The 57671-nt window shown below is 63.8% G+C and carries 50 protein-coding genes and 2 pseudogenes (1 of these 52 only partly in view); 27 read left to right on the top strand and 25 right to left on the bottom strand.

Features of this window, described 5'->3' with window-relative positions:
• Window positions 1-51: the 3' end of a hypothetical protein gene (locus tag MG068_RS19380; protein WP_132810920.1), read on the top strand. 483 nt of this gene lie to the left of the window's left edge; 51 of the gene's 534 nt are visible here — the last part of the coding sequence; its start codon lies beyond the left edge, outside the window; it ends in the stop codon at window positions 49-51.
• An 81-nt stretch (window positions 52-132) separates the two neighbouring features.
• Here MG068_RS19380 and hmgA read toward each other — a convergent pair whose 3' ends face one another.
• Both hmgA and hppD read right to left on the bottom strand, forming a co-directional pair.
• On the bottom strand, window positions 133-1440 hold the full coding sequence (gene hmgA / locus MG068_RS19385) for a homogentisate 1,2-dioxygenase (protein ID WP_132810921.1): 1308 nt from the start codon (window positions 1438-1440) through the stop codon (window positions 133-135).
• 85 nt (window positions 1441-1525) lie between these two features.
• Window positions 1526-2638: a 4-hydroxyphenylpyruvate dioxygenase gene (gene hppD, locus MG068_RS19390; protein WP_206138668.1), complete on the bottom strand. Its 1113-nt coding sequence runs from the start codon at window positions 2636-2638 to the stop codon at window positions 1526-1528.
• 66 nt (window positions 2639-2704) lie between these two features.
• Here hppD and MG068_RS19395 point away from each other — a divergent pair, with 66 nt between their 5' ends.
• Both MG068_RS19395 and MG068_RS19400 read left to right on the top strand, forming a co-directional pair.
• Window positions 2705-3262: a MarR family winged helix-turn-helix transcriptional regulator gene (locus MG068_RS19395; RefSeq protein WP_005411341.1), complete on the top strand. Its 558-nt coding sequence runs from the start codon at window positions 2705-2707 to the stop codon at window positions 3260-3262.
• Window positions 3263-3641: 379 nt separating this feature from the next.
• Window positions 3642-4697: a PDDEXK nuclease domain-containing protein gene (locus MG068_RS19400; RefSeq protein WP_132810922.1), complete on the top strand. Its 1056-nt coding sequence runs from the start codon at window positions 3642-3644 to the stop codon at window positions 4695-4697.
• Between the two features lie 31 nt (window positions 4698-4728).
• Here the strand turns inward: MG068_RS19400 and MG068_RS19405 are convergent, their stop codons facing one another.
• From MG068_RS19405 to MG068_RS19420, 4 genes are all read right to left on the bottom strand, one after another.
• A complete protein-coding gene (locus MG068_RS19405) occupies window positions 4729-5868 on the bottom strand; it encodes a hypothetical protein (protein ID WP_132810923.1) in 1140 nt (379 codons plus the stop codon).
• A gap of 262 nt (window positions 5869-6130) precedes the next feature.
• Window positions 6131-6736, bottom strand: a complete 606-nt coding sequence (locus MG068_RS19410; RefSeq protein WP_132810924.1) for a thioredoxin family protein — start codon at window positions 6734-6736, stop codon at window positions 6131-6133.
• Between the two features lie 19 nt (window positions 6737-6755).
• A complete protein-coding gene (locus MG068_RS19415) occupies window positions 6756-8255 on the bottom strand; it encodes a peptide MFS transporter (RefSeq protein ID WP_005411345.1) in 1500 nt (499 codons plus the stop codon).
• Window positions 8256-8436: 181 nt separating this feature from the next.
• On the bottom strand, window positions 8437-9312 hold the full coding sequence (locus MG068_RS19420; RefSeq protein ID WP_071227676.1) for a tryptophan 2,3-dioxygenase: 876 nt from the start codon (window positions 9310-9312) through the stop codon (window positions 8437-8439).
• 335 nt (window positions 9313-9647) lie between these two features.
• On the opposite strand from MG068_RS19420, the gene pdhA reads away from it, so the two are divergent.
• From pdhA to MG068_RS19445, 5 genes are all read left to right on the top strand, one after another.
• On the top strand, window positions 9648-10730 hold the full coding sequence (gene pdhA, locus MG068_RS19425; RefSeq protein ID WP_049401686.1) for a pyruvate dehydrogenase (acetyl-transferring) E1 component subunit alpha: 1083 nt from the start codon (window positions 9648-9650) through the stop codon (window positions 10728-10730).
• On the top strand, window positions 10723-11790 hold the full coding sequence (locus tag MG068_RS19430; protein ID WP_049468055.1) for an alpha-ketoacid dehydrogenase subunit beta: 1068 nt from the start codon (window positions 10723-10725) through the stop codon (window positions 11788-11790). Before pdhA ends, MG068_RS19430 begins: the two co-directional genes overlap by 8 nt.
• A gap of 1 nt (window position 11791) precedes the next feature.
• A complete protein-coding gene (locus MG068_RS19435) occupies window positions 11792-12145 on the top strand; it encodes an SH3 domain-containing protein (protein WP_005411349.1) in 354 nt (117 codons plus the stop codon).
• Complete coding sequence (locus MG068_RS19440) at window positions 12142-13530, top strand: dihydrolipoamide acetyltransferase family protein (RefSeq protein WP_132810925.1); 1389 nt, start codon at window positions 12142-12144, stop codon at window positions 13528-13530. The genes MG068_RS19435 and MG068_RS19440 overlap by 4 nt, the downstream gene beginning before the upstream one ends.
• A 272-nt stretch (window positions 13531-13802) precedes the next feature.
• Complete coding sequence (locus MG068_RS19445) at window positions 13803-14786, top strand: hypothetical protein (protein WP_240792097.1); 984 nt, start codon at window positions 13803-13805, stop codon at window positions 14784-14786.
• A 36-nt stretch (window positions 14787-14822) separates the two neighbouring features.
• Here the strand turns inward: MG068_RS19445 and MG068_RS19450 are convergent, their stop codons facing one another.
• The 3 genes from MG068_RS19450 to MG068_RS19460 all read right to left on the bottom strand — a co-directional run bounded on the left by MG068_RS19450 (window position 14823) and on the right by MG068_RS19460 (window position 16876).
• Complete coding sequence (locus MG068_RS19450; RefSeq protein WP_088027661.1) at window positions 14823-15209, bottom strand: VOC family protein; 387 nt, start codon at window positions 15207-15209, stop codon at window positions 14823-14825.
• Window positions 15210-15533: 324 nt separating this feature from the next.
• Window positions 15534-16241: a helix-turn-helix transcriptional regulator gene (locus MG068_RS19455; protein WP_132810926.1), complete on the bottom strand. Its 708-nt coding sequence runs from the start codon at window positions 16239-16241 to the stop codon at window positions 15534-15536.
• Window positions 16241-16876 (bottom strand): Rossmann-fold NAD(P)-binding domain-containing protein, encoded by a 636-nt coding sequence (locus tag MG068_RS19460; protein WP_180845052.1) that lies wholly within the window; start codon window positions 16874-16876, stop codon window positions 16241-16243. The genes MG068_RS19455 and MG068_RS19460 overlap by 1 nt, the downstream gene beginning before the upstream one ends.
• A gap of 105 nt (window positions 16877-16981) precedes the next feature.
• Between MG068_RS19460 and MG068_RS19465 the strand changes: the two genes are divergently transcribed.
• Complete coding sequence (locus tag MG068_RS19465) at window positions 16982-18520, top strand: GGDEF domain-containing protein (protein WP_014038768.1); 1539 nt, start codon at window positions 16982-16984, stop codon at window positions 18518-18520.
• A gap of 438 nt (window positions 18521-18958) precedes the next feature.
• Here MG068_RS19465 and MG068_RS19470 read toward each other — a convergent pair whose 3' ends face one another.
• Entirely contained in the window at window positions 18959-19885 is a 927-nt protein-coding gene (locus tag MG068_RS19470; protein ID WP_107431906.1) for a DUF808 domain-containing protein, read from the bottom strand.
• A 163-nt stretch (window positions 19886-20048) separates the two neighbouring features.
• On the opposite strand from MG068_RS19470, the gene MG068_RS19475 reads away from it, so the two are divergent.
• Window positions 20049-21740: an ABC1 kinase family protein gene (locus MG068_RS19475; protein WP_132810928.1), complete on the top strand. Its 1692-nt coding sequence runs from the start codon at window positions 20049-20051 to the stop codon at window positions 21738-21740.
• A gap of 244 nt (window positions 21741-21984) precedes the next feature.
• The gene (locus tag MG068_RS19480; RefSeq protein ID WP_132810929.1) at window positions 21985-24090 is read left to right on the top strand and encodes a phosphoglycerol transferase I; all 2106 of its coding nucleotides are present in this window, start codon (window positions 21985-21987) and stop codon (window positions 24088-24090) included.
• Between the two features lie 698 nt (window positions 24091-24788).
• Here MG068_RS19480 and MG068_RS19490 read toward each other — a convergent pair.
• Together MG068_RS19490 and MG068_RS19495 are read right to left on the bottom strand one after the other, a co-directional pair.
• A complete protein-coding gene (locus MG068_RS19490) occupies window positions 24789-27218 on the bottom strand; it encodes a DUF3772 domain-containing protein (protein ID WP_132810930.1) in 2430 nt (809 codons plus the stop codon).
• Window positions 27219-27305: 87 nt separating this feature from the next.
• Window positions 27306-27554 (bottom strand): hypothetical protein, encoded by a 249-nt coding sequence (locus MG068_RS19495; RefSeq protein WP_049422925.1) that lies wholly within the window; start codon window positions 27552-27554, stop codon window positions 27306-27308.
• A gap of 182 nt (window positions 27555-27736) precedes the next feature.
• Between MG068_RS19495 and MG068_RS19500 the strand changes: the two genes are divergently transcribed.
• From MG068_RS19500 to MG068_RS19510, 3 genes are all read left to right on the top strand, one after another.
• Window positions 27737-28231: a lipocalin family protein gene (locus MG068_RS19500; RefSeq protein WP_049400797.1), complete on the top strand. Its 495-nt coding sequence runs from the start codon at window positions 27737-27739 to the stop codon at window positions 28229-28231.
• A 13-nt stretch (window positions 28232-28244) separates the two neighbouring features.
• Window positions 28245-29453 carry an NAD(P)/FAD-dependent oxidoreductase gene (locus MG068_RS19505; protein ID WP_132810931.1) on the top strand — a complete coding sequence of 403 codons (1209 nt, stop codon included), beginning with the start codon at window positions 28245-28247 and terminating at the stop codon, window positions 29451-29453.
• Between the two features lie 126 nt (window positions 29454-29579).
• Complete coding sequence (locus MG068_RS19510; RefSeq protein WP_005411364.1) at window positions 29580-30062, top strand: hypothetical protein; 483 nt, start codon at window positions 29580-29582, stop codon at window positions 30060-30062.
• 128 nt (window positions 30063-30190) lie between these two features.
• Here the strand turns inward: MG068_RS19510 and MG068_RS19515 are convergent, their stop codons facing one another.
• Window positions 30191-30625: a PepSY domain-containing protein gene (locus MG068_RS19515; protein WP_032127132.1), complete on the bottom strand. Its 435-nt coding sequence runs from the start codon at window positions 30623-30625 to the stop codon at window positions 30191-30193.
• A gap of 151 nt (window positions 30626-30776) precedes the next feature.
• Between MG068_RS19515 and MG068_RS19520 the strand changes: the two genes are divergently transcribed.
• The 3 genes from MG068_RS19520 to MG068_RS19530 are packed head-to-tail and all read left to right on the top strand — an operon-like array spanning window position 30777 to window position 33042.
• Complete coding sequence (locus tag MG068_RS19520) at window positions 30777-31067, top strand: PepSY domain-containing protein (RefSeq protein WP_132810932.1); 291 nt, start codon at window positions 30777-30779, stop codon at window positions 31065-31067.
• Entirely contained in the window at window positions 31067-31726 is a 660-nt protein-coding gene (locus MG068_RS19525; RefSeq protein ID WP_132810933.1) for a response regulator transcription factor, read from the top strand. The genes MG068_RS19520 and MG068_RS19525 overlap by 1 nt, the downstream gene beginning before the upstream one ends.
• Complete coding sequence (locus MG068_RS19530; RefSeq protein WP_132810934.1) at window positions 31723-33042, top strand: sensor histidine kinase; 1320 nt, start codon at window positions 31723-31725, stop codon at window positions 33040-33042. The genes MG068_RS19525 and MG068_RS19530 overlap by 4 nt, the downstream gene beginning before the upstream one ends.
• 639 nt (window positions 33043-33681) lie before the next feature.
• Here MG068_RS19530 and MG068_RS19540 read toward each other — a convergent pair.
• Together MG068_RS19540 and speA are read right to left on the bottom strand one after the other, a co-directional pair.
• Window positions 33682-34002 (bottom strand): DUF6122 family protein, encoded by a 321-nt coding sequence (locus MG068_RS19540; RefSeq protein ID WP_006474656.1) that lies wholly within the window; start codon window positions 34000-34002, stop codon window positions 33682-33684.
• A 43-nt stretch (window positions 34003-34045) separates the two neighbouring features.
• Window positions 34046-35935, bottom strand: a complete 1890-nt coding sequence (gene speA / locus MG068_RS19545) for an arginine decarboxylase (RefSeq protein ID WP_132810936.1) — start codon at window positions 35933-35935, stop codon at window positions 34046-34048.
• 191 nt (window positions 35936-36126) lie between these two features.
• On the opposite strand from speA, the gene speE reads away from it, so the two are divergent.
• Window positions 36127-36978 carry a polyamine aminopropyltransferase gene (gene speE, locus MG068_RS19550; RefSeq protein ID WP_032127130.1) on the top strand — a complete coding sequence of 284 codons (852 nt, stop codon included), beginning with the start codon at window positions 36127-36129 and terminating at the stop codon, window positions 36976-36978.
• A 113-nt stretch (window positions 36979-37091) separates the two neighbouring features.
• Here speE and MG068_RS19555 read toward each other — a convergent pair whose 3' ends face one another.
• Complete coding sequence (locus tag MG068_RS19555) at window positions 37092-37997, bottom strand: aspartyl/asparaginyl beta-hydroxylase domain-containing protein (RefSeq protein WP_024957655.1); 906 nt, start codon at window positions 37995-37997, stop codon at window positions 37092-37094.
• Window positions 37998-38433: 436 nt separating this feature from the next.
• Between MG068_RS19555 and MG068_RS19560 the strand changes: the two genes are divergently transcribed.
• Entirely contained in the window at window positions 38434-39093 is a 660-nt protein-coding gene (locus MG068_RS19560; protein WP_032127129.1) for an RIO1 family regulatory kinase/ATPase domain-containing protein, read from the top strand.
• A 157-nt stretch (window positions 39094-39250) separates the two neighbouring features.
• On the opposite strand, the gene MG068_RS19565 is transcribed toward MG068_RS19560, so the two are convergent.
• Window positions 39251-39589 carry a P-II family nitrogen regulator gene (locus MG068_RS19565; RefSeq protein WP_005411374.1) on the bottom strand — a complete coding sequence of 113 codons (339 nt, stop codon included), beginning with the start codon at window positions 39587-39589 and terminating at the stop codon, window positions 39251-39253.
• Between the two features lie 156 nt (window positions 39590-39745).
• Between MG068_RS19565 and ubiK the strand changes: the two genes are divergently transcribed.
• Both ubiK and arr read left to right on the top strand, forming a co-directional pair.
• A complete protein-coding gene (gene ubiK, locus MG068_RS19570) occupies window positions 39746-39997 on the top strand; it encodes a ubiquinone biosynthesis accessory factor UbiK (RefSeq protein WP_049421110.1) in 252 nt (83 codons plus the stop codon).
• A 126-nt stretch (window positions 39998-40123) separates the two neighbouring features.
• Complete coding sequence (gene arr, locus MG068_RS19575; RefSeq protein ID WP_132810937.1) at window positions 40124-40558, top strand: NAD(+)--rifampin ADP-ribosyltransferase; 435 nt, start codon at window positions 40124-40126, stop codon at window positions 40556-40558.
• On the opposite strand, the gene MG068_RS19580 is transcribed toward arr, so the two are convergent.
• Window positions 40551-40853: a DUF4279 domain-containing protein gene (locus MG068_RS19580; protein ID WP_240792098.1), complete on the bottom strand. Its 303-nt coding sequence runs from the start codon at window positions 40851-40853 to the stop codon at window positions 40551-40553. The two genes, arr and MG068_RS19580, sit on opposite strands and share 8 nt — an antisense overlap.
• 486 nt (window positions 40854-41339) lie before the next feature.
• Between MG068_RS19580 and MG068_RS19585 the strand changes: the two genes are divergently transcribed.
• Complete coding sequence (locus MG068_RS19585) at window positions 41340-42959, top strand: AAA family ATPase (RefSeq protein WP_132810938.1); 1620 nt, start codon at window positions 41340-41342, stop codon at window positions 42957-42959.
• Window positions 42960-43092: 133 nt separating this feature from the next.
• Here MG068_RS19585 and MG068_RS19590 read toward each other — a convergent pair whose 3' ends face one another.
• Window positions 43093-43695 carry a DUF998 domain-containing protein gene (locus MG068_RS19590; protein WP_132811163.1) on the bottom strand — a complete coding sequence of 201 codons (603 nt, stop codon included), beginning with the start codon at window positions 43693-43695 and terminating at the stop codon, window positions 43093-43095.
• A 646-nt stretch (window positions 43696-44341) separates the two neighbouring features.
• Between MG068_RS19590 and MG068_RS19595 the strand changes: the two genes are divergently transcribed.
• From MG068_RS19595 to MG068_RS19615, 5 genes and pseudogenes are all read left to right on the top strand, one after another.
• Entirely contained in the window at window positions 44342-44698 is a 357-nt protein-coding gene (locus tag MG068_RS19595; RefSeq protein WP_132810939.1) for a hypothetical protein, read from the top strand.
• Between the two features lie 45 nt (window positions 44699-44743).
• Window positions 44744-45211: pseudogene (locus tag MG068_RS19600) on the top strand (cold-shock protein); the annotation flags it as partial.
• Window positions 45212-45439: 228 nt separating this feature from the next.
• On the top strand, window positions 45440-46102 hold the full coding sequence (locus MG068_RS19605; protein ID WP_206138670.1) for an imm11 family protein: 663 nt from the start codon (window positions 45440-45442) through the stop codon (window positions 46100-46102).
• 41 nt (window positions 46103-46143) lie between these two features.
• Window positions 46144-48819, top strand: coding sequence for an XVIPCD domain-containing protein (locus MG068_RS19610; RefSeq protein ID WP_132810941.1), 2676 nt, complete (start codon window positions 46144-46146; stop codon window positions 48817-48819).
• Between the two features lie 206 nt (window positions 48820-49025).
• Window positions 49026-49238: pseudogene (locus MG068_RS19615) on the top strand (magnesium chelatase domain-containing protein); the annotation flags it as partial.
• A gap of 57 nt (window positions 49239-49295) precedes the next feature.
• Here MG068_RS19615 and MG068_RS19620 read toward each other — a convergent pair.
• From MG068_RS19620 to MG068_RS21175, 6 genes are all read right to left on the bottom strand, one after another.
• The gene (locus tag MG068_RS19620; protein ID WP_071227694.1) at window positions 49296-50510 is read right to left on the bottom strand and encodes an ABC transporter permease; all 1215 of its coding nucleotides are present in this window, start codon (window positions 50508-50510) and stop codon (window positions 49296-49298) included.
• A gap of 11 nt (window positions 50511-50521) precedes the next feature.
• Window positions 50522-51841: an ABC transporter permease gene (locus MG068_RS19625; RefSeq protein ID WP_132810942.1), complete on the bottom strand. Its 1320-nt coding sequence runs from the start codon at window positions 51839-51841 to the stop codon at window positions 50522-50524.
• A 55-nt stretch (window positions 51842-51896) separates the two neighbouring features.
• Window positions 51897-53501, bottom strand: a complete 1605-nt coding sequence (locus MG068_RS19630) for an ABC transporter transmembrane domain-containing protein (protein WP_132810943.1) — start codon at window positions 53499-53501, stop codon at window positions 51897-51899.
• A complete protein-coding gene (gene lanKC, locus MG068_RS19635; protein WP_081352253.1) occupies window positions 53498-56239 on the bottom strand; it encodes a class III lanthionine synthetase LanKC in 2742 nt (913 codons plus the stop codon). Before lanKC ends, MG068_RS19630 begins: the two co-directional genes overlap by 4 nt.
• A gap of 106 nt (window positions 56240-56345) precedes the next feature.
• Window positions 56346-56468 carry a class III lanthipeptide gene (locus MG068_RS21355; protein WP_197573012.1) on the bottom strand — a complete coding sequence of 41 codons (123 nt, stop codon included), beginning with the start codon at window positions 56466-56468 and terminating at the stop codon, window positions 56346-56348.
• Between the two features lie 428 nt (window positions 56469-56896).
• Window positions 56897-57019, bottom strand: coding sequence for a class III lanthipeptide (locus tag MG068_RS21175; protein ID WP_197573011.1), 123 nt, complete (start codon window positions 57017-57019; stop codon window positions 56897-56899).
• Window positions 57020-57671: the final 652 nt, after the last annotated feature.

Below are 57671 nucleotides of genomic sequence, written 5' to 3' on the forward strand. Positions count from 1 at the left end.
TTGGAAGCGCTGCCGCTGGAGCATTGCGACGCGTTCGCGGAGGTGGCGTAAGCGCAGGTTCCGGCGGAGAACATCCACGCATGGCGTGGATGCGATCAGGATCCGTGCCGACCAAGGTCGGCACCCACCAAGCTAGCGGGACGACCGGAAGTTGTTGCGCAGGCCGTTCCAGCACTGCTGGTAATCGCCCTGGCGATGGCCGGCGGCCAGCGCCTGTGCGGTCGGGCGGATCACCGCGCGGGTCTCGAACATGAAAGCCATCGTGTCCTTGATCACATCGGCCTTGGACAGGTCCGCATTGGAGGCCTTGTCGAAGGTCGGCGCATCCGGACCGTGACCGCTCATGCAGTTGTGCAGCGACGCGCCGCCCGGCACGAAGCCTTCGGCCTTGGCGTCGTAGGCGCCATGCACCAGGCCCATGAATTCGCTGGCGATGTTGCGGTGGAACCACGGCGGACGGAACGTGTTCTGCGCCACCAGCCAGCGTGGCGGGAAGATCGCGAAGTCCATGTTGCTGGTGCCGGGCGTGTCGCTGGGCGAATGCAGCACCAGGAAGATTGACGGATCCGGGTGGTCGTAGCTGATCGAACCGATGGTGTTGAAGCGGCGCAGGTCGTAGCGGTACGGCGCGTAATTGCCATGCCAAGCCACCACGTCCAGCGGCGAATGGTCGATCGGCGCGCGCCACAGGCGGCCCTCGAACTTGGCGATCAGCTCGAAATCACCATCGATATCCTCGAACGCCGCGTGCGGAGTTTCGAAGTCGCGCGGGTTGGCCAGGCCATTGGACCCGATCGGACCGAGGTCCGGCAGTTTCAGCAGCGCACCGTAGTTTTCGCAGATATAGCCGCGGCTCGGGCCATCGGGCAGTTCGACGCGGAAGCGCACGCCGCGCGGGATCACCGCGATCTGCTGGGGCTCGATCTCGATCACGCCCAGCTCGGTCAGCAGGCGCAGGCCGCCCAGCTGCGGCACGATCAGCAGCTCGCCATCGGCATCGTAGAAGTAGCGGCCGACCATGTCGCGGTTGGCGGCATAGAGGTGGATGCCCACGCCGGCATGCGCGTCGGGCGAACCGTTGCCACCCATCGTGTACAGGCCTTCGACAAAGTCGGTCGGCAATTCCGGCAGCGGCAGCGGGCTCCAGCGCAGCTGGTTCGGCGAGGCCGGCTGTGCGCCGAAATCACACTGCAACCGCGACTGCGCGAACGGGGTGAACTCGCCATGGGTCACCGCCGGGCGGATCCGGTACAGCCAGCTGCGGCGGTTGCTGCCACGCGGCGCGGTGAAGGCGGTGCCGGTCAACTGTTCGGCGTACAGGCCGTGGGCCACCTTCTGTGGCGAGTTCTGCCCGACCGGCAGCGCGCCGGCGACGGCCTCGGTGGCGAACTCGTTGCCGAAACCGGACTGGTAGCCGCGGGCGGAGATGGCGGTGGACATGGAAACTCCAGAGATTGCCGGCCAGCGGCCGGCACTACCATTTGGACAGGCAATGTCGGCGGGAGGCCGACATTGCCTGCAGACCTTACAGCACGCCGCGGCGGATCTGGTCGCGCTCGATGCTCTCGAACAGCGCGGTGAAGTTGCCTTCGCCGAAGCCTTCGTTGCCCTTGCGCTGGATGATCTCGAAGAAGATCGGGCCGATGCAGTTCTGGGTGAAGATCTGCAGCAGCTTGCGCTGGTGGGTTTCCGGATCGGCATCGATCAGGATCTTGTTCTTGGCCAGGCGCGCCACGTCTTCACCGTGGTTCGGCACGCGCTGGTCGATCACGTCGAAGTAGGTCTCCGGCGTGTCGAGGAAGTCCACGCCCTGCGCGCGCATCGCTTCGACGGTCTCGTAGATGTTCTCGGTGAAGCAGGCGATGTGCTGGATGCCCTCGCCCTTGTACGCGTCCAGGTACTCGTTGATCTGGCTCTTCGGGTCGGACGACTCGTTCAGCGGGATGCGCACGATGCCGTCCGGCGCGGTCATCGCCTTGGACACCAGGCCGGTCTTCAGGCCCTTGATGTCGAAGTAGCGGATCTCGCGGAAGTTGAACAGGCGTTCGTAGTAGTCCGACCACTGCTGCATGTTGCCGAAGTACAGGTTGTGGGTCAGGTGGTCGATGAAGGTCAGGCCAAAGCCCACCGGGTGCAGGTCGGCACCGGCGATCGGCTCGTAGTCGCCGTCATAGATGCTGCCGGCGCTGCCGTAGCGGTCGACCAGGTACAGCATGCAGTCGCCGATGCCCTTGATGACCGGCGCGCTGACCGCCTTGCTGTCCGGCTTGAAGGCGATGGCTTCGGCGCCGTTGCCCAGCGCGGTCTGGTAGACCTCCTGGCCCGGCTTCTTGAAGCGGATGGCGAAGCCGCAGGCGCACGGGCCGTGCTTTTCGGCGAAGTCCGAGGCGAACGAATCCGGGTCTTCATTGACCAGGAAGTTGACGTCGCCCTGGCGATAGACGGTAATCGGACGCTGTTTGTGCTTGAGCACCGCGCTGAAGCCCATCTTCCGGAAGTACTCGTGCAGCTCCTGGCCACGGCCGGCCGGGGCGGCGAATTCGACGAACTCGAAGCCGTCGATGCCCATCGGGTTCTCGAAGGTGGTGACCTGCATGCCGGGGTTGGGGTGCGAGGCGGTCGGGACTGCGGTATTCATGGCGTGGCTCCGAATCGGTACCGCATCGGTACAAACCAGGTGCGGGCAGGTAGGGACCCGGCGAGAATGCAGGGTCTGGACCTACCCCTTATAGTTACACTTGAAACCACCAGCAAGGTGCACCGCAACATGAGCCCCGCCGATCCCGTTTCGACCCGCCTGCGTTCCTCGCACGTCCTGCTCGACCTGGAACAGTTCCTGCCGTACCGGCTGAGCGTGCTGTCCAACCGGGTCAGCGGCAACATCGCCAAGTTATACGGCGATCGTTACGGTCTGGCGATCCCCGAGTGGCGGGTGATCACCATCCTGGCGCTGTACCCGGGCTCCTCGGCCAGCGAGGTCTCCGACCGCACGGCGATGGACAAGGTGGCGGTCAGCCGTGCCGTGGCCCGCCTGCTGGAGCGCGGCTTCATCAAGCGCGAGACCCACGGCGACGACCGCCGCCGCTCGGTGCTGGCGCTGTCGGCGGCCGGCTTCGAGGTCTACGAGACCATCGCGCCGATGGTGATCGAAATCACCCGCAAGCTGATGTCGGTGCTGAGCGAAGAGGAAGAGCAGGTGCTGGAGAAGCTGATCCTGCGCCTGGCCGGCGAAGGCCTGGAGCGGATGGGCGAAGGCGTCTGAAAGAAAAAGGGGACGGAGGGGATTAAGTCGTTTTGGGCCCCAAGTCGCGGGTGCCGACCCCGGCCGGTAGCGGAACAGTGGCTGGGCGATTGTCGTCCGCCCCCTTTGATCTGACGGGACCCGCTTCTTGGCGGACTGCGGACCGACCGCGAACGATGCCATCGGACGCATTCACCTTCCGCAGATCCCGTCCTGAAGTGTCGCCCTCGCCCAGCAGCATTTCCGCATTGGCCCGATACGGTCCGTTTCCGCCAGGCTGGTGTATCGAAACGGGCTGATCCAGTGAATTCTCCTATTGGACTGCTCACGTGTGCGGCCTGACGGTAAACGTTCAACGGGCATCAGCCCGGCCACGGATCCACATCGGACGGGCCCCCTCATGGATGACTCGCATTCAACGCTGCCGCATGGCCAGGAATTGCTGGCCGATCTCAGAGAGCTGATCTGCGCGGCGCGCAACAGGATGCACAGAACCATCAACAGCGAGCTCACGCTGTTGTACTGGCGGATCGGGCGGCGCATCCACGCTGATCAGTTGAGGGGCCGACGGGCCCTCTACGGAGAGCTTGTCTTCACCCGGATAGCCAAGGCGCTGACGACCGAATTCGGTACCTCCTTCGGTGAAAAGAGCCTGCGCCGGATGGTGCAGTTCTCCACCGCATTTGCGGACGAGCAGATTGTCGTATCGCTGATACGACAATTGAGCTGGACCCACTTCATCGCACTGATCCCCCTGGCGGATCCGCTCAAGCGTGACTTCTATGCGCAGATGGCCGCCACCGAGGGCTGGAGTGTGCGCATGCTGCGCCAGCGCATCGATTCGATGTTGTACGAGCGCACGGCGCTTTCCAGTCAACCCGAGCAGACCATCGCCGATGAGTTGGCGGCACTGCGTGGCAACCAGCAGCTGTCTCCAGGGCTGGTACTGCGTGATCCCTACGTACTGGACTTTCTTGGCCTGAAGGACAGCTGGGACGAGCAGGACCTTGAAAGCGCGATCCTTCGCGAGATGCAGAGCTTCCTGCTCGAACTTGGCACGGGCTTCAGTTTCGTCGCCCGCCAGAAGCGCATCCAGATCGACGGCGATGACTTCCACCTGGACCTGCTGTTCTACAACCGGCGTCTGCGCAGGCTGATCGCCATCGAGCTGAAGATCGGCGAGTTCAAGCCCGCCTATAAAGGGCAGATGGAACTCTACCTGCGCTGGCTGGACCGCTACGAACGTGAGGACGGCGAGCAGGCGCCGTTGGGCATCATCCTCTGCACGGGGAAAAAGGCGGGTCAGATCGAATTGCTGGAGCTGGATCGCTCAGGCATCCATGTTGCGGAATACCTGACCACGCTGCCCTCTCGTGAGGTCCTCAAGCAAAGACTGCAGACCGCCATGGAGCGGGCCCGGCAAAAGCTGCAGACCGCGGCACCCGGCCCCCTGTAGATCCACGCCGCGCGTGGATGGCGCTCATGCTTCAGCTCAGATGCTTGCGCCGCGCATGGATCCACGGCACCGCCAGCGCCGCGATGGCCCCCGCGGCGAAGCCGAGCGAGGCGGCAACCGTGGCCGCTTCGACCGCGCCCGGCAGCGCCAGCGCGGCAGCCACCAACAGCAGCGACGGCAGGCCGACGAAGGTGCCCAGGAAGAAATGCCAACGCGGTGACCAGGTATTGAGCTGCAGCAGGCTGACCGGTTGCCAGGCTTCCGAGGCAGCGTCCTCGGCGATCTTCGCCACCGCCTTGGCCTGGTCCACCTCCGGCACCGCACGCCCCTGCCGTGCAGTCGCCAGCAGTTCGGCCACCGCCTCCACCGGCGGGAAACTGGACGGCCACGCAACCGGCGCCGGCACGCCGTAGGCGGTCAGCAGCGGCACGCTCAGCCACGGCGCCACCAGTGGGCGCATGCGGCGACGGCCATGCACGCACCAGATCTGCGGCTGGCCGTGCGCGGTGACGCTGTACAGCGCCAGTTCGTTGGCCGGTGGATAGCCGAGCATGGTCACCCGCGCGGCCAGGCTGTCCTGGCCCATCGCGCGCAGGAAGCCAGGACGGCTGCGCCCTTCCTGCATCCACGCCAGACCGAGTGCACCCACCAGATAGGCCTCCGCCACGTCCTTGCTGCCGGCGCTGGCGCGCTCGTCGCTGGCCAGGTACCAGGCCAGCGACTTTGGTTCAGAGACGTCCTCCAGGCCCCAGCGGCTGTCGTCCCCCAGCACATGGCGCACCGGCAGGCGTGCGGGCGCGGTTTCGCCGCGTTCGCCCGGCTGCAGGAACGGCAGTACGCCCTGGATGAACGTGGACAGTTCGATGGCCCGCACGCCATGGCCCTGCCATTCCGGCGGCAGCAGCCCGGCCAGCTGGCCGTCGGCGGCCAATGCATCGAGCCGTGACTTCTGCTCGACCAGTTTCTGCACCGCCCCCTTCAGCACCACGTTGTCGGGCAGCGCGATCTGCGGCAGGCGGTGACGCGGCGGTGCCAGTTCAGCGGTGTCCTCGCCGGTACCGGCGTCATCCAGCAACGCCTCCTGCGGCGGTAGGGTCACGCCCTCGCCTGCCCCAGCCTCGGCCAGGTCGCTGGCAGGTTCGGGCAGTCGTTCGGCGTGGTCGCTGTGCATGGGCGTTCCGGAAGGTTGCATCGACGGGATGTCGACTGAGGTCCTTGCCGGTAACGGCGAGCGCGTTGCGATATTGAGATGCCGATTCCGGGAATGTGACCGCAACCACAGTAGATCCACGCCATGCGTGGATGCACTTCTGTGCCGACCAACGGTCGGCACCCACCGGAGATGGCCGTCAGCGGTCGGCATCCACCGGGGTTGGCGGTCAGCGGTCGGCACCCACCCCCCCCCCCCTGCCGGCCAGCGGCCGGCACTACCCCTATTCCGGTTTGTCAGGTGCCCATTGTTTCAGGAACGCGCTCACCCGTGCCGGCTGGAAGGCTTCGCCCCTGCGCAGTTCGACGGTGGGCTGCGACACCAGCAGTCCGCCATCGGCATCGAGTACCAGCAGGTACGGGTAGTCGCGTTCCATCATCGGGAACTGGGCGAAGAAAGCGGTGTTGGGCTGTTCGTCGCTGGCGTTGACCTTCACCCACACGTAGTGGGCATCGCGGAAGCGGCGCAGGTCGCCGTTGCCTTCCACCACCTCGTCCAGCGCCCGGCAGCGCTCACAGGCGGCGTTGCCGACCTCCAGCAGGATGCGCTTCTTGCCCCGCTGGGCTTCCACCTTGGCGGTGGCCAGATCATCGGCGGGGTTGCGGGCCGGGTCGAACTGAGCGCCGAGGCCGGCGATGGCGGCGATGTCTGCCGCCACCGGGGTGTTGCCCGAGGCCACCGGTTCGCTGGGGTCAGCGACCGGTGGCTCGGTGGGTCGGGTATCCAGGGGCTGCGTGGGCTCGGCGGTGGCAGGCGGTTGCGGTTGGGAACAGGCGCCGATCAGCGCCGCACAGACCACCACTACCGCAGTACCGAGCTTGCTACGCATGCCTTCTACCCTCTCATCATCATTTGACGCCGTGCATCAGCTTGTTGATCAGCGGGGCGATCAGGAACAGCACCACGCCGGAGCCGATCAGGGCCCAGAACCCGAAGGTATACCCCTTCAGGGCCGACTCGACCGTCATGCCGCCTTCACCACTGACCACGCCAGCGAAGATGCCCGACAGGTTGTTGCCGATGCCGGTGGACAGGAACCAGCCGCCCATGCCGAAGCCGACCAGGCGCACCGGGGCCAGCTTGGTCACCATCGACAGGCCGATCGGCGACAGGCACAGCTCACCCACCGACTGGATGACGTAGACCATGAACAGGGTCCAGAACGGGATCTTGCCGTCCACGACCATCTGCGACAGGGCGAACATCAGCAGCGCGAAGGCGGCGCCGTTGAACAGCAGGCCCAGGCCGAACTTGCGCGGGATGGACGGATTGGCGCGGCCCATGGCCACCCAGATCCAGGCAATCACCGGGGCCAGGGTGATGATCGCCACCGAGTTGACCGACTGGAACCACGCGGTCGGGAAGGTCCAGTCACCGAACTGGCGGTTGACGATGTTCTCGGCCAGGAAGGTGAACGAGCTGCCGGCCTGTTCGAAGAACATCCAGAACATCACGTTGAAGGCGAAGATGATCAGCATGGCGATCACGCGGTCGCGCTGCACCTTGCCTTCGCGGATGCCCTCGACCAGCAGCAGGACGGCCAGCGCGGTGAACATCGCACCCAGGATCCAGGCCAGCGCGGTGGCGCCGGTGGCCAGCAGGAAGTACGCGACCGGGATGGCGACCACGGCACCGGCCAGCACCATGATGATGCGGCCGAAGCCTTCAGCGCCGGCCGGCGGTGCACCGATGCCCTTCAGGCCGGCACGACCGATGTAGAACCACACCAGCGAGATCAGCATGCCCACGCCCGAGGCGATGAACACGACCTTGTAGGAGGGCATCGCGTCGGTACCGAAGACCTTGCGGGCCAGGTACTCGGTCAGCACCGGGGCGATCATCGCGCCGATGTTGATGCCCATGTAGAAGATGGTGAAGCCCGAGTCGCGGCGCTCATCCTTCAGGCCGTACAGCTTGCCGACCATGGTCGAGATGTTGGGCTTGAACAGGCCGTTGCCGACGATGATCGTGGCCAGGCCGAGCTTGAAGATGTGCTCCTGCGGCAGCGAGATCATGAACAGGCCGGCGGCCATGATGATCGCGCCGGTCAGGATCGATCGCTGGTAACCCAGTACCCGGTCGGCCACGTAGCCACCGAAGATCGCTGCGGCATACACCAGAGCCAAGTAGGCGCCGTAGATGCGGCTGGCGTCGCCTTCACCGGCAGCGCTGCCGTTGTAGAACTGGGCGACGATGTACAGCACCAAGGCCCAGCGGATGCCATAGAACGCAAAGCGCTCCCAGAACTCGGTCATGAACAGCATCCACAACGGGCGCGGGTGGCCCAGCGTGGTCTTGAAGTCCGGCAGCGCCGGCTCTGGGGTGTTCGCAGTGGCGTTTACGCTCATGCGGATTTCCTGGTTCGGTGGATGACGAGCACGTCCGATGTGCAGTTGGAGCAACGCGCGAGGATCACCGACTTCTGGCGTTCACGTCAAATACACGCCGTTTGAGGCAGGTGCCAGCCTGCTCCCTGAACTTGCATCTGAAACGATCCAGCCGCCGGCCGGGATCCAAGCTGAATACGGATCAACCCTGTTCTGCCGGGGGCCCGGCCTGCAGGCTGGTCCGCACTTGGAACAGTTCGGGGAAGAAGGTCAGTTCCAGCGCCTTGGCCAGGAAGCCCACGCCGGACGAGCCGCCCGTGCCGCGCTTGAAGCCGATCACCCGCATCACGGTGCGCATGTGTCGGAATCGCCACAGCTGGAACGCGGTCTCCAGGTCCACCAGGTCCTCGCACAGCGAATACTCGCGCCAGTAGCGATCGGTGTCCTGGTAGATGCGTTCGAAGACCGGCTGCAGTGCGTCATCGGCCACATGCGGCTGGGTCCAGTCGTGGGCCTCGTACACCGCCGGGACGGCGTGGCCGAAGCGGGCCAGGTATTTCAGGAATTCCTCGTACAGGCTGGGCGCCTCCAGCACGGTGCGCAGCTGCGCCTGGCCGGCCGGGTCGTGCTCGAACACCTGCAGCATCTGCGCGTTCTTGTTGCCCAGCAGGAACTCGATGTAGCGGTACTGCAGCGACTGGAAGCCCGACGACGGGCCCAGCACGTCGCGGAAGCCCATGTACTCGGACGGGGTCAGCGTTTCCAGCACCGACCACTGCTCGGTCAGCTGGCGCAGCACCTGCTTGCTGCGCGCCAGCACCTTGCGGCACTGCCAGACTTCATCGCGCTGCAGGAAGCCGATTGCGGCACGCAGCTCATGGCCCAGCAGCTTCAGCCACAGCTCCGAGGTCTGGTGCTGGATGATGAAGAGCATCTCGTCGTGGTGCGGCGGGTTGGACAGCGGCTGCTGCGCGCTGAGCAGCTGGTCCAGCCGCAGGTAGCCGCCATAGGTCAGGCGTCCCTGCAGGTCGGTGTGGATGCCGGCTTCGAGATCGCGTTGGTTGTTGTCGACGGACATGGGCGGGACCAGATCGGGGGCGGCAAGGGTAGCGCGTTGCCGCCGCGCTGGCAGCCGCCGGGTCCATACCGGGGCGTGCGGTTGGTCGTGGAGCATCGGCTGATGCCGGGGCTGCGCGTGGAACCGTCCGCGCCGTTGTACTGGCGGTCAGCCAGAGGCGTATTCTGATGCTTTGCAGCAACGACTGAATACGTTGTTGTTATTGGCCCCCCACCCGCCGGCAGGGGTAAAACGGGGAATCGCCGTGTTGCGGCGCAGGAAGGCTATTCCGTACGCGTTCCTTAACATGGCGATTCATATCATTTGTAACTTCTCTGTCGAAGGTGCAGTACGCAATGACGGTTGCCGCTGAATTCAAGATCGAATACCTGCAGTACCTGGATACGGACGGCACGCTCGTCCGCGATGACCTGCCCGCGTCGCTGCGCGACCCCAAGGTCCTGGTACCGCTGTTCAAGCAGATGCTGTTCGTACGCACGTTCGACAGCAAATCCATCGCGCTGCAGCGCACCGGCAAGCTCGGCACCTATGCCGCCTGCCTGGGCCATGAAGCCGCGCACGTGGGCATCGGTGCCGCCATGCAGAAGGACGACGTGTTCGCACCGTCCTACCGCGAGTATGGCGCGATGTTCATGCGCGGCGTGCGCCCGCACGACGTGCTGATGTACTGGGGCGGCGACGAACGCGGCAACGACTACGGCGGCAACGCGGCCAAGGACTTCCCGTTCTGCGTGCCGATTTCCACCCAGTGCCTGCATGCCGCAGGCGCCGCGCTGAAGTTCAAGCTCAACAAGGAACCGCAGATCGCGGTGGCCGTGTGTGGCGACGGCGGCAGCTCCAAGACCGACTTCTACGCGGCACTGAATTCGGCCGGCGCCTACAAGCTGCCGCTGATCCTGTGCATCGTCAACAACGGCTGGGCCATCTCGGTCCCGCGTTCGGCCCAGACCGGCGCCGAGACGCTGGCGCAGAAGGGCCTGGCCGGCGGCCTGCACTGCCTGCAGGTGGACGGCAACGATCTGATCGCAGTGCTGGCGGCCATGGAGCAGGCGCGCGAACGTGCGCTGGCCGGCGACGGTGGCACCGTGCTGGAACTGATGACCTACCGCCTGTCCGACCACACCACCGCCGATGACGCGCGCCGCTACCGCGACGACGCCGAAGTGAAGGATGCCTGGCAGCGCGAGCCGATGCTGCGCCTGCGCAAGTACCTGATCAACGCCGGTGTGTGGAGCGAAGAAGAGGAAACCGCCTGGGTCGCCGAGTGCGGCACGCGCGTGGACGAGGAAGTGAACCTGTACCTCAACACGCCGGTGCAGCCGGTCGAGGCGATGTTCGATTTCCTCTACGCCGATCCGCCGCCGGACCTGCTGGCCCAGCGTGCCCAGGCGATCGCCCTGGAGAAGCGCCATGGATGAGATCAAGAACAACGCGCCCGGCGCGCACACCAACGCCGCCGACAGCGCTGCTGTCGCGCGCGGAGATGACAGCATGACCACCACCCCGATCACCCTCATCGAAGCCATCACCCAGGCGCTGGCCTGGGAGCTGGAACATGACCCGTCGGTGCTGGTGCTGGGCGAAGACGTGGGCGTCAACGGCGGCGTGTTCCGCGCCACCGCCGGTCTGCAGCAGCGCTTCGGCTCGGACCGCATCCTCGACACCCCGCTGGACGAGACCACCATCGCCGGCCTGACCATCGGCCTGGCCGCACAGGGCATGAAGCCGGTGGCCGAAGCCCAGTTCGACGGCTTCATGTACCCGATGGTCGACCATATCGTCTGCCACGCCGCACGCCTGCGTTACCGCACGCGTGGCCGCCTGCACTGCCCGATGGTGCTGCGCGTGCCGTGGGGTGGTGGCATCCGCGCACCGGAACACCACAGCGAAGCCAACGAGGCGATCTTCACCAACGTGCCGGGCCTGCGCGTGGTGCTGCCGTCGTCGCCGCAGCGCGCCTACGGCCTGCTGCTGGCCGCGATCCGCGAGCCGGATCCGGTGATCTACATGGAGCCCAAGCGCATCTACCGCCAGTACAAGGAAGTGGTCGTCAACGACGGCGAAGCCTTGCCGCTGGACGTCTGCTTCGTGCTGCGCGACGGCACCGACGTGACCCTGGTGACCTGGGGCGCGCAGGTGAAGGAAGCGCTGGAAGCGGCCGACAAGCTGGCCGGTGAAGGCATCAGTGCCGAAGTCATCGACGTGGCCACGCTGCGTCCGCTGGACTTCGCCACCATCGCCGAATCGGTGGCCAAGACCGGCCGCTGCGTGATCGTGCAGGAGGCCCCGAAGACCGCGGGCTTCGGCGCCGAAATCGCTGCGCGCCTGGCCGAGGAATCGATCTACGACCTGCTGGCCCCGGTCGAGCGCGTTACTGGCTACGACACCCACATTCCGCTGTTCCGCCTGGAAATGAAGTACCTGCCGAGCGTTGAGCGGATCGTGGCTGCGGCCAAGCGCGCGGTGGCGGCCGGCTGACATGCGGGCCCGCCTTCTGGGGGCTTACCGCAGCCAGTATCCCAACCCGCTCCGGTTCCACACCGGCCAGATCGTCGAAGTAGGTGTCCGTGACGAGGAATGGCCGGCGTTTGCCTGGGTACGCACCAACGATGGGCGCGCTGGATGGGCGCCCATCGCCTGGTTGCAGCTGCTGGACGAGGGTCGCGCCGAAGCGCTGTGCGACTACGACGCCCGCGAGCTGGATGTGGAAAGCGGCGAGATGGTGAAGCTTCATCACGAACACGGCGGGTGGTGGTGGTCCGAGCGCGCCAATGGCGCGACGGGTTGGCTGCCGGCCCGCGAACTGGAACTGCTGGAAGAGAACTGCAAATGAGCCAGACCAAGAACTTCAACCTGCCCGATCTGGGCGAAGGCCTGCCGGACGCGACCATCGTCGAGTGGTTCGTCAAGGAAGGCGATGTGATCAAGCTGGACGAGCCGCTGGTCTCGATGGAGACCGCCAAGGCCGTCGTCGAGGTGCCGTCGCCGTTCTCCGGCAAGGTGCTGAAGCTGTCCGGCGCCGCCGGCGATATCATCCCGACCGGTTCGGTGCTGGCCAGCTTCGAGCTGGACCCGAACCTGCCGCAGCGCGCCGATGGCCAGGACACCGGCCACAGCCACGGCCATGCCGCACCTGCCGCGGCACCGACCCCGCCGCCGCTGCCGGCCGCTGCCGCACCGGTGGCCGCCGAAGCCGCCAAGCCCGCCGCCGCCGAGCGTGATGACGCCGGTACCGTGGTCGGCGCCATGCAGAGTTCCAACGCCGTGCACGCCGAGCAGGCGCTCGCCGTCGGTGGCGTCAAGGCCGTGCCGGCCGTGCGTGCGATGGCGCGCAAGCTGGGCGTCGATCTGAGCCGCGTGGCCGCTACCGGCACCGATGGCGCGGTGACCATGGCCGACGTCAAGCAGGCCGCCGCCAACGGCACCGCCAAGATCGGCGCCGCTCCGGCCCCGGCCGCTGCTGCCGCCTATGCCGCGCCGGCCCCGGCGCAGGTGTCTGCCCCGGTGCAGAGCGAAGCCCGCACCCCGCTGTCCGCCGCCGGCAAGCCGATGCGCACCCAGCCGCCGGGCGTGGTCGCCAAGGGTCAGCCGGAACCGCTGAAGGGCGTTCGCCGCAACATGGCGCGCGTGATGGCCGATGCGCACAGCAAGGTCGTGCCGACCACGCTGAACGACGACGCCGACATCCACGCCTGGCTGCCGGGCAACGACGTCACCGCGCGCCTGGTGCGTTCGATCGTGGTCGCCGCACAGAAGGTGCCGGCGATGAACGCCTGGTTCGACGGTGAAGCGCTGACCCGCACCCTGCACGCGCAGGTGGACATCGGCATCGCCGTGGACACTGACGACGGCCTGTTCGTGCCGGCGCTGCGCAACGCCGACATGCTCGACGCACGCGGCATCCGTGAAGGCGTCAACCGCCTGCGCGAGCAGGTCGAATCGCGTTCGATCGCCGCCTCGGAACTGAGCGGCTACACCATCTCGCTGTCCAACTTCGGCATGTTCGCCGGCCGCTACGCGACCCCGGTCGTGGTGCCGCCGTGCGTGGCCATCGTCGGTGCCGGCCGTGCCCGCCACCAGATGACCCCGGTGATGGGCGGCGTGGAAGCGCACAAGGTGATCCCGCTGTCGGTCACCTTCGACCACCGCGCGGCTACCGGTGGCGAAGCCGCCCGCTTCCTGCGCGCGATGATGGACGATTTGGCGCTGGCCAGCTGATCGGCCACCTTATCGGTGGGTGCCGACCTTGGTTGGCACATGAAACTGATTGGTGGGTGCCAACCTTGGTTAGCACATGAAGTGGAGAAACGCCGGGCACTGCCCGGCGTTTTTTTGTGCCTGCTCCGTCGTGCCCCATCTACACATGGACGTGGATCTACTGGGCTCTCCGACGGTCGGGCGAGAGCGCAAGGGAGCATTTTGAGAATAGTTGCATGGATTCCCAAGAGTAGCTCGATAGCATTGAGCCTCTCTGCAGACGTCGAATTTCCATGTTCGAGACACCACCCACACTCGAAGAATTCCTGAAGGCGGGCGATGATTTTTTCCGCGCCTCTCCATTCTTCTTACGGTTGACGAGGGATGAGGATCCGTCGGACGCGAACTGGGTCCTCAGCATCATCTTCCTGCGCTGGCTCGCTCGAAATCGCGCGTTCCTCGACGCATCGGTCGGCTCTACGGTGGCCGCCGCACCCTCGCCGGCAGATACCTTGGCATGCATCGAAGCTGCCTTCCAGGACGAAATCCCCGGCGCTGCATTCGACCCGGAATTGCTGGAGTTCACCGTTCGCTACTTCTGCATGGCCGCACCCTACTTGTCGGACGTCTTCTCATTGTTCCCTCAAGACGCCATGCCCTCGCCGGACGTCATGTGGGACAAGCAGGATCAGGTGTACGCAATTATCGACTCCCGTCTGCAGTCATGGCGCAACGGCGAGTCCATCGTCCGGGCGATCATCCCCAATGCCGATCAACAAGGACACGCCGAGCCGGCTACGCCGCTGGACGCTGACGTCTGGATTACGATGCTCGCAACGCTATCGGATGCTGCGGTCACCCACGAAGGTGACCGTGCATACGCCAACCACTTCTACAGGCCACTGACAAAACCACCGTCAGTAGAAGTCGTCCTTGCGGTCATGAGGGAATTCCTCCGGAACCCGCCACATGACGCGTCGATCATGTGTGCAGCAGAGAACTTCCTGTCGGATATTCCGCTCTCCCGCTACATCAAAGCGTATTCCATCCTCGCACCCGACCTATTGGACGTCTCTTCAGATGCTGCGCTCAATCTCTTCAACTATCCGGGCAGTGAATTAACGCCACGCCAGGTCCGACAGTTCATCAAAGAGCTCAGGCGATGCAATCCAGGCCGCGACGTGGTCGCAGAGCTGGCCCAGCTGGCCGTTGAATGGGATTCGGAAGACGACGAGATATTCTCAATCGTCGTCGACGCAGCACAGAAGCAAGGGTAGGTCCAGGAGCCAGCAAGTGCCGGCCCCCTCCCTTGATCAGTTCCGCGCGACCATGCCCTCGGCACGGCTGTACACACGCAGACGGTGGCCATCCGGGTCTGCCCCGACAAAAGTGTGGCCGAATTCCAAGGTCACCGGCGCCTGCAGGATCTGCACGCCGAGTGCGTGCCACGCATCGTGCATCTGCTGCACGGCCTCCGGGTTGGCGACCACCATCGCCAGTTCGGCGGCACCGGCCTGTGCGGATACCGGTGGCTGCACGTCATCGCGTTGCCACAGGCCCAGTGCGGCGCCATCGCCGAGCAGGAACAGGGCGAAACCGGGCGACTGCTCGACCGGTGGCTTGCCGAGAATGCCGCTGTAGAACGTGGCGCTGGTGGCGACGTCGCGCACGTACTGCAGCAGGGTGCTGGGCGTGAACATGGGGAAGCTCCGTTGTTGGGAGCAATCATGGTGGTACGGCCCTGCTGACAGATTCTGTCAGTAGCGTCGAGCGTGCTCGACCGCTGTTGCCCTTGCCCTGGTAGAGGTCGAGCTTGCTCGACTGCTGTTGCCGTTGCTCTGGTAGATGTCGAGCTTGCTCGACTGCTGTTGCCGTTGCTCTGGTAGATGTCGAGCTTGCTCGACTGCTGTTCGCGAAGATCAAAGGCGGTCGAGCAAGCTCGACCTCTACCAGGAGCGAAGAGCGAAGGCCCCCTCCCCCAGAAGCAGGAAGCGAAGCCCGAAAGCAGTCGAGCAAGCTCGACCCTACGAACGGTCCAGCCAGTCCGGTGCGATGCCCTGTGCCTTCTGCCAGCGCCGCAGCAGGGTGGCGCGCGGCACGAGGTAGCGATCCTCCAGCACGCGCATCTGGCGGATGCGGTCCAGCCGGAAATGGCGGAAGTCCTCGCGGCTCTCGCACCACGCCGCCAGCATCGGCACTTCGTCGAAGTAGCCCAGCGCGAACGGCCAGACAATGCGCTCGCTGCGCTGGCCCTGCGCATCCTGGTAGCCGAACTTCAGGCGCCGCTGTGAACCCACAGCCTCACGCACGGCCTGCAGGCGTGCCGCCGGCATCTTGGCCGCAGCGCGCGAAGGGCCCACGCGCAGGCCACTGTCACGCAGCGCTTCGCGGCGCGCGGCAGGCAGCACATGCGCGATACGCGCCAGAGCGTCACGTGCGGCCTCGGCCAACGCTGGCTCGGTGCGCGCCGCAACCCAGCGCAGGCCCAGCACCAATGCATCGATCTCCGCGGGTGGCAGGGTCATCGGCGGCAGGGTATCGCTCGGTGCCAGCTGGTAGCCGACGCCAGCCTCACCCCGCAGGTCAGCCCCCTGTTCGCGTAGCGTCTCGATATCGCGGTACAGCGTGCGCAAGCTGATGCCGAGCGCTTCGGCCAGCACCTGCCCGGACACCGGGCGTCGATGGCGGCGCAGCAGCTGTTGAAGCTGGGTCAGGCGCAGCGCACGCGACATCAGCCGACCAGCGCGCTCGATGCCACCACATGCTCACCCGGTTGCGGGGCCAGCGCAGCCTCGACCAGTGCCTTGGCGATTTCGCTGGCCGGGTTGATCCGCCACGCCCGTGGCAACACCGGCCCCAGCGCGCCGAGCACCGTCAGGGCCAGGCGCTCGCCACGTCGCACCTCGGTGCGCTCGCCGCCGATCAGCCCGGGGCGGACCAAGGTCAACGAGTTGAAGCCCAGCGCGCGCAGGTCACGCTCCAGCTCACCCTTCACCCGGCTGTAGAAGATCGACGACTGTGGGTTGGCACCGGCTGCGGAATTCAGCACATAGGTCTGCGCACCTTGCGCCTGCGCCAGCCGGGCGAACGCCAGCGGGTAGTCATGATCGATGCGATGGAAGGCCTCACGGCTGCCGGCCTGGGCGATGGTGCTGCCGAGCGCACAGATGACCGCGTCCACGCGTGCCCACTCGGGCGCGCCAGGCAACGCATCGAAGGCCAGCACTGGATTCTCCAGCTTGGCGTAGGCCACAGCCAACGGGCGGCGGGTCGGCGCGATCACGGCGCTGCAGCGCGGGTCGTCCAGCAGCCTGGACAGGGTCAGCCCACCGACCAGCCCGGTCGCCCCCAGCAACATCACGCGCATCACCACCTCCACTGCGGCATCCTGTCGCCCATCCTAGCCGTTCAAGCCGTCGGCGGCCGCGCCGATATGCTGGAACCAGTCCCTGCCAGCCCCAGGATTTGCTCCATGACGGACCAGCCCGACCACCGCCCTGCCCCCGGTACCGCCCTTGGGCCACCGGCACGCGTGCGCGCGGTGGTGGACGATGGGCTGGGCGACCGCGTGGTGCTGCAGGGTGGCGGTGGCGTGGCCCTGCAGCAGCTGTTCGCCGGGGCCGACGCACCGGAGCCGCTGCTGGCCGCGTTCGCCAATGGCATGGCCACCCTGCCCGGCGAACTGGGCGACATGGGCGACCGCCTGCAGTCGGCGCAGGCCAGCGCCGATTGGCCGCGCTATGGGCGCGCGATGCGGCAGCTGATCGACAAGTACATCCGCACCATCGAACAGCATTCGCCGGATGGGCAGCCGGAAAGCCTGCGCCTGTCCGAGCAGCTGCGCCTGCTGCTGGGCGGCGCGGTGGTGGCCCTGCTGCAGCACGATCCGGACCTGCGCGAGCAGGCACAGGCATTGGCCACGCGCCTGCGCCAGTGGCAACCGGGCACGGCACTGGAACCGATCGAACAGGGCGTGCGCGAACTCGGCCACCAGGTCGGCGTGCGTGCCGAGAGCTGGCAGGAGCAGCAGGCGCTGCTGCTTGAGCTGTTCGCGCTGCTGCTGGAGAACGTGAGCGAGCTGCTGGATGACCGCAGCTGGCTGCAGGGCCAGATCGCCGCAGTACGCCAGCTGCTGGACGGGCCGTTGGAAGCTGAGGCGGTCGAGCGCACCCGCGCCGAACTGCGCGAAGTGATCTACAAGCAGGGCCTGCTGCGCCAGGGCATCGACGATTCGAAGGCGGCGATGCGCGGGTTGATGGGCGAGTTCATCGAGCGCATGGATGGCATGGCCACCAGCACCGGCGAATACCACGACCGCATCGGCAGCTACGCACTGCAGCTGCGCGAGGCGCGTAGCATCGCCGACCTCAACCAGTTGCTGCAGGACGTGATGCGCGACACCGGCAAGGTGCAGCAGCAGGCCGCGCAGGCCCGCGATCACCTGGCCAACGCGCGGCAGGAAGTGGAACGTGCAGAGCAACGCATTGCCGAGCTGGAGCAGGAACTGCGCGCCGCCGGTGACCTGGCGCGCATCGATCCACTGACCCAGGCGCTGAACCGCCGTGGCCTGGACGAACTGCTGCAGCGCGAGCTGGCGCGTGCTGCGCGCAACAACTCGCCGCTGGGCGTGGCGGTGATCGACCTGGATGATTTCCACCAGACCAACGATGCACATGGCCATGCCGGTGGCGATGCACTGCTGCAGCACCTGGTGGCCGTCTGCAAGCTGCTGCTGCGCGCCACCGATGGCATCGCGCGGCTGGGTGGCGACGAGTTCGTGCTGGTGCTGCCGGAGACCCAGGGCGCCGACAGCATGGCCACCGTGCAGCGCCTGCAGCGTTCACTGGCACACCGCGTGCTGACCGTGCAGGACCGGCGCGTGCCGGTGCATTTCAGTGCCGGGCTGGCGCAATGGCAGCCCGGCGACGATACCGAGACCCTGCTGCGGCGCGCCGATGACGCGCTGTATGCGGCCAAGCGGCAGGGCAAGAACCGGGTGCAGGCGGGTTGATCGTCCGGCCCACCGCAAACCGCTTCAGTAGGTGCCAACCTTGGTTGGCACGAGCAGAAACAAAGCGCCGACCAAGGTCGGCCTCTACCAACGCAAGGGACAGCGCTTTGGTAGGTGCCAACCTTGGTTGGCTCACGCCGGAACAAAGCGCCGACCAAAGTCGGCCTCTACCAACGCAAGGGACAGCGCTTTGGTAGGTGCCAACCTTGGTGGGCACACGCCGGAACAAAGCGCCGACCAAGGTCGGCCTCTACCAACGCCAAGGACATCGCTTCGGTAGGTGCCAACCTTGGTTGGCTCACGCCGGAACAAAGCGCAGACCAAAGTCGGCCTCTACCAACGCCAAGGACAGCGCTTCGGTAGGTGCCAACCTTGGTTGGCTCACGCCGGAACAATGCGCCGACCAAGGTCGGCCTCCACCGGGCAATGGGCCGCCGCTTACTTACCGCGCAGCTTCTGGAACCCGGTCACCGCCGCCAGCACGATGGCGCCGGCGATGATGCCCACCACCATGTTGGCCGCAGCGCTGATCAGCCAGCCCCACTGCCCTTCGCCGCCCAGCGCCTGCACCGCGTGGTGCAGCGCCGGCACGTTGTGCACCAGGATGCCGCCACCGACCAGGAACATGGCGATGGTGCCGGCCACCGACAGGAACTTCATCAGCCACGGCGCCGAGGCCACCAGGCCGCGACCGAAGGCGGCCACAGCCCCACCCTTGCGCGACAGGTACAGGCCGACGTCATCAAGCTTCACGATGCCCGCGACCAGCCCATAGACGAAGACCGTCATCGCCAGTGCAACCACGGCCAGGGTGACCACCTGGTTGGTGAACGGTGCGGTGGCGACCACGCCCAGGGTCAACACGATGATCTCGGCCGAGAGGATGAAGTCGGTGCGGATCGCGCCTTTTACCTTGTCCTTCTCCCACGCCACCATGTCCACCTGGGTATCGGCCAGCGCCTTGCGCCGCTCGGCCTGATGCTCGGCATCGTCGTCAGCCGAATGCAGGAAGCGATGCGCCAGCTTCTCCACGCCCTCGAAGCAGAGGAAGGCACCGCCGATCATCATCAATGGCACGATCAGCGGCACGTTCCAGCCACGGCTGTTCAGCCAGGCTTCCAGCGCACTGATCGCCAGCGCCGCCGGTACCAGGATCACCTTGTTGACCAGCGAGCCCTTGGCCACCGCCCACACCACCGGCAGTTCGCGGTTGGCGTTGACTCCGGTGACCTGCTGCGCGTTCAGCGCCAGGTCGTCGCCGAGCACACCGGCGGTCTTCTTCGCCGCAACCTTGGTCAGGACCGAGACGTCGTCCAGCAGGGAGGCGATATCGTCGAGCAGGGCGAACAGGCTGGCACCGGCCATGGGGCGTCCAAGTGAGGGAATGAGCGGATTCTGACCGATCCGGCGTGGGCTGCGGAAGAGATCGGGTTCACCGCATGCCTACCGCCCCCCGGCGACACTGCGGAATCCGGACATTGCCGGCCAGCGGCCGGCACTACCTGTATTCGTCGCATGGGAGTTCCGCTTGAGCAATCCGCCCACCCCCAATGGCAATCCCCCGCTGGTCAAGGGCATGAACCGGCGCAGCCAGATCCTGCGCCTGCTGATGCGCTACCGCCATTCGGGCGTGTTCTCGGGCATGAACCTGGATGCCGCCAGCAACCAGGCCGACGTCCCCGCCGATGGCAACCCGGAACAGTTCGTCAGCGACCTGGAGGCCTTGGGGCCGACCTTCGTCAAGCTGGGCCAGATGCTGTCCACCCGCCCGGACATGGTGCCGGTGGAGTTCGCCACGGCGCTGGAGCGCATGCAGGAAAAGGTGGCCGAGATTCCGGTCGAGCGCATCCATGCCATCGTCGAACAGGAGCTGGGCGCGCCGGTGAACAAGCTGTTCGCCGCGTTCGATCCCGAGCCATTGGGCTGTGCCTCGATCGCGCAGGTGCATCGCGCGGTGCTGCACGATGGCCGCCAGGTGGCGGTGAAGGTGCAGAAACCCGAGGTCGCCGCGCAGCTGCGCTCGGACCTGGAGGCACTGCGCAGCTTCGCGCTGGCCGCCGACCACCTGACCCAGGTGGGCCGTCGCGTGCGCCTGCGCGACTGGCTCAACGAGTTCGCCAAGACCCTGATGCAGGAGCTGGACTACCACGCCGAGGCCGAGAACCTGGCCCGTTTCGGCCGGCACCTGAAGCCATTCCGGCGCCTGTGGATTCCACAGCCGCTGTGGGATTACAGCAGCCAGCGCGTGCTGACCATGGAACTGGCCACCGGCGTGCGCGTGGATGCGATTCCCGATGTGCGCCGCACCGAGCAATCGATGGATCCTCTGGCGGCGGCGCTGATCCGCGGCTACCTGGACCAGATCTTCGTGCATGGCGAGATCCATGCCGACCCGCACCCGGGCAACCTGCGGGTGATGCCAGATGGACGGCTGGCGATCTTCGACCTGGGCATGGTCGCGCACATGCCGCCGCGCCTGCGCGAGCGCCTGCTGAAGATCCTGTTCGCCGCGGTCGATGGCCGCGGCGAAGAAGTGGCCGACGACCTGATCAGCATCAGCACGCGGCTGGAGGCGTTCGACGAAGAACGCTACCTGCGCGAGACCGGCCAGCTGATCGCGCGCTACGCCGCCAGTGGCAGCTTCTCGGAAGGCCGCGTGGTGCTGGACATGGTGCGCATCGCCACCGCCTGCGGCCTGCGCACGCCGCCGGAACTGAGCCTGCTGGGCAAGGCCCTGCTCAATCTGGAAACCGTGTGCCGGCTGCTGGCACCCGAGCTGGAAACCCGCCGCATCGTTGAGCGCCAGCTGCAGCACGTGATGCGTGCGCGTCTGAAGAAATCGCTGTCTGCCGCCAACCTCGCCAGCGAGGCGATGGAGCTGCAGCAGCTGCTGCGCGATGGGCCGCGCAAGCTGTCGGACATCATGGCGCTGCTGGCCGAGAACCGCCTGCAGATGAAGGTGACCGGCCTGGAAGAATCGCGGTTGATGGAGAACCTGCAGAAGATCGCCAACCGCGTGGCTGCCGGCATCATCAGTGCCGCATTGATCATGGCTGCGGCAATGATGATGAAGATCGACACCGGCTGGCACCTGTTCGGCTACCCGCTCATTGCGCTGATTCTGCTGTTCATCGGCGTGGTGCTCGGCCTTGGCATCGTGACCAGTGCATTGCTGTTCGACCGTCGTGCGCGGGCACGCGAAGAACGCGGGCATCGCTAGCGCATCAGCGAAAACCGCCGTATTCATGCGGTTTTTAATGTAATCCAACGAAGCCCTTCACGCTCGTTTTACCTTCTGAGCGCGATTGCGCGCGTGTTCTTTCAACAAACATTTCAGTCAGGTTCGTGCATGCACTATCGGGTCATCGGCCTGTCATGTGCATGTGCTTGTGGCAGCGTCGGTCGGATGGACACGCGTCGGTACGACGTCCATCACCACCACCCCGTCACTGCCGAAGCTGCCTATGCTCTGGATACTGCTGCTGTCGTTGTTGCTGCTGTGCTGGTTGTTCCTCGCGTCCGACAAGTGGGTGTGGTGGAAGGCTGGTGCATTCTCGCTGCTGCTTCTCATGCTCAGCGCGTGGTGGCTGATCGACAAGCTGTCCGGTGATGGGCTCAATGCCGCCACCCTGTACCACCTCGGCGCCGACATGGAAGGCGCCGGTGTCTCCGACTTCAAGGGCTATATCGCCGGCTTCATCGTGCTGGCGCTGGTCTCGCTGCTGCCGCTGTTCGCCACGCGGGTGAAGCGCTGGCGCCGGCCCGGCCACGGTGGCGCGTTGTTCGCCGGTTTCGCGGCCGTGTGGGTGGCCACGATCCTGATCAGTCCGCTGGCCCGCGACGGCCAGCGCCTGTACCAGCAGCTGCGCCCGGTCGACTTCGCCCGCATCGCACCCGAATACCAGGTGCCGACGCAGCCGCTGCAGCGCCCGCGCAACATCGTCTGGATCTACGGCGAGAGCCTGGAACGCACTTACCTGGACGAGGCCGTGTTTCCCGGCCTGATGCCCAACCTCAACCGCCTGGCGTCCGAGTCACTGGACGTGCGCAACCTGGCCTCGGCCGAGGGCAGCGGCTGGACCATCGCCGGCCTGGTGTCGTCGATGTGCGGCGTGCCGCTGACCACCTCGCAGGGCGATGAGAACAGCATGGACCGCATGGGCAGCTTCCTGCCCAAGGCCGTGTGCCTGGGCGATTACCTGAAGCAGCAGGGCTACACCAACCATTACCTGGGTGGCGCCAACGGCCAGTTCGCCGGCAAGGGCCAGTTCCTGGCCAGCCACGGCTTCGACGAAGTGCACGACCTGGCGTGGTTCAAGCAGCAGAAGAAGATCGGTCGCATCCACTACTCGGCCTGGGGCGTGCACGACGACGTGCTGCTGGACACCGCCTACCAGCGCTTTGAACAGCTCTCGCGCGCCGGCTCACCGTTCATGCTGACCACGCTGACCATGGATACCCACCATCCGGCGGGCCACCTGCCGGTGTCGTGCAAGGGCGAGCGCTACCAGAGCCAGTACGGCAACATCAACATGCTCAACGCGCTCAAGTGCAGCGACCGGCTGATTTCGCAGCTGGTGCAACGCATCCAGGCCAGCCCGTACGGCAAGGACACGCTGATCGTGATCGCCTCCGACCACCTGGCGATGCCCAACGATCTGACCCACATTCTGACCCAGCAGAAGCGCGAGAACCTGCTGCTGTTCCTGGGGGAAGGCATTGCCCCGCAGCAGCTCAGCGCCGACGCCGGCACCACGCTGGATTCCGGTGCGACCCTGCTCAGCCTGCTGGACCCGAACCTGAAGACGATGGGCTTCGGCCGTTCGCTGATCGATACCCAGCGCGCACCCAGCGCCAGCGTGGCCACCCAGCGCGATGGCGGCCGCGATTACCCGCAGTACCTGGCGTTCGCCCGTTCGCTGTGGCTGGGCGAACCGACCCGCGAACTGAAGATCGACGGCGATGACCAGGTGGTGGTCGGCCTGCAGCACGTGCAGCCGCCGGTGCTGCTGGAGTACGACAAGGACTGGAGTCTGAAGTCCGTGTACCTGGAAAACACCTCGCGCCAGTTCGATGATGCCAGTCCGGACAACACCCTGGCCTACGTCGACCGTTGCACCGCGTTCGAGGATGGCTCGGCCGACGGTGACTGGTGCGCCCTGCTGGTCAACCGCGACAACGGCATCAAGCTGTACCGCGACAACGACCTGCGTGGCGGCATCGCCGTGGATGCACCGCTGGATGCGTTCCAGGGCCCGCGCCCGAGCGTGCGCCAGGCGCACATGATTACGCAGAAGGGCCGCCGTACCCGTGCCGGCCAGTACATGCTGCAGCTGGTGGCAAGCACGCGCCCGGATCGCGGCTTCTGGATCGAGGCGGTGTCCTCACAACGCAAGGTGGTGCTGGCGCAACAGTGGGTGCAGCCCGATGCCAACGGCAAGATCAACGTGTCGTTCGGGCTGGACCACGAAGTGGATGATCTGGAGATCCGCGCGTGGTTGAACCATGCCGAGAAGCTGGCGGTGGATACGTTCGCACTGGTGCCCTCGCGCAGCCGACCACGAGGATAGGGTTCTTTGCAGGGCTGCGCCCTGCACCCGTGGTAGTGCCGGCCGCTGGCCGGCAACCTCAGAAGCAACAGCAACAGCGGGCATTCCGTGGTTTGGCGGGGCGGTGGCGGAGTGCGGGGACGCCGCAAGTACGTCCCTGTAGGCTTGGCAGCCGCTTGCTCGTGTGCGCAGTCCTGCGCACACGGCAAGACCGGGGTTGGGCGTCCTGCCCAACCCGCCCGAGGCATGCCTCGGGCCCATGCGGCTGACACCCCGCACTCCGCCACCGCCCCACCTTTGACAGATTCCTGTGGCTGTCGGTAGGTGTCGACCTTGGTCGACACTTCTGTCAGATATCGAAATCAATCTTGGGTCAGATCCGTTTTCCGGAGGAAAACGGATCTGACCCAAGAGCATTTCCAACAGATCGCGGAAATCTGTCGAAGGCGGGGTGGGTCCGGTTGCGGGGGCGTGAGCCGCATGGATGCGGCGACCGAGCTTACATGGGTGAGGGCGCTTTGCTTGCGAAGCACTGCTTCGCAAGCGCCCGAACGCACAGCCGCCAGCGGCTGGGCCGGGCCCCGGAAGGGGGACTTGCAGCGCCCCCCGCAACCGGACCCACCCCGCCATCCCACGGAATGCATGCTTTTGCTTTTGCTGATGCTCTTGCGGTTGACGTTGCTTCGGCGGGTGCAGGGCGCAGCCCTGCAGAACACCCCCTACTCCTGCGGATCGCGGGTGATGTGGATATCGGTCGGGGTCGACAGCGGAATATTCCGCTCCGCCAGTATCTGCAGCAGGCTGAAGTACAGATCGCTGCGGGTCGCATACACCTGCCGCGGGCTGGCCACGTACGCGAAGCTGTTGATGGTGATCTGGCCACCGGCAATGCTGTCGATGTAGACCGTCGGGGCCGGCTGCTTCAGCACGTTGGTGTGCGCGGTGTACGCATCCAGCAGCGCCTGACGCAGGCTGCCGACATCGGTGCTGGGCGGCACCGCGAACTGGATCTGGATGCGGCCCTGGTTGTTGCCCATCGTCATGTTGCGCACGGTCTTGGTGACCAGCTCGGAGTTGGGCACGATCAGGGTGGACTTGTCGCCCACCTGGATCTCGGTCGAGCGCAGGCTGATGCGGCGGATGTCGCCCTCTTGGTCGCCCAGCTTCACCCAGTCGCCGATCTTCACCGGACGCTCGGCCAGCAGGATCAGGCCGGAGACGAAGTTCTGTGTGATCACCTGCAAGCCGAAACCAATACCCACTGACAACGCACTGACGAGCAGCGCCAGCTTGGTCAGCTCCAGCCCCATCGCCGTCAACGCCCAGATCACGGCGAGGATGATGCCGACGTAGCGGGCGACGGTACTGACCGAGTTGCGCGCCCCCAGGTCCAGTTCGGTCTTGGGCAGGTAGGTATCGGTCAGCCAGCGCTGCACCAGCTGGGTGATCGCCAGGCCGGCCAGCAGCACCACAACCGCCAGCACAATCTGCATCGGCTTCAGGGTGGTTCCACCCAACGGAATGCCCGTGGTGAGCAGCGAAGAGAAGCGTTCCACCACCGCGCCGATGTTGCCAAACGGTGCCACCAGCGCCAGCAATGTGATCAGCACGACGATGGTGCGCAGGGCTGCAGAGAGCAGCACGCCGGCCTGCTCCAGCCGCGACACGCTCAGGCCGGTACTGAGCAGGATGGTCTGGCCCACTTTGCTGTCGGCGTTGAGCATCCACGTGCTCAGGTCATCGACGAATTTGAACAGCAGGGTCGCCGCCAGCACCACGATGCTGCCGCCGATCAGCTGCTGGTTCACGAACTTGGCGAAGTTCAGGTAGCCCAGCAGGGTGGCGATGATGGCCGCTACTACCGCGACGTTGCCCGCCACGCGTGCCAATACCAGCCAGCTGCTGCGGCGCACCGGTGTGGCCGCGCCCACGCCATCCGCCTGCGCCTCCAGCTTGGCCTCGGCCTCGGCGGTCTGCCGGCGATGCAGGCGCGCCAGCGTCACCAGCATGGCCATGATCAGGCCGAGATAGGTCAGCGCAATCAGGCCATCCAACGCCACCGTGGTGACGTCGCTGGTACGCGTGGCCTGATCGAGGGCCACCAGCACCGTGCTCAGCCAGGCAAGCGCCGCCGCGCCCCACGCGTACTTGCGCAGCTTGAGCGCGGCAGTGTCATCCAGATTCAGCAACCGCCACGACGGCCGCTTGGGAACCAGCATGCAGGCGCTGAGTGCCGCAATGAACGCAGCGCGGAACGTTGCGGTCTCCAGCCCGTCGGCCACCACCTGCAGGCGCGGCGCGATGGCATCGATCGCATCAAGCGCTGCCATCAGCACAACCACGGCATAGCCGGGCAGCAGCGTGCCCACCAGCAGCAGCCACATGGCCAGGCCGGAACGGCGCAGGCGACCGTCCGGCGCGCGCTCGGACTCCGCAAAGCGCCGCCCCAGCCTGCGCAGCCACAGCCGCAGCGGGAACATCATCACCAGCGCGGCCACCAGGCCCAGCAACGGCGTGCCCCAGCCATTGACCCGCATGCCGGCGACGAAGGTTTCGCGCGCCTGCTCTGCCAACGGCGCGACGCGTGCGATATCGATCGGCAGGCGTTCGGCAACCTTGCTCCACAGTGCCGGCGACAACGGCGAGGCGACCTTCTTCCCCATGTCTTCGGCGCGTTGCGCAGTGCGCTGCTGGTCGATGTCGGCTGCCAGCTGCTGGGCACGCACGGCACTGGTCTTGGCCTGTGCTACGGACGCGGCCAGGCCGTCGCGTTGTTTGTTGATGCTGCGCCGTTGCGCCGCCAGTTCGGGCGGCTCGGTGGTGCCCTCGGCAGGCGTGCCCAGCTGCGCCAGTTGTTCGTCGAGGCGGACGAGCTGTGGCTGCAGCTCCTTTTCCAGCGCCTCGGCGTCACGCCGTACCTGCGAGGCATTCTCGGACAGCATCGCCAGCGTCTCGATGGCAGCCGCATCACCACGCTTGCGGTCGACCTCCTTCAGCTTCGCATCGATATCTGCCAGCTGCTGCTTCGGCGTGGGCGCATCATCCTGCGCCAGCACCGGCGCGGACAGCAGGAAGGCGCTGCACAGCAGCAGGGCCAGCCAAGGGCCCCGTGCACGGATCGATCGCAGGAAAGAAGACAAGCCAGCCACACCGGTTCGCGCGGACCACCGCGCCTGCGCGCGACTATACGGCAGAGGCGGTCAAGGGCGGATGGGCGGCCCTGGCAACGTCGAGCATCAGTACTTCAGCCGCAGCTCTTCCACGGCCGGCTGCTGCAGCGCGTACCAGTCCTGGAACTCTTCCTCGGTGATCTCATCGGGCGCATACACCGCCACCGGGTGCCAGTCGTGGTCGGTCGGCAGCGGCTGGCGCGGGCCGGCACGCAGGCTGTAGGCCACGCCTTCGTAGTCGACCAGGTCATCGACCTGCGGCCACTGTTCGCGTGCGAACGCGGATTCACTCTTCAACAGGATCACCTGGTACATCGGCACCTCCACCTCGGTTGGATCAGGAAAACACGGCGCTGGCAGCAGGATACCGCCACGCCGGTGACAACGGGCGCTCCGCCGGGGCGACGGAACGTTCTGGACACGGCCATCGCCCCGGCTTCACCCGCCCATGGCAAGGCCATCGGCATCGTGGAGGCCCACCCCTGCCACGACTGCCGATGACCGAGCACCCGCCGCTGAAAACCGTCGCCGACCTCAAGCTGCCCCGCTACCTGGGCACCTGGTACGAGATCGCACGCCTGCCGATGCGCCATGAACCGGAAGGCTGCACCGACGTGTCGGCGCACTACACCCTGCTCGACAACGGTAACGTCGGCGTCACCAACCGCTGCCGTATGGACGGCGAGGTCGAGGAAGCCACCGGCGAGGCCTGCGCCGTCGACAACGACAGCGCGCGCCTGGAGGTGAGCTTCCTGCCCAAGGGCCTGCGCTGGCTGCCGTTCGCCAAGGGCGACTACTGGGTGATCCAGGTCGCGCCGGACTACAGCGTGGCACTGGTCGGCAGCCCCGATCGCAAGTACCTGTGGCTGCTGGCCCGCGAACCGCAGCTGGACGCTACCGTGCAGGACCATTATCTGGCGGCCGCCCGCCTGCAGGGCTTCGATCTGTCCGAACTGATCCAGACCCCGCATACCGGCCAGCCCACGGCCTGAGCAGCACACGGCCATGGACCTGAAGAGCGGTTACCCCTGGTGGGCGATACGCAATGGATTGATCCAGGCGTTTCCGCCATTGGAAAAGGATCTGCGCTGCGACGTGCTGGTGGTCGGCGGCGGCATCACCGGTGCGCTGATTGCCGACGAACTGTCCCGGCATGGCCACGACGTGGCAGTGATCGAGCAGCGCGATATCGGCTGGGGCAGCACCGCTGCCAGCACCGCGTTGCTGCAGTACGAGATCGATACCCATCTGCTGGAACTGGCGCAGCGCCATGGTCAGGACGCCGCCGCGCTTGCCTATCGGGCGTGTGCCGAGGCGATTCCGGCCCTGGGCGACGTGGCTCGCGGCCTGAAAGACGTTGATTTCCAGCGCATGGACAGCCTGTACTTGGCCAGCCGCCATCGCGACGTGCCGCGCCTGATGGCCGAAGGTGAGGCACGGCGCGGCATCGGTCTGGATGCCCGCTGGCTGGGCCCGGAGGCACTGCGGGAGCGCTTCGACGTGGACGCCGGCGGTGCCCTGCTCACGCGCCAGGCGGCGCGGGTCGATCCCTATCGCCTGACCTATGCGCTGCTGCAGCGCGTGCGCCGGCGCGGCGGCAATGTGCATGACCGTACGGTACTGCACACGCTCACGCCCAGCGCGCGCGGGGTAACCGCCCTCACCGAGGGCGGCGCCACGATTCACGCCCGCCATGTGGTGCTGGCAATGGGCTACGCCAACCAGACGTGGCTGCAGCAGCGCGTCGCACGTAACCGCAGCAGCTACGCCTTCATCACCGACCCGATCGATGCGGACGTGCTGGGCCGCCTGCGCAACACGATGGTGTGGGAGAGCGCACGCCCGTACCTCTACCTGCGCGCCACCGGCGATCGCCGCCTGCTCGTGGGCGGGCTGGACGACGCCATCGACATCCCCGCCCGCCGCGATAGGCGCGTAGAGCGCAAGGCCGACAAGTTGATGAAACAGCTGCTGCATTGGTTCCCGCGGCTGGATCCGGTGCCCGCCTTCTCCTGGGCCGGCACCTTCGCCGAAACCGCCGACGGACTGCCGTTCTTCGGCCCGCACGATCAGTGGGGGCCACGGGTGCATTTCGCCATGGCCTACGGCGGCAACGGCATCACCTATTCGATGATCGGCGCCCAGATGCTGCGGGCCCGGATCGAGCGGCGCAGGCATGCGCTGGAAGGGCTGTTCGGGTTCGGGCGGCTGTGACGTGCAGCCAGGCATGGCCTGGCTCTACCCCAATCCGGCGCCGACAGGCATCATTCAAGCAACCCCTGCTAGCGTCGGCCTGTACCGCCGCGTGTTGCGTGGCCACCTGTCCGCTGGAGCGCCGTCATGATCCGCCCCCTGACCCTGCTGCTGTGCCTGGCCCTGCCGGGAACCGTGCTGGCCCAGTCCGCCGCTGGCGCCACCGCGCCGCAGGCCGCCGGCCTGGACCTGACGCTGCCGCAGGCGCCGATGCGCTACCTCAACGACCCGGCCCTGCAGCAGGACCCGCCGGGCACGTACTACGGTGACAAGAGCGGCCCGCGCGTGCACGACGACGCGAAGATAGCCGACGTCACCGACGACAAGGTCAAAGTGTCCGGCAGCTTCACCACCGGCATCGGCTATTCCAAGAACGGTGGCAACAGCCACTACAACGCCGCCACGCTGAACCTGAGCAAGAACTACACCACCGATGAGGGCAAGACCCACGGGGTCAACGTCAACATCCACGTGAGCGAAGGCAAGGGCCCGGGCTTCTTCGGCCCGTACGGCGGCTACTACGGCCGCGGCCCGGGCTATTGGGATTACCCGCCGCCGTTTGGTTGGTAAGCGCCGCGTCGGGCCTGGGCCGACCAGGGTCGGCCGCTAACGCTGCACGTGTCCGGTAGGTGTCGACCTTGGTCGACACGCTTTCTCCCCGTGTGCCGTCCAGCGGCCGGCACCTACCGGCACGCGAATCAATCCAGCCAGCCATCGCGCTCGCTGTGCAGGATGCGGCCGTCATAGCCGCTCAGGCGCACGTCCACCTTCTGGTTGCGGGCATTGCGGGCTTCCAGCGACCAGGTCGCACCATCGCGTTCCAGCGAATGGATCTCGCGCAGGCCATGCGCCTGTGCCCGTGCCAGCACCTGCTCGGTGGTCAACAGCGCGCGACCGCTGTGCTCGTCGAAGATCTCGCCGGTCTTGGGGTCAACGTAGACCTCGCTGAAGCGGCCATCGGCGCGGCTCACGTCAGCCTCCCACAGGCCATCATCGCGTTCGATCTCGTGGATCTGGGTGTAGCCGGCCTTGCGCAGGGTCTGTTCGACCTGGGCCATGCCCAGCGGTGCAGCCTGTGCGGCCGGTGCGATGGCCAGCAGAGCAACAGTGGCGAGGGTGAGCGACTTCAACATGGGGGTTCTCCTGTTCGTGTTCGTGGCCGGACCATCCCGGCAACGCCACAATGCACCCCGTGGTTAACAGCTCCTTAGCCGGCACTGTTAGCCAGCTGTTAGTCAGCCCCTCCACACTCACGCCTGGTCCTACAGTCCTCCCCGCGCCCCGATGCTCTCCACCCTGCCCCTGCTGCTGGCCCTGGCCAGCGCCCCGACCGCCGCCGCGCCAGCACAGGACCCGGCGCAGCAGGTCGCGCGCCGCGCCGTGCAGCAGGGCCGCTACGTGCCGCTGGAAAGCGTGGTGCGCGATACGCTCAAGCGCTTTCCGGGCCAGCTGCTGGAAGTGGAGCTGGACGACGGCGTCTACGAAGTGGAGGTCCTGCGCGGCGACGGCGTGGTAGTGGAGCTGGACTATGATGCGCGCAGCGGAAAGCTGCTGAAGACGGAGCTCGACGACTGATGCGCATCCTGTTGGCCGAAGACGATGCCGCGCTGGCACAGCGCCTGGTGCCCCTGCTGGAGCAGGCCGGCTACGTGGTGCACGTGGTCGCCGACGGCCGCCAGGCCGAGGAGATCGGCCAGATCGAAGATCTGCAGGCGGCCATCGTCGACCTCGGTCTGCCCGGCTTGGATGGACTGAGCGTGATCGAGCGCTGGCGCGGCAACGGCCGGAGTTTTCCGGTGCTGGTGCTGACCGCGCGCGGGCGCTGGCACGACAAGCTGGCCGGCTTCGACGCCGGCGCCGACGATTACCTCACCAAACCCTTCCAGGCCGACGAACTGGTGCTGCGCCTGCGCGCCCTGATCCGCCGTAGCCACGGCCACGCCAGCCCGCGCCTGCACTGCGGCCCGCTGCAGCTGGACGTCAACGCCGGCCGCTTCGAGCTGGATGGGCAGGCGCTGCCCCTCAGTCCGCAGGAGTTCCGCCTGCTCAGCTATTTCATCCACCACAGCGGGCAGGTGATCGGCCGGGATCGGCTGGGCGAACAGGTGTTCGACGGCGGCCATGACCCGGATTCCAACGCACTGGACGTGCTGCTCGGACGCGTGCGCCGCAAGCTCGGCAGCGACCTGATCCAGACCGTGCGCGGCCAGGGCTGGCGGCTGGCCGCGCCGTGAGCCGGCAACCCTCGCTGCGACGGCGCCTGCTGCTGGCTGGCGGTGTCGGCCTGCTGCTGGTCTCGCTGCTGGCCAGTGCACTGCTGGGCGAGCTGTTCAAGCGCAGCGCGCGCGATCGCTTCGACCATGAACTGCAGCAGGACATGCTGACCCTGCTGGCGCAGGCCGAAGTGGATGCGGACGGACAGCTGCGCCTGCGCCAGGAACCGAATGACGCACGCTTCCAGCGCGTGTTCTCAGGTGCTTACTGGCAGATCGCCGGTGCCGATGGCCGTGTGCTGCTGCAATCGCGCTCGCTGTGGGATGAAACGCTGCCTGCCACGGCCATGGGAGCGGCCACCCGCAATCTGGCTGGACCGCTGCAGCAATCCCTGCGTGCACGCGTGCAGCAGGTGCGCCTGCCACGCGCCAACGAACCGTTCGTGGCCGTGGTTGCCACCGATCGCAGCGCGCTGGATGCAGACGTTGCCGCGTTCCGCCAGCGTACTGCCATCGCGCTGGGTGTGTTGGTCGCGGCGTGGCTGGCGGTGCTGGCCAGCCAGGTGCACTTCGGATTGCGTCCATTGCATCGCCTCGGTGCACAGCTGGAACGGGTGCGGCGCGGCGACGCGCAGCGCATCGATACACAGGGGCTGGGTGCGGAGGTCGCACCGCTGGGCGAGGAGCTCAACGCGCTGCTGGAGCATCAGCAACGCATGGTCGCGCGCGCGCGCACCAGTGCACAGGATCTGGCGCATGCGCTGAAAACCCCGCTGAGCGTGCTGGCCACCGAGGCCGACGGCGACGGCGCGGACTGGCGCGCCACCGTACGCGAGCAGAGTGCGCGTATGCAGGCCAGTGTCGACCGTTACCTGGCTGCAGGACTGGCTGCCGACCATCGCCAGCGCACCGACGTGGCGGCCGTCGCACAGGCGATGTGCCGGCTGATGGCACGCGTGCATGGCGAACGTGGCATCATGTTCACGGCGGCTGGTATCGATCCGGCGCTGCAGTTCGCCGGTGCCGGTGCGGACCTGGAGGAAATGCTGGGCAATCTGCTGGACAACGCCGGCAAGTGGGCGAAGCAGCGGGTGGACGTCACTGCAGACACCAGCGAAGGGCAGTTGCGCATTGAGGTACGCGACGACGGCCCCGGGCTGGCTGCAGACGCGCTGGAACAGGTCACCCAGCGTGGCGTGCGCCTGGATGAGCGCGAGGGCAGCAGTGGGCTGGGGTTGGCGATTGTGGGTGATATCGCTGCCAGCTATGGCGGGCGGTTGGCGCTGGAAAATGCACAGCCGGGATTGCGGGCCACGTTGTGGTTGCCGGTGGCGTGAGGCGACCAACCTGACGGCGGGTAGTGCCGGCCGCTGGCCGGCAACCACGTGATCACCGGGAACGCCGTTCGCCGTGCACCCGGTAGGTGTCGACCTTGGTCGACACGCATCAAAAGCGCCGACCAAGGTCGGCATCTACCAAAGCAGTGCATCGGTTCCGTCGGCCATCGTGCACCCGGTAGGTGTCGACCTTGGCCAACCCAACGGCGGGTAGTGCCGGCCGCTGGCCGGCAACCACGTGATCACCGGGAACGCCGTTCGCCGTGGACCCGGTAGGTGTCGACCTTGGTCGACACGCATCAAAAGCGCCGACCAAGGTCGGCATCTACCAAAGCAGTGCATCGGTTCCGTCGGCCATCGTGCATCCGGTAGGTGTCGACCTTGGCCAACCCAACGGCGGGTAGTGCCGGCCGCTGGCCGGCAACCACGTGATCAACGGGAACCCCCTGCGGAAGCCGGCCAGCGGCCGGCTCTACCAAGCGCCAACCCGACCGGTCGCCGTGCACCCGGTAGGTGTCGACCTTGGTCGACACGCATCAAAAGCGCCGACCAAGGTCGGCATCTACCAAAGCAGTGCATCAGTTCCGTCGGCCATCGCGCCCCCGGTAGGTGTCGACCTTGGTCGACACGCACCCAGCATCAACGGTGGTGCATCCACCAGCAATCAATCGCGTCCAGCACGATGTGGATCATCAATCCGATGCCGAACAACCGCGTTTTCTTCGGCACGCACAGCCCCGCATAGACCGCGATGGCCGGTGCGGTGTGCAGCGGATGGAACCCGATGCTGCAGCGGTTCGGTGCATAGATCGGATCAGCCAGCAGATGATCCAGGTCGATGATCCAGCCCAGCAGCATCAGCAGCCACGCCGAGGCGAAGCGCTTGCGCCAGAACAGCCATGCCAGCAGGGCTGGCACGGCGGCATGCAGGAACAGGTGGAAGATCGCGCGCGCGCTCATCGGGACCGGTAGCGCCGGGCCATGCCCGGCGTTACCGTTGACCTCAGACCAGCGGTTCGTCGGACAGGTAGGTGTAACCGGTCAGGCCGGCTTCCAGCGCCTCCGACAGCTCCTGCGCACTTTCCGGCGACAGCTGCGCCTCGGCCACGCGCTGCGCATAGGTCGCACGCAGTTCGTCCAGGCGGTAACCCACGTAATCCAGCATCACGTCGGTGGTGTCGCCGCGGCGCTGCTGGGTGATGGCATAGCCATCGGCATCGGCCAGCACTTCCACCGCGTCGGTATCGCCGAACAGGTTGTGGATGTCGCCCAGGATTTCCTGGTAGGCGCCGACCATGAAGAAGCCGATGCGGTAGCTCTCGCCCGGCTTCATCTTGTGCAGCGGCAGCGAGCTGTCCAGGCTCTCGTTCTCGACATAGGTTTCCACCATGCCGTCCGAGTCGCAGGTCATGTCGGCGATGATGCCGCGACGGTCCGGGGTTTCGTCCAGGCGCTCGATCGGCACGATCGGGAACACCTGGTCGATCGCCCACACGTCCGGGATCGATTCGAACACGCTGAAGTTGACGAAGTACTTGTCGACCAGGCGCTCGTTCAGTTCGTCCAGCACCGGGCGATGGCTCTTCTCGTCGTAGCTCAGGCGCGCACGCACGCCATGGGCGATGGCGTAGAACAGATCGTCGATGCGCGCACGCTGCGGCAGGTCGATCTGGCCCAGCGCGTAGCTGGCCAGGCCTTCGGCGTGGAAGTGCTGTGCTTCCTGGAACAGCTCCACCGCCGGGCGCACGTCCAGCTCGTCGTGGATCTCGCGCAGGTGGCGGATCGCGGCCGGCTCGTCGTCGTGTTGGTCCGGCACGCGGCCTTCCTGCGCCTCTTCCACTTCCGAGACATTGGCGATCAGCACCGCGTGGTGCGCGGTCATCGCGCGGCCGCACTCGGTAACGATGCGCGGCGGAGTCAGGCCGAACTCTTCGCAGGCATTGGCCAGCGGCTGCACGATGTTGCTGGCGTAGGAATGCAGGCCGTAGTTGATCGAGCAGAAGCTGCGCGAACGGGTGCCTTCATAGTCCACGCCCAGGCCACCGCCCACATCGACGTGGGTGATCTTCGCGCCCAGGCGCGACAGCTCCACGAAGTAGCGGGTGGCTTCGCGCATGCCGTTGGCGATGTCGCGCACGTTGGAGATCTGCGAGCCCATGTGGAAGTGCAGCAGGTTCAGGCAGTCGGCATACTCGGTGTCACGCAGCGACTTCCACAGGTCCAGCAGCTGGCGCGGCGACAGGCCGAACTTGGCCTTGTCGCCACCGCTGTTCTGCCACTTGCCGGCGCCCAGCGAGGCCAGGCGCATGCGCACGCCCAGGCCCGGCTTCACATCCAGCGCCTTGGACTCTTCCAGCACCAGCTTCAGTTCGGAAGGCTTCTCGATGACGATGAAGGTCTGCAGGCCCAGCTTGCGGCCGATCAGGGCCAGGCGGATGTACTCGCGGTCCTTGTAGCCGTTGCAGACGATCAGGCCGCCCGGGCGCGACAGCGCCAGCACGGCCATCAGTTCGGGCTTGCTGCCCGCTTCCAGGCCGAAGCCTTCGCCGTGGTGGCTGGCCAGGGTGCCGGCCACGCCGCGGGTCTGGTTGACCTTGATCGGGTACACGGCGGTGTAGCCGCCGCTGTATTCCCAGTCCTGCTGGGCCTGGCCGAAGGCCGCCTGCAGCTTGCCCAGGCGCTGGCCGAGGATGTCCGGGAAGCGCACCAGCAACGGCAGCTTGGCGCCGGCCGCACGCGCCGCGTCGACCACCTTGGGCAGCGACACCACCGGGCCGTCCGCCCCGGTCGGTCTCACCACCATGTGCCCGGCCTGATCCACGTCGAAGTAACCGTCCGCCCAATGCGGGATCGAGTAGGTCTTGCGGGCTTGGTCGAGGGACCAATCGGTCATTTCAGTCGGCCTTGTTGGCAATAAAAGGGGGGGCATGATAACGCCTATATGCCCACAGGTTCGTTATCATGCGCGCCCGCGCCCGTGACAGGTTCCAACCTGAACGGGCCGATCCGTCCGGATGTGGCATCTGTGCCACGCGGCCCCGCCCGCCAGCCCGGCTTCACCCCTCCGAACAGGACTGTTTTCAAATGACTGACAGCAACAACTGGTACATCGAGCACTTCGAGCGCACCGGCTCGGCCATCGGCTACCGCATCACCGGCAAGCTGGACGAGGTGCAGTCGCCGTTCCAGAAGATCGAGATCTTCCAGACCACCGACTGGGGCAACCTGATGACCATCGACGGGGCCATCATGCTGACCAGCAAGGACAACTTCTTCTACCACGAGATGATCAGCCACCCGGTGCTGTTCACCCACGCCGCGCCCAAGCGCGTGGTGATCATCGGTGGCGGCGACTGCGGCACCCTGCGCGAAGTGCTCAAGCACACCGGCGTGGAGAGCGTGACCCAGTGCGATATCGACGAGCAGGTCACGGTGATGGCGCGCAAGCACTTCCCGGAACTGTGCGATTCCAACGACGACGCCCGCGCCGAGCTGCTGTTCGACGACGGCGTGGCCTACATGGCCAACTGCCCGGCCGGCAGCGTGGACGTGGTGATCGTCGATTCGACCGACCCGGTCGGCCCCGGCGAAGGCCTGTTCAACAAGGCCTTCTACGAGAGCTGCTTCAAGGCCCTGAAGGACGACGGCATCCTGGTGCAGCAGTCCGAGTCGCCGCTGATGCAGCTGGACCTGATCAACGAAATGCGCACCGAGATGGGCAAGGCCGGCTTCGGCTCGTTCAAGACCCTGCCGTTCCCGCAGCCGTGCTACCCCACCGGCTGGTGGAGCGTGACCATGGCGCGCAAGGGCGACAGCAGCTTCGACTTCCGCCAGGCCGACTCGGCCGCCAAGACCTTCAACACCCTGTACTACACCGCCGCGCTGCACACCGGCGTGCTGGTGACCCCGCCGTTCGTGCAGGCGGCACTGAAGTAAGGCGTGCCGACCCACGGTCGGCACCTACCCAAAGAAAAACCCGCGCTGGCGACAGCGCGGGTTTTTTCATGTTGCGGTAGTGCCGGCCGCTGGCCGGCAACCGCATGTAACGATCACAGCGCCCAGATACCGGCGATCACCGCCACCACCAAGCCCCACTTGATCAACTGGTAGGCCACCACGCTGCGCTCGCGCAGTGCCTTGGCCTTCAGGCGCACCTTGTAGACGCTGCCGAAGGCCTTGTTGACGCCACCGGTCGGGTCACCCGGCAGATTCGGCGAGGCACCACCGGCCAGCAGCGTGGCCGCCACCGCGCGGTTGAACAGACCCGGCAGGCCGAAGCGCAGCGGTCGGGCGATGTCGCAGAACAGGATCACGCGGTCATCCGGCGTCTCGTTGTGCGCGTGGTGGATGTAGGTCTCGTCGAACATCATCCACTCGCCGTCGCGCCAGCTCTTCTTGATGCCGTCCACTTCGATGTAGCAGCCGTCGTTGTTGGGCGTGGCCAGGCCCAGGTGCAGGCGCAGCGAACCGGCGAAGGGGTCGCGGTGCGGGCGCAGTTCGCTGCCCGACGGCAGCTGCGCGAACATCGCCGCGCGCACATCCGGCAGCGACTCCAGCAGCGCGGTGGTCTTGGGGCACATCGCCTTCGCCGACGGATGCGACGGGCCATACCACTTCAGGTAGAAGCGCTTCCAGCCACGGCGGAAGAACGAGTTGAAGCCGGCGTCGTTGAACGTGCTGGACGCAGCGATCTTCTGTGCATCGCGCAGCGCCAGCGCCTCGTCGCGGATCATCTGCCAGTTCTGGCGCAGCGGCTCCAGCTGCGGGAATTCCTTGGCCGGGTCCAGGAACGGCGTGGTCGGCACCTTCGAGAACATGTACATGACCACGTTGATCGGGGCCATGAAACTGGAGTGGTCCAGCAGCTGGCGCGACCAGCGCGCGCGGACCTTGCCACGGAAGTGGATGTACAGCACGCAGGCGACGAACAGCGCTGCAATGACGATTTTGATGATCAAAACACTTTCCTCCAGCCGCAGCCGGAACGGGAATCAGGGCGATGCACGGCCGGACGGCCAGCACCGGTGGGGACCGCGGCAGGGGACGGGGACGTGCCAGGAAGGGGCGGCCGCCGATGTCGCGAATTAACAGCTTATGGTCGGCAGGCCGTGCGTCGGGGTCAAGCTGGACGTGCGTGACGTTCAGCGGGCCGCGGATGAACGAAGTGGAGCGAAACGCAACCTATTGATTCTGAAAGAACCACCGGCCAAGTGAGACAGAATTGTCCGATTGGGCGCGACGAACTGTTCCAGCCACGACCCCGACATTTCTCCGACAAATCGTGGAATAGCGAACTGGCGAGTACTAAAATTAACGAAAACTTAGTAACTCCCTGTAACACCGGTTCGCTTGACGCTTTGCGCCACCCACCGGGTCGTCCGAGACCCCGACATGTATCTTCCTGCTCTCCCCCCCTCCTCCTGCGGCGATGACGCCGCCACCCCGCTGCTGCTCAAGCGCGGCGAACGCTTCCTGGCCCCCGACGTCTACCGTACCTGCCTGGACGGGCGCGAGGCGGTCATCAAGGACTATTCCCGCTACCGCGGAACTCCCGTTTCACTGATCGCGCGGCTGATGGTGCGCCGTGAGGCCCGCATGCTGCAGCGCCTCGGCGGCTGGAAGCATGCCCCCGCGCTGCTCGGCACCCTCGGTGGCCTGGCGCTGGGCATGGAGTTCATTCCCGGCCAGACCCTGAGCACCGCACAGGCCGTTGGCAATGAAGTATTCGAGCAGCTGCAGCACGCGCTCAGCCGCCTGCACGCCGCCGGCATCACCCACAACGACCTGCATGGCACCAACGTGGTGGTCAGCAGCGGCGTACCGGTGCTGCTGGACTTCACCTCGGCCTGGCGGGCCCCGCGTTGGCTCCGCCGCAACCCGCTGAGCCGCCAGATGCGCCGCAGCGACATGAAGAACCTGCTGAAGATCCGCCAGCGCGTGACCGGCCAGGCGCCAAGTGCCGCGCAGGCCGCACTGGTGGCCGACCCGGGTTGGGTGGCCGCCGTGCGGCAGGGCTGGAAGCGGTTCTATAAGTGGGCGAAGCGCCGGTAAGCGCTTTGCTTTGGTAGGGGTCGAGCTTGCTCGACCGCTTTACCGCTCTTTGTAGAGTCGAGCTTGCTCGACTGAAGCGCAGAGCAGTCGAGCAAGCTCGACTCTACAAAGAGCAAGCCGAGCATCGGCTCGGCTATGCAACATCGCGCCGAACGGCTTACAACGCGTCCGCGTCCAGTTCACCGGTACGAATACGCACCACACTGCCCAGGTCGTACACGAACACCTTGCCGTCACCAATCTTCCCGGTGCCCGCCGCCTTCACGATCGCCTCAACCACCGCCTCAACCTGGTCATCGGTCACTGCCACTTCCAGCTTCACCTTCGGCAGGAAATCGACCACATACTCCGCGCCGCGGTACAGCTCGGTATGGCCCTTCTGGCGACCGAAGCCTTTCACTTCCGTCACCGTGATCCCGGTGACCCCACGCTCGGCCAGCGCTTCGCGCACGTCGTCGAGCTTGAACGGCTTGATCACCGCCATGACCATCTTCATCGTCTATCTCCTGTCTTCCGGCGTGGAGGATAGCGCCTGAACGCGGCCCGTGCGAAGCCGCTGCCGCCTGTCCGGGCAGTGGGTGCCAGCAGTATCCTTGTGCGCGAATGGCCTGCCCGCGCCGGATGCACGGGCCCCACCCCACGGAGCACCCCCATGATCGACCTGAACCACATCGATGACCTCGCCCGTCGCCTCAGCGACCTGGTGCCGCCGGGCCTGCGCGAATCGCGCGAGGAACTGCAGGCCACCTTCAAGAGCGCGCTGCAGGCCGGCCTGGCCAAGCTGGACCTGGTCACCCGCGAGGAGTTCGAAGTGCAGCGCGCCGTGCTGCTGAAGACGCGCCAGAAGCTGGACGCGCTGGAAACCGCCGTGCGCGAGCTGGAAGGGCGCGGCGCCGCAGAATGAAAAAAGGAGGCGCACCGCGCCTCCCGTTTACAGATTATTTCCCGGATGGGGCCTTGCAGCAAGGCCCACCGGACGCCCTAGACTCGGCGGCCTGTCGATCCGGCAGGACACGCAGGGGCAGTGCCGATGGCGCAGGACACCGAATGGACACCCGTTTCGCATGACACCTGCGACCAGGTCGCCGGGCCGTTCTATCACGGCACCCGCGCTGACCTCGCGGTGGGCGAACTACTGAGCGCGGGCTTCCGCTCCAACTATCGCGACAGCGTGGTGATGAACCACATCTACTTCACCACGATTGCCAAGGGCGCCGGGCTGGCTGCGGAGATGGCCAAGGGTGAAGGGCGACCGCGTGTGTATGTGGTGGAGCCGACCGGGCCGTTCGAGGACGACCCGAACGTGACCAACAAGAAGTTTCCCGGGAATCCGACGCGCTCGTATCGGAGTGCGGAGCCGTTGCGGGTTGTGGGGGAAATTGTGGAGTGGGAGCTCCACGATGCGGAGTTCGTTCGGCAGTTGAAGGAATTTGTGGCGTCTGGGAGTGGGGAGATCATCAATTGATGACCTCTGGGCACGGAGCGTCGCGCTCTTCTTCATCGGCTTCGTGGATGTCCAGCCCTAGCTCGATGCCGCGCTCTCCTAGCGCGAGCAGGAGGCGGGGCGAAAGCGAGACACCATCGTTGCTGCTGCCCATGAAGAGACCGCAGAACAGGTCAGGCCAGAAGCGAGTCAATGACTGCCATACGGCGAGATCTCCGGTGAGCTGATCGAGAATCTCGAAGATCTGTGCTTCTAAGTCTTCAGGTTCACGACGAGGTCCGCTGAGTCGCCAGCTTCCGATCTTGGCGATACGCACAGCACCTGAGTGGTTGCTCCTGAGTTCCTGGCCCTTGTGGTGCGACGGTTGGAGTCGCGCCGAGCAAGGCACTGTTCTCGTCTGGCAGGAGCTCGTCTCCGAAGAATCGGAGGGTTAGCAGGGAATGATCGAATGCTGCCATCGGAATCCAGTTGTCCTTTGGGAATCCCTTTTCGTCCATCCGTCTCGTCGATGTCGGCTTTCGGCAAGAAGCGGACATCAAAAAGCCCGAATCAAGCCGCACGGCGCTTCTACAAGGGAGCTCCCTCGATTATTTGTAATCCGCCCGAAAGCAGCTGAAGTATCGGACCTACCGAAGAGAGTGAGTTGAATGTGGGGGTGATGTGGGAGGGAGAACCAAATCGTTCTGAGGAGGGCAGATGAAGCTTCAAAATGACAGACCCATCTTGCATCCCATTGCCACGCCGTACAAGATTTGGAAATCGCAAAATTCATCTACTCCCAAGCATCCACAAGGACCGGCGCATGACCTTTCATTTTGATGTCCCGACTCAGGGCGACCCTATAGTTATTTCCATTGAACCCGGGACATCAGCAACCTTTGTTGGCGCCAATGGCAGCGGGAAAACGCGCCTTGCGCTACTTATAGAGCAAGGAGCTGGCGAAGGTGTCCATCGCATTTCTGCACACCGCGCTCTCTCACTGGACCCAACCGTACCAAAGATAAGCGAAAGCCTCGCACTCAAGGGGCTTCGATTTGGCTTTGCGGGAGAAGATGTAGGCATCCATTACCGGGAAGCCCATCGCTGGGCGCATGGCAAGGCTGCGGTATCCCTACTCAATGATTTTGATTTCCTAGTGCAAGCACTTTTCGCTGAGCAATCTCGAACCTCGCTTAGAACGCACCAGAATGCTCGCGCCGGCGTCGATCAACCAGCTGAGCCAACCAAGTTCGAGACCCTCAAAGCCATCTGGGAACGCCTCATTCCACACCGCGAACTCGTAATCACTGGTGACAACATTGAGGTGAGAGCTCCAGGAATGGAAGCCCTTTACAGCGCATCCGCAATGAGTGACGGAGAGCGATCAGTCTTCTATCTGGCCGGCCAGATGCTGATGGCAGCACCAAACTCACTCCTTCTTATCGACGAACCCGAGTTACATGTCCATCGATCGATCATCAACAGGCTTGGGGATGAACTTGAAAATTTTCGCCGCGATTGCGCTCTGGTATACATCACGCACGACCTTGAATTTGCTGCATCTCGGGTTGGGCAAAAGTACGCCATCCAAAGCTACAACCCAGATGGTCCCCAATGGGCGCTTGAACCAGTCCCCGAAGAAACAGGATTCACCGAAGAACTCACCACTCTTCTGCTAGGAAGCCGCCGCCCGATCCTCTTCGTTGAAGGCGACCTCTCAAGTCTAGACAGAGCGGTCTATCGGAGCGCATACGCCCAGTGGACGGTCATTCCCCGCGGATCATGCAGCGATGTCATACACTCGGTGATATCGATGCGAGGTAACGCGTCATTAACCCGCATTCATTGCGCTGGAATTGTTGACGCAGATGACTATGACGCATCCGACATTGAGTACTTTAACCAGCACAATATATTTGTATTGCCCGTTTCAGAGGTAGAGAATCTTTTTCTCCTGCCTGAGGTAGCAGGGGCGATTGCCCTCACAGAACACGTCCCCGATCAGCAATTGAACGCACACATAGCCGGCCTCAACGAGAGGTTGCTGGACTTTGCCAACCAAGATGATCGCATCAGTCCCGTCGTCATTAGACACACGCTGCGACGAATTGACCGCGCTCTGAAGAAGATCGATTTGGGCAGAACTCAGACCATTGAAGACATCCAGGCCGCCTATGCAGCTCAGACCGATGGATTTGACATCTCTGCCATTGCAGCCGAGCGCAGGCACGCAATTGAAACGGCCATTCAGCACAGAGAAGTTCCGGCATTGCTCGCCGTATTTGACAACAAAGGGATGTTTGCTGAGGCAGCACGATATCTAAAGCGGACACCGAAGGATGCATTCGAGGCTTGGATTGCCCGTGCGTTGCTCAACGACAACGAACCAAGGCTTGTGGCCGCCCTACGTCGGGTGCTTCCTCAGATTGAAGTGCCGGGTTAATCATAGCGCCCGTTGGTAACCAAATGCGCAGCCGGACAGTGATGGCCGGCCCTTGAACGGCAGTTCCCGACCGGGAGCTGCCATACAGCGCACTCTACGTACAACACAGCCATACCCTTTCCATGCCTTTCCATCAATGCGCCGGCTCCGCCTTCAGCGCGCTTGAATCCTTGCGCAGCAGGTACATCGCCACCAGCAATGGCCACAGCGAGTTGATCGACGAGAACACGCGCTGTGTCAGCCCCCTGAACCCCTCCGGATCAGCTCCCACCACGTTCAACCAGAGATAGACGATGCCCCCGATGCTCACCACAGCGGTCACGGCGTACGCTCTTTGATTGGCAGACCACGCGCTCAGTTCGATGTGCGACATCGCCGGTGCAATGATGTTGGCGATACCGATGGTGTAGAAGCCGTGCATCGGATGGCCCATGGGCCAGAGCCCGTTGGTCAGCATGGTAATGCCAAAGACCAACCAGCAGATTGCACCTACTGCAATCCGGCGACCGGACTCCCGCCATACCCCGATGGAGAACGCCACGAAGCCCACACCGGAGCCAATGGCAGCAATCCTGGCGCAGATGCTTGCGAGCGTCGGCGCCTGCAGCAGCTCGCTGGCGTGCTGTGCAAGCGGGTTGTAGCCCGGCGAGAACACGGCGGCAACGCTGGTCCAGAACAGGAACCATGGAAGCGGGACCAGACCCGCGCAGAGAAGCAGTCGGCTGCGGCGTGACACGTACGGTGGTCCTTCTTTGGCCTGCATCAGTGGGTGGAATCCAGACGAGCGCTGCAGAACCTTCCTACTGCGGGCAGGACGATCGTGAGTGACTACAGCAGTAGTCAGATTGCGCGCCGCACTCGGTAGGTTCAATAGGCAAGAAGTCATTCAAACCATCCAGCGGGTGTCGCAGCGGTTCGGTTGCATGAGCGATCACACATGTCCGATGGGCGAGTGCTGTCGCATTTGCCGCGCCTTGCATTTCTGACGGAAGGTTCTGTCGACTCCGTTCCAGAAGTGCCGTTCCGCCTAGCACGCCAAGGCTCTCGCCGCTTCCGGTGCTATGCGACAATGCCAAAAGCGTCTCGGGTTCTGGCGGCATTGACCCCTACCCGTTGGCATTCCGAACAACAGCAGGTAATCGTTACTACGCCACCGTGCATCGGTGGTCGGGACTCGAAAACCCGGATTGCTAGACGTAAGTTTGCGCTTGCCAGCCGGCACCACCGCGCGTGGTGCCGGCTGGCAATCCGTCTGCCGGCTATGGCGGGCGGGGCGTGGGGGCCTCGTGCCCGCCGGCTTTGTCTAGCAACCGGTTTTCGAGCCACGCCCTGTCCGCCACCTTTATCGGTGGCGGCGTCCGCTTGCATGCACGGAGCCCGCCATGACCACGCCGCACTCCCCGCCCCCGCGCCCGATCCAGAAGGCGCCCTCGGCCGCTCCGGCCCCGGATCCCAACAGCCTCATCGCCATCCTGCACGCCATCGGCGCGGGCGCTGCGGCCGATGGCCAGCCTTGGCCCGAGCGGCATCACCTGCGCAGCCGGCAGATGCAGTTGTCCGACGCCGACTGCGCACTCACCGGCCAGCGCATCGTGCAGGAGATCCTGCTGGCGGCCGAGCGCACGCGCCAGAACGGCGAGCCGGAGCAGTACGTGGGCGACCGGGTGATGGAGGGGCTGGTGATGGCCGATCTGGCGCTGACCGCCTTCATCCACGAGCGGATGCGCCCCAAGGACTGAGCGCGCTTATGGCGCGGACCTTTCTGCCTGTGTGCGGGGTGACAAATGAAGATGCACGGCCTTGCCGCTGCGGTGGTGTGCATCGCGGTGATCGGCGCGATGTGGGTGGAGTGGCCCGAGCCCGCGGGCGATCAGGTCTGGGCCTACCAGAAGCTGCAGCCGGCCGATTACCGCCTGCTGCACAGTGATGCGCTCGGCTTTGTGACCGCGAAGGCCCACGAGGGCTTTGAACTGCACGCGCGCCTTGCCGGGGCGACGTCCTTCGAGATCCGGTGCAAGGGCGTGCTGGTGATGGACGTGGAAAACGTACCCTCGCGCGTGCTGATCCGCATGCCTGCCGATGCACGGTGGCGGGCACCGGACATCGAGCGTCTGCGCTTCAGCTTCGAGCGTTGGCTGGATCTGCACCAGAGCCAGGGGCGGTTGCTGGTGGAAAGTGCGGGGCCTTCGTGGGTTGAGGCACGGCTTGGGCGCCTTGACAGGTCGGTGCCTGATGACCAGCGCTGCGTGTTCAGGGACCCAGGCCACCCTCGGCTGGAATCTCCCTCGTCATTCCGCCTATCCAGCAGACCATTGCAGGCAGTGGAAGGAATGGCAGCATCTCCTCGGCATTGTTCCGAAATCCCAAAAGAGCCGCGTGAACCACGTGCCCCCGGCACCGTTTCGGCGCAACTTGTGGCTGCGCAGAAGCCCCGCTAGCATCGGCTCAACGGCTTTTCCCGTTCTGCCCCTGCATCCATGATGGAAGCCCCCGTGACCGAATCGACCGCCATCGAAGTTTCAGCCGAAGCCGCACCCCACAAGGGCGAATTCTTCCTGATCGACGCAGGCTTGCTGAGCAACGGCGGGGTTCCCGGTATAGAGATCGCCAACGAAGACAAGCTGATCGATCCGGGGATGAATGTCATCTCGCGTCCTGATGGAACGCCAGGCCAGTATCCGGAGCGCCCCCACCTGGTTCATGTGCCCGAGAAGGGCGCAATGCCACGCGATCTGGAAGAGCTCGCTGGCATCTGGATTGTGTCGGAGCCGCTGAAGCAGCTGTTTGAGCAGATGGACCCCCAGGCGTTTGCCTTTGTGGCCTGCGACTTCAGCCTTGCTGACGGCAGCCCCGGCCCTCAGTACTACCTGGGCAATGTGCTGCGCAGGCTCGATGCCCTGGATGAAGCCGCTTCCCGCGTGAGGATCAAGCTCGACCACAATTATCAGACCGGCGAGGACGAGAAGCTCTACAGCCTCGTCGGCGGAGCCAGCCTGGTGTTCAAACAGGACGTTGTGGGCGATGCCCATATCTTCCGCCAGGATCGCATGGGCGCACCGCCCATCTGCGACCGCGCGATGTTTGATGCATTGGCTGCGGCCAATTTCTCCGGCGTACGGCTGCGTGATGTAGCCGATCTCTAAGACGAGCTCCTTCAAACGGATTCTTGAACGAGGTGGTGCGCATGGCCGACACACCGGTTTTTCAGGGACACCATCTGATCGAACAGAATGCGTTCGAGCAAAGCCAACTGCTGAAGTCGCTTGCCAGGAGTGGTCATTTCACGCTCCACGGCCCCGACAACATTCTCAACCTGCCCGCGAACCCCGCGCTGGCAACCCGCCTGGGTATTTCGCCACACTCAGGCGGCCCGTTGAGTGCGTACACGGATCAACTGAAGTTCGTTCTCGAGGACCTCACGGAAACCTACGATGGCCGAACCCTGCTGGCGAAGGATTCTCCGCCGGATGTGCGCGCTGCTGCCGTCGAGCGTATGGGTGCCCGCATCCAGAACCTGGAATACACCCTTCGCGCCGGCATCCTCAACGGCGACCTGGTTACCAACACGCCCGAGAACATGACCGCGGCGGAAGCCAACGCCAAGATCCGCACCTTCTTCTCCGATCTGGACGGCTACCAGCGCACCCACGCCGCGCAGATTGCGGAACTGAAGACCCTCAACCCCTCCGAGCTGCGCTGGCGCGCTGTCACCCAGTCCGAAGCCAATGTGAAGGCGGCGTTGGATGCCATCGACGAACCCGGCAACTCGACCCTGAGCGAGCGCTGGGGTGGCCGCGCATCAATGGGCACCGCGATTCAGGAGGCCAACCAGGGCGGTCGCCTGCCGCTGACCGAGCACACCGCTGCCCGCGTACGCACTGCGTTCAACCCGGAAATGCCACTGACCATCGTGCGCCCTGGCCCGGCAAGCACGGCTCCGGAACTGGCTGGCTCTGCAGGGCGAGCGGGCGCTGCAGAAGGTGCCGCCGAAGCTGCCGCCGCGCGCGGACAGATTACCGGCGCCCGCGTACTCGGGGCCGCGGGTGTCGCCGCACTGGCCGTGGACTTCGCCATCACCGGCCACCGCGTGGCCGAGTTGCGCAGCGAGGGCAACGACGCCGGCGCAAAATCTGCGGCCACCCACTTCGTGGGGCGCACCGCGGGCGGCTTTGGCGGCGGCTTCCTGTTGGGCGCAGGGTACGGAGTCGTTACCGGCTCGTGGACCGGGCCAGGTGCGCTGGCTACCGGACTGCTGGGCGGCGTGGCCGGCGGCTTCGCCGGTGAGTACTGGGCCCAGTACCAGGACAAGAAAGCCGTTTACACCCAAGTGGACCGCAGTGGCAACGAATGGAACCGCGACCCGGAGGATGCAGAGGGCACCTGGAGCCGCAGCGTGCGCACACCGCAGCCCGACGGAAGCTACCGCGAGATCACGATGGTCGCCGGTGGCCGGCTGGTGGACGAGTTGAACTACAAAGCCGCCAACGACTCCTATTCACTGGGCATGGCCAACCTGCCCAGGCCGCAGAACCCCTTCAAGCTCGATGCAGGCGGCGAGAGCACGCCGCCGCGCGAGCCGTTTGAAACCAACCGCCACTACGTGCGCAATTCGCACAACGGCGAATGGAACCTCTCCATCCACTCAATGATTGATGGACGCGTTCCCTTTGACTACAGCGTGCCCGTCGGCCCGGAAAAGTCCGGCCAACTGGAACGGGAATCGCAGCGCATCATTGCCCAGAACGCGACAAACACGCCCGAGGCGCTCGCCGCCCGTTACCAGGTCGCGTTCAACCAGTACAACTGGCACGAGTTCGCCACCATTGAGCCGGTACCGGAGGTGATCACCAACGCGCTGACCCAGACGCAGCCCCTGCGCGCCTCCAACGGCGAGAAGTACACACAGGACGCCAACGGGCAGTGGCAAACGCCGGGTTGGGTGTATGGCACCAACCCGGCCGAGGGCAGCATCATCGAGGAGCTCAATCGTACGCGCCAGAGCCAGCAGGCCGGCGTACAGGAGCTGACATCCATGGCCGACATCGCCCGGGCCAACCCCACGCCGACCGAGTACGGCCTGCGCAGCCAGGTGGTGGACGCCTACCGTAGTGCCGGCATTGTGCGCAGTGCCGAAGAGATTGATGACGCCGTAGCCGCCGTTGCCCAGGATCATGCACGCGCCGTGCCCGACTTCGGCACGTTCACGCTGCAGGTACAGAAGGATGGCTCGCTGGCCACACTGGCTGGGAAAGATGACGAGCGCATGCAGATCGTTTCCGTCACCACGCCAAAGGAGATTGCACAGGCACACGTGCAGCGCACGACCTCAGAGCAGGAGCAACAACCTGGGGGTGTCGCACCGAACGCACCTTCGCCACACACCTCCAGGCCTGCCACGCAGCACGACGCTGACGTAGACCGAGACCACAGCACAGCCCTGCGCCCAGGTGGCAGCGGGCTGCTGGAGCAGTTGCGCTCGTCGGTAGCCATGCTGGATGAAAAGAACAACAAGCCGTGGGACCAGAGCAGCGACCGCCTGCTGGCCAGCGCCTACCGGCTTGCGGCAGACGCCGGGTTCAAGCCCGGCGACAAGGTAGACATGGCATTGAGTGAAGCCACCGAAACCCGTGCTGCGGGTACCACGCTGTTCGTGACACGCTCCGGGCCGGGAGCGTCATCGGACCCCGCCGCCAACCGGGTGCAGATGCCAACACAGGACGCCCTGGCGATCGCACCGGAGCAGCAGTATGCAGCGGCCAACCGGAGCCTCGGCGCTCAGGACCGGGAGCAGTCGCAGCAGCTGGCGCAAGCGCAGGAGCGGCAGCAGGAAGAGAGCCGGCAGGGGCCACGGATGGGCTGATGGCGGCGGTTCTGGCTGATCAACGTCGATCCACTTGATACCGGGCGAGTTCCGGCGCTCACATTGCAGAGACTGGTCGCCGCATAGGAACAAGGCACGCTCCGGGCACCTGTCGGAATCCTCCTAGCTGCGTCGCCAACAAACCCCGATATCCCTGCGCAGAGCGCCTGCCACACCATCAAACATCCCTCCGCAGGAAGCCACACATGAGCCTGGCGCTGGTCCACAGCCGTGCCCGCGCCGGGGTCGACGCCCCGCTGGTGCGGGTCGAAGTGCATCTCTCTGGCGGCCTGCCTGTCACGCAGATCGTGGGCTTGGCCGAGACCAGTGTGCGCGAATCACGCGAGCGCGTGCGAGCCGCCCTGCTCTGCGCGCGCTTCGACTTTCCGCAGCGGCGCATCACGTTGAACATCGCGCCTCGAGCATGTCGCACCTTGGCGTCGTCGGGCTGCGGGCTCGGCTTCACCTAAAATGGGTCAGAGCGAGCGGATCGCCTCTAGGGGCGTGATTGCTGAGGCCTTCAGTGCCGGAACCAGGACCGCTGCTTGGCCTAGCAACCACAATGCTATAGCACTCACCGGCAAGTAGGCTGCCGGTAGCCTTGGCAACTCGTAGAACCGCATTAGGCCAATATTCATCGCGTAGGAAAGGACCAGTCCAACCGCAATGCCGAGACTGACGATCAGAAAATTCTCGATCTGGAAGTAACGCAGAATATCCGATCGCGTGGCCCCTAAAGCACGACGAATGCCGATCTGCTTCCGGCGCTGCTCTACCCAATAGCTGGCCAAGCCCACAATTCCCAATGCAGTGGCCCCAAGAAGGGCAATGATCACTGCGGCAAGCAACCCCATCATGACCTTGGCACCGCGAAAGTGGTCTGACCTGAGTTCGGAGACCGGGCGACTGGCAGAATGGTCAAAAACCACATCAGGTGCAGCCGCCGATATAGCCCTCCCTACTTGGCCAAAGATCTGCGGAAGATCTTCCGGATTGGCTCGCACCAGGTATCTGCCAGCGAGCCGAGGCCCGGCCAATGCTGGAACGATGAGCGACCAGTCATTGCCCAATGCCTCTCCCAATCCCGGTTGAGAGACAGCAAGGTGGTCGACGGTACCTATTACCGTGAATCGGGTATCCATGGCCCAAATGCTTTGGCCGATTGCGCTTTGCCCCGGCCAATAGCGATCGGCCAACTGCCGAGTCACCAGCACCGGGGCGTTGGATGGGACGTACTGCTCGATGGGCGCATACTCGGCCGGCTCCGGCATACGACCAGACACCACATTCAAACCGAGCAACTTCAGCGCCACAGCATCCCCAAGGTAGAAATCCAGAACACCGCCAGAGCGCTCAAGCGCTTCGTCAGTGTTCACACCGGCACGGACTCCAGGATCGCCAAAGGGAACAGCACTAATGGCGCCCACAGCCTCCACACCTGGAATAGCCCGGATAGCGTTCATCACACGGGCGTTGATGTCATGTGCGTCTTCTGCGCTGAATCCGGAGAGCTGGACGATCCCAAGTGACGACTCCTGAACGCCACTATCAAGGTTGAGCGCTCGACTCTTCTCCATGAACATGAAGATTGCGTTGCATAGAACTGCACACGCTAAGGCTATCTCAATGGTGATCAAGAATGTGGCCAGTTTGTGCTTCTTCAGCGCCGCCACGATGATTCCAACTTGCATGGCACACTCCTTCAAAGCAGCTTCAGCTGGGTAACCGGCTGGATAAAACTCGCTCGATACGCGGGAATCGCACCCGCCAAGAGGCTTGTGAGCAAAGATAGAATGACTGTGACCAGAAACATTGCGATGTCCAGGTGCACCAGATCTGCGTATGCTACTGGCTGGATGCGTATCATCCACAAGCCAAGTAACGTTAGGAACAAGCCAAGCACGCCGCCCAAAGCACCGATTAGACCGGCCTCGACCAGACACTGCGTGAAGATAGCGACTCTGCTCGCTCCCAACGCGCGACGCAGGCCGATCTCTCCGCCGTGTCTCATGAACTTCGCAAGCAGCAAGCCGACTACGTTTGCGAGGCAGATCAGAAGGAACGCGAGGGCCAAAACCGTCTGCACTTTTACGTCGCTGGGAACTACCTGATTGAAGTCCAGCCATTCCATCAGAGACCTCAACCGGGTGTTGTCGTCGTGCTTGATACGTCCAAGGCGCTTCTGCTCAGCTGCATAGTTACGGAGGAAGCGATCGTATCCCTGAACGCGCTCCGGACCACTCAACTTTACCCATAGCGCGACCGCGACACAGGGCGAGCTCTCGAGAACACCAGGACGATCTGGGGTAGCCCAACAGGTAAACGGTTGGAAGTCGCCCTCGTTGATCTCGAGGCTAGCTGAGAGAGGAAGAAACACATCGTCCGCTACACCGTAGAAGCCGGATGTCTCACCACCAGAGAAGCGCCCACCTCTGATCTTGTAGAACAGTGGGGAAGGACGCCATGGGCCTAGAACACCGATGATCTGAAGATTCGTGTCTTTGACTCTTAAGCTCTGACCGACACTGTTGCGGCCGCCGAACAACTGCTGGTTGAGTCGATCTGAGATCACTGCGACACGGCTGCGACGCGCGTCATCCTCAGCACCCCAAGCGCGCCCGTACTGTAGCGGCACGTCGAACATCGTAAAGAATTCTGAAGTTGTTGAGATCGAAGAGATCATCAGCGGTGCTCCGCTAGGAAGCTCTGACCTAACCTTGACGGGATTGGATACCACCATCGCCTGGCTGTCCGCCTGCTTGGCCGACCATAGATCAAATGCGGTGCGGTAATCCATTACATCATAGGGCTCACGTCCTTTGGACTCTGGGTTCACATCAACTTGAGGGTAATAGATGTGCCCGCTCTTGCCTGGAAGAGGGTCTCCAGACAGGATGTGCATGACTGTGAGGGTTGTCATGCTCGCTCCGATGCCAACCGATATCGCCAGAATCACCAATCCAGTGATGACCTTGTTCCTTGCGGCGTTATGCAGCGCAACTTTCACGTAATAGCCAAACATCTAAGCAACCCTCCTGTGCTGTCCCACCTGTTCTGCGCCGGCCCATGGGGTCCGACTAAGCCTGCTGGACTGCGTTCTCATCCATAGTCCCAGCACTCTCTGACTCAAGCGCAAGAGTTGTATCAAACAGATTTCGGTACTCGATTCCGCCGTGCATGATCATTATCAGTATTTTGCCTTTCGTGATCGTCATGATCATATCCATGGCGATACGTTGGATGCCGGCGTCCAGGTTCGCAAGTGGCTCGTCCAATACATAGAGATCGGCCCTCTTGCTAAGTGCCATGGCCAAGGCAACCTTCTGTTGCTGACCCGCAGACAGCTGGTCAGGATAGGCCTCAAGAATCTCTGAAGAAAATACAGCCAGTGTTTTCAGAAGCTCTACGTCAACCCCAAGGTCCTTTATGGCGAGAGGAGGAAATGCGAGCGGCAGAGTGGATGAGCTGATTCGTGCAGGCAGTGAAAGACTACCTGCTGTGGGCAGCAGGTGCCTCGCGAGGATGTTGGCAAGTGTGGTCTTTCCAGAGCCGTTGTCACCAGTGACGAGAACCCTCTGCCCCCGATCAATGACTGTGGATACATTTCGAAGAACGCTGGTTTGGCCGAAGCTAAAGGACAAGCGATCGGCTATGACACTTTCTGAATACTTAAATTCAGACGATTTTCGCAACTCAAGAAACCCTGAAACTCGATGAACCGTGGCGCCGTAGCTCTTCAGATCTGCCCAGTTCTTGAAGATGGCAATTAGGGTTGTAGCCGCACGCCAGAATGCGTTCATGAATGCAATGAACGAACCAAATGTCATCTTCTTCTGAAAGACAAATAGCGCACCAACGAATATCGAGCAGACATCCGACAGAACCATCGTCAGATCACTTGCGCCTTGAAGTGTGCGCACCACCTTGAATCGACTGTAGCCTGCATCCAAGAGGCCGTGCATGCCTCTATCGAACGAACTCAACGTCTTGCTTGTCAATCCGAACGTCCCCACCATCTTCAGGCTTCCAACAGCTCTGGCAAGGACAACCAGAACCTGGGCTTCCTTTTCCCGCTCCGTAGATGTCAAAGCACTGATGCGTTTGCCGACCACCAAGCTGACAATCGTGGCAATTGGGATGATTGCGGCAAGAACTGCGAAGGCCTTCCATGAGATGTAGAGCAGTGCTATGACCAAGGCCACAAGCATGGAGATCTTGACTGCAACTCCTCTGACCAAGGCAAGCATTGGTACCAGACCATCCTTTACGTCAGATCTGATCCGCGAAATGTAGTATCCCACTCCGTTTCGCAGGAAGTCTTCGTAGCGTTCACTGTAGAAGACGCGCAGAAGTTCCTCACTGACTCGCCTCACAATGCGATTGTCCAATCGCTGCTGCCAAAGCGAAGTCACGTAGGCACCCACGTTGAGCGACACACCTAGCGCAAGATAGCCAAGGATCAGGTACATCAAACGCGAAAAATCGCCCCTCAACGACGCCTCATCAAGAATCGCCTTGATCAGGAGGGGGGGTATCAGACCTTCAAATGCACCAATTGCACAGGAGGTGATCGTCACCGCCACGTACTCATTCCGGTTCTCGCCTAGCAAACGCGAGAAGTCACGCCATGGTGTGTGGCCGCGGCCAGGATCCACCGCAGTGCTGCCGCTCGGCGTACTCATTCTTGCCCTATTCCCCACTCAGGCCCTTCCATGAGGGTAGGGCCCAGCTGATGGCCTGCCTGCACCTTCAAGAAGGGGGCGTCCAAGATGTCCAGACAGAATTCATCGGGATACGGCGAACTCAGTCGATGCAAGGCCCGGATAGCCCCAGCAACACCTGTGGCGTAGTCACAGGAAATGCGAAACAGGTTCTCTCCCGGTATCGCCGCTGTGTCATCGTCGCCAAAAACATAGATGTCGGTCAGCCCCTCATAAGGGCGATTGGCCAGATTCAGGTACTTTGCATCTCCTGAATACACATAGGCATCTACCAGAGTGTCTATCAATCCGGCAAGGCCGTAAATAAGACCCGGAAATCCGGAATACTTGCGGTAGAGATCCAAGGCCAGAGATTCAACTACATCCCAGAGACCGTACCTGATGGCGACTTTTATAATGCCTGCGGTACCCTGCTCCACGTAGGGTTCGTAGGTGGTTAGGCCAGTAGGTGCGGCGGCAAACGTGGTGATACCTGCCTCCAGCTCGTTTCCCTTCGACAGGTCGTAGGCCAGTGCCAACTCTCCTATCGCCCTCCACTTAGAATCGCCGGTCACTTGAGACAGCCGGAGGAAGAAAAGCGCCACTCCGGATTGACCATAGCCGAGTCCTACTCGAATGACGCCGTCGTCCTCCCAATAGATTCCGTTCTCCGTACGAACCGCAGATGATTTCAGCTGCAGACCGAGCTCTAAGGCAGTTTCCAGATAGTTCGTGACTTGCGAGGCAAGAAAGGCTGCCAGATTCGCCATTCCGATGCCGGCTGCTCCGTAGTAGAACGAGATCTGGCCCTTCGAAACTGAACTTCTGTTGGCCATGTCAATGAAGCCAAGCCCGACAGAATCGTAGCCCATGGCCAAATGGGCCCATCCGATTCCCGCCAGCCCCGTCAGCACACCGGGCGCTGTGTTCGCCTCATGAAGACGTCCTGCATCCGAAAAGTGCCGCTCGAGTACTTCATTGGCCACCTCGGCACCGGCGCGTGTGAGTGCGTAGATTACGCCGGAGGAACCAAATCCCAAGCTAGTTGCATTTGTGGAGAGAGCAAAGGGGTCACAAGGAAACAGCGTGTACTTCGAATTCAGTCGATAGTTCATCAGAACGAACCTAGACAACCGTTCTATCAAGTGCTCCACTGGCTCAGAAGAAGCCTCGCGCATACCGTACGGCTCATCTATTGAGGCTCCTACCTGTAGCCTTTCTTCGGCCTCGCGAAGATCGATCCGTCCCTGCGCGAGACCACGAATCACATCGAGCACCGGGGTCCCTTCCCAGCCGATATCCTGGACGAGAATGGGAAGGACGTTGTCGAAGAGGTCGTCTCTGACATACGCCATCGCCACGATCGGAAACATGGAGTACATCATGATCGCCGAAACGGCGTACAGGTCATCCTCGATGCTGCTTACCTTTGTCCTGCTCTTCATCTTGCTTCTGAATCCAGGTGTATGGATGTCGTCGGATTCTCCATGAGACGGTCGGAATGCAGCTTCCAGGTCAATCAACCGCACCTCCAGGGATTCCTTCTTAACCAGAATATTTGGGGGTGACAGATCGCCAATAACCATTCCTGCCCTATGCGCCAGATCAACGACTCTGAAGAGATTAATGAAGATCGTTCGATACATACCATAGAACTTCTCACTGTCTGCCACCGTTGGGCGCACCGTCATCAGCGGCGAGAACTGGAGCATGACCTGCCGCATGTCGAGAGCATCGAAATGCTCCTCAACGAGGTAGAAATTCTCCCAATCCCAGAACGAGTCCAAGACTGCAGGGGCGACTCCCAGCGGACTGAGGATGCTCAGATTCGACATCTCTCTTTCCAGGCGGGTGGTTGCATCTCCGCCATTTTCATAGAGCTCCACATGGGGCCTGGCCTCCTTGATGACGACTTGGCGACCGGTGAGAGTGTCCTTTGACAGGTACACTCCACCAGTGTTCGAGAAGCCCAGCGCGCTCTCGATCAAGTAGCGACCGTTGTTCAAGACCATCTCCCCTGTTTCCTCTTCCTCGGCAGGGAAGGGGTCCTGAGCCCACTCAGGAGTCTCGAAGTACGGGGTCCGATGATCAGGGACATGGTCTCCTGACGGTGAAACAAGCATCGGGATCATTCTTCCCATGAAGTCCAGACGGTTCACTTGGATGATGCCGCCGTACCGGTAGTAGATACAGCGGCTGTCTTTGTAGCGCTTGTCGGACAGGATGTAAGATCCGACATTCGCCCCCACCTCTTGGTACATCAGCTCGATGAGTTCTTTGAACTCAGTCTCCGTATGTGGGTAGACCGTAATGAACTTCCCAGATCCACCTCGGGGCCAACGCTTGGATGTCATCATCCTCATCGTGCGGCGGTCGTTGGCGAACTTAAACTCCACATCACGCTGAAGCAGAAGCTCAGCAACACGCTGAAGAATCTGCTTGCAGTTATCTTCGATTGCTGACAAATGGATCTTCCAACCCTGAGCTGGAAGCGACCGCGAGCCAGACCTCGCGAGTGGCAAGACATGGGACCACACTCCGATCCGGCGAATGCCCCAGCCTTGCCCATGCGCCACTAGAAGCTGATCAACAATCGACACTAGCTCATCGCTCGGCCTGTAATGCTCGTAGTTCGGCTCGTAGAAGCGCTCGTCGCTGCTGATGAAGTTGACCTTGTCAACATGCCGCAGCTCGCGCAGCGTAGGTTTTCTGGAAGACATCACGCGCTATCCTTGGAGATGATCGGCCCGCAGTCTCCAACCGAGCACTGGCAGCCGGCATTGTCATGGGAGGGCGCCAGATATCCGGCGCCCTCCTTTAGGTCAACTACTGCAGTTTCTGCTCCTCCGTGGGGCCGCAGCATGAATGGGTCGAACTGGTAGAGCTGTTGCCCATCAGGCTTAACGAGGTATCCAGAGACAGGCGCTGCAGATTCAGTACACGATTCATTCTTTCTCTCCTTAGTGACTCAAGGTAGCGTCACTCTCCTTGGCTCATCGTCCCTGGATGAGCGCGCCCCCTGAGTTGGCACTTACTCACGACAGCTGGCGGATCACACGATCAGCTGACGACTCTTGTGTTAACGCTCTCCTTCCACAGGCGTGGCGCAGCAGCTGTGCTGGGAGCTGGTACAGCTGTTGGCAAGCGCAGACACGGTGTTTTCCACAAGCAGTCTCTGCAAGTTGAGAACTCGATTCAATGAAGGATCCTCTTTCTGATAGGAGATTCGCCGATGAGTCACTCTCGGCCATGTCGCTGGGTCGATAGCGTCGATGATGAATCCCTTGCGGTAGATCGATCAGATTGGTGTGGCAATACATGTGGTGTAGCCGGGACACCTAGGAAGCCGGCGGCGACACGTCATGCAGCAACAGCTATTACAGCCGCGGATCCTCTACGCTGCCATCACAGCAGCTGTGTGTGGAGCTGCTGCAGCTATTGCCCATCAGGCTGACATTGGTATCGAAGGCCAAACGCTGCAGATTCAGTACACGATTCATGACATTCCTCCTTGGTTGACTACGAATTTCCGATCAACCCCAGCCAAAGGTTGGGTAATCGGCGGCACACTGCGCATCTGAATGATCAGACGCGCAGATTGGTACGCGGAGAAGGATGGATAAGACCACCCCGGGGAGAAATGTTCCTGATCCCAGGAGATGGGGCAATTGAGCCTCTGAACTCACTCCATCACTTCTTCGCCATAGAAATTCCTCTCATAATTTTCATCGTGCACCGCCAACGGCAGGGAATGGCAGCACACATCATTGCTCCACATGTACTCACCAGAACCGGAAACTGATCCTTAGAGACTCACAGGCTGAGAACCAATTTCTCAACATGTGGAACGAGCGACTTACTTTCGGCCCGCCAGAGATACTGCATACCAGCGGCATCCAATTGCCAGACGCCGCACCGACATTACTGTCGCAATCTCCCTGATAGGCAGATAAGAACAAGGCATCGAACTTTTGGATTTCTACCGTTCTTCTCCGGATCACGATGGACTCAGTGTTGGATACTCTTCTTTCACCGACATCAATGAAATGACAATTGATTCTTCCTATCGACGCTCCATTCCTTTCTCGCAGACTTGCAAACACCGTGATGTAAAGGGTTTTGGTCAGATCTTGAATTTCATATTCACCCATC

Source organism: Stenotrophomonas sp. ASS1 (assembly GCF_004346925.1).
GTDB lineage: Bacteria > Pseudomonadota > Gammaproteobacteria > Xanthomonadales > Xanthomonadaceae > Stenotrophomonas > Stenotrophomonas maltophilia_A.

Coding starts and splice junctions, on each gene's coding strand:
- MG068_RS19430 (WP_049468055.1), top strand. CDS start 10,723: ATGGATGAGATCAAGAACAACGCGCCCGGCGCGCACACCAACGCCGCC.
- MG068_RS19540 (WP_006474656.1), bottom strand. CDS start 34,002: ATGAGCGCGCGCGCGATCTTCCACCTGTTCCTGCATGCCGCCGTGCCA.
- arr (WP_132810937.1), top strand. CDS start 40,124: ATGGCGCAGGACACCGAATGGACACCCGTTTCGCATGACACCTGCGAC.
- pdhA (WP_049401686.1), top strand. CDS start 9,648: ATGACGGTTGCCGCTGAATTCAAGATCGAATACCTGCAGTACCTGGAT.
- MG068_RS19610 (WP_132810941.1), top strand. CDS start 46,144: ATGGCCGACACACCGGTTTTTCAGGGACACCATCTGATCGAACAGAAT.
- MG068_RS19585 (WP_132810938.1), top strand. CDS start 41,340: ATGACCTTTCATTTTGATGTCCCGACTCAGGGCGACCCTATAGTTATT.
- MG068_RS19405 (WP_132810923.1), bottom strand. CDS start 5,868: ATGCACAGCGACCACGCCGAACGACTGCCCGAACCTGCCAGCGACCTG.
- MG068_RS19625 (WP_132810942.1), bottom strand. CDS start 51,841: ATGTTTGGCTATTACGTGAAAGTTGCGCTGCATAACGCCGCAAGGAAC.
- MG068_RS19410 (WP_132810924.1), bottom strand. CDS start 6,736: ATGCGTAGCAAGCTCGGTACTGCGGTAGTGGTGGTCTGTGCGGCGCTG.
- speA (WP_132810936.1), bottom strand. CDS start 35,935: ATGACCGATTGGTCCCTCGACCAAGCCCGCAAGACCTACTCGATCCCG.
- MG068_RS19440 (WP_132810925.1), top strand. CDS start 12,142: ATGAGCCAGACCAAGAACTTCAACCTGCCCGATCTGGGCGAAGGCCTG.
- MG068_RS19620 (WP_071227694.1), bottom strand. CDS start 50,510: ATGCAAGTTGGAATCATCGTGGCGGCGCTGAAGAAGCACAAACTGGCC.
- MG068_RS19420 (WP_071227676.1), bottom strand. CDS start 9,312: ATGTCCGTCGACAACAACCAACGCGATCTCGAAGCCGGCATCCACACC.
- MG068_RS19525 (WP_132810933.1), top strand. CDS start 31,067: ATGCGCATCCTGTTGGCCGAAGACGATGCCGCGCTGGCACAGCGCCTG.
- MG068_RS19480 (WP_132810929.1), top strand. CDS start 21,985: ATGCTCTGGATACTGCTGCTGTCGTTGTTGCTGCTGTGCTGGTTGTTC.
- MG068_RS19520 (WP_132810932.1), top strand. CDS start 30,777: ATGCTCTCCACCCTGCCCCTGCTGCTGGCCCTGGCCAGCGCCCCGACC.
- MG068_RS19605 (WP_206138670.1), top strand. CDS start 45,440: ATGGAAGCCCCCGTGACCGAATCGACCGCCATCGAAGTTTCAGCCGAA.
- MG068_RS19445 (WP_240792097.1), top strand. CDS start 13,803: ATGTTCGAGACACCACCCACACTCGAAGAATTCCTGAAGGCGGGCGAT.
- MG068_RS19395 (WP_005411341.1), top strand. CDS start 2,705: ATGCAGGGTCTGGACCTACCCCTTATAGTTACACTTGAAACCACCAGC.
- MG068_RS19500 (WP_049400797.1), top strand. CDS start 27,737: ATGACCGAGCACCCGCCGCTGAAAACCGTCGCCGACCTCAAGCTGCCC.
- hppD (WP_206138668.1), bottom strand. CDS start 2,638: ATGAATACCGCAGTCCCGACCGCCTCGCACCCCAACCCCGGCATGCAG.
- ubiK (WP_049421110.1), top strand. CDS start 39,746: ATGATCGACCTGAACCACATCGATGACCTCGCCCGTCGCCTCAGCGAC.
- MG068_RS19435 (WP_005411349.1), top strand. CDS start 11,792: ATGCGGGCCCGCCTTCTGGGGGCTTACCGCAGCCAGTATCCCAACCCG.
- lanKC (WP_081352253.1), bottom strand. CDS start 56,239: ATGTCTTCCAGAAAACCTACGCTGCGCGAGCTGCGGCATGTTGACAAG.
- MG068_RS19595 (WP_132810939.1), top strand. CDS start 44,342: ATGACCACGCCGCACTCCCCGCCCCCGCGCCCGATCCAGAAGGCGCCC.
- MG068_RS19560 (WP_032127129.1), top strand. CDS start 38,434: ATGTATCTTCCTGCTCTCCCCCCCTCCTCCTGCGGCGATGACGCCGCC.
- MG068_RS19505 (WP_132810931.1), top strand. CDS start 28,245: ATGGACCTGAAGAGCGGTTACCCCTGGTGGGCGATACGCAATGGATTG.
- MG068_RS19415 (WP_005411345.1), bottom strand. CDS start 8,255: ATGAGCGTAAACGCCACTGCGAACACCCCAGAGCCGGCGCTGCCGGAC.
- MG068_RS19450 (WP_088027661.1), bottom strand. CDS start 15,209: ATGTTCACGCCCAGCACCCTGCTGCAGTACGTGCGCGACGTCGCCACC.
- MG068_RS19400 (WP_132810922.1), top strand. CDS start 3,642: ATGGATGACTCGCATTCAACGCTGCCGCATGGCCAGGAATTGCTGGCC.
- MG068_RS19630 (WP_132810943.1), bottom strand. CDS start 53,501: ATGAGTACGCCGAGCGGCAGCACTGCGGTGGATCCTGGCCGCGGCCAC.
- MG068_RS19465 (WP_014038768.1), top strand. CDS start 16,982: ATGACGGACCAGCCCGACCACCGCCCTGCCCCCGGTACCGCCCTTGGG.
- MG068_RS19515 (WP_032127132.1), bottom strand. CDS start 30,625: ATGTTGAAGTCGCTCACCCTCGCCACTGTTGCTCTGCTGGCCATCGCA.
- hmgA (WP_132810921.1), bottom strand. CDS start 1,440: ATGTCCACCGCCATCTCCGCCCGCGGCTACCAGTCCGGTTTCGGCAAC.
- MG068_RS21175 (WP_197573011.1), bottom strand. CDS start 57,019: ATGAATCGTGTACTGAATCTGCAGCGTTTGGCCTTCGATACCAATGTC.
- MG068_RS19470 (WP_107431906.1), bottom strand. CDS start 19,885: ATGGCCGGTGCCAGCCTGTTCGCCCTGCTCGACGATATCGCCTCCCTG.
- MG068_RS21355 (WP_197573012.1), bottom strand. CDS start 56,468: ATGAATCGTGTACTGAATCTGCAGCGCCTGTCTCTGGATACCTCGTTA.
- MG068_RS19565 (WP_005411374.1), bottom strand. CDS start 39,589: ATGAAGATGGTCATGGCGGTGATCAAGCCGTTCAAGCTCGACGACGTG.
- MG068_RS19495 (WP_049422925.1), bottom strand. CDS start 27,554: ATGTACCAGGTGATCCTGTTGAAGAGTGAATCCGCGTTCGCACGCGAA.
- MG068_RS19460 (WP_180845052.1), bottom strand. CDS start 16,876: ATGCGCGTGATGTTGCTGGGGGCGACCGGGCTGGTCGGTGGGCTGACC.
- MG068_RS19510 (WP_005411364.1), top strand. CDS start 29,580: ATGATCCGCCCCCTGACCCTGCTGCTGTGCCTGGCCCTGCCGGGAACC.
- speE (WP_032127130.1), top strand. CDS start 36,127: ATGACTGACAGCAACAACTGGTACATCGAGCACTTCGAGCGCACCGGC.
- MG068_RS19455 (WP_132810926.1), bottom strand. CDS start 16,241: ATGTCGCGTGCGCTGCGCCTGACCCAGCTTCAACAGCTGCTGCGCCGC.